The organism is Corynebacterium lujinxingii (assembly GCF_014490555.1).
Classification (GTDB): Bacteria; Actinomycetota; Actinomycetes; order Mycobacteriales; family Mycobacteriaceae; genus Corynebacterium; species Corynebacterium lujinxingii.
Genome location: NZ_CP061032.1, coordinates 2,269,212 through 2,326,385, shown reverse-complemented (window position 1 = coordinate 2,326,385; position 57,174 = coordinate 2,269,212). Strand labels below are relative to the sequence as shown.

Annotated in this window: 50 protein-coding genes, 2 pseudogenes and 1 CRISPR repeat array (2 of these 53 running past the window's edge); of the genes and pseudogenes, 21 read left to right on the top strand and 31 right to left on the bottom strand. The window is 63.8% G+C overall.

Going from position 1 to position 57,174, the window contains the following annotated elements; all coding sequences use genetic code 11:
* Both IAU68_RS11350 and IAU68_RS11345 read right to left on the bottom strand, forming a co-directional pair.
* Positions 1-1,817, bottom strand: partial view of a hypothetical protein gene (locus tag IAU68_RS11350; RefSeq protein ID WP_186337540.1) — the 5' portion only. 541 nt of this gene lie to the left of the window's left edge; only the first 1,817 of its 2,358 coding nucleotides appear in the window; its start codon is at positions 1,815-1,817; the stop codon falls past the left edge of the window.
* Positions 1,814-2,599 carry an NUDIX hydrolase gene (locus IAU68_RS11345; protein ID WP_231699041.1) on the bottom strand — a complete coding sequence of 262 codons (786 nt, stop codon included), beginning with the start codon at positions 2,597-2,599 and terminating at the stop codon, positions 1,814-1,816. The genes IAU68_RS11350 and IAU68_RS11345 overlap by 4 nt, the downstream gene beginning before the upstream one ends.
* A gap of 138 nt (positions 2,600-2,737) precedes the next feature.
* Here IAU68_RS11345 and IAU68_RS11340 point away from each other — a divergent pair, with 138 nt between their 5' ends.
* The 4 genes from IAU68_RS11340 to IAU68_RS11325 are packed head-to-tail and all read left to right on the top strand — an operon-like array spanning position 2,738 to position 5,816.
* Positions 2,738-4,156 (top strand): CCA tRNA nucleotidyltransferase, encoded by a 1,419-nt coding sequence (locus tag IAU68_RS11340; RefSeq protein WP_407928731.1) that lies wholly within the window; start codon positions 2,738-2,740, stop codon positions 4,154-4,156.
* Positions 4,149-4,757 (top strand): YqgE/AlgH family protein, encoded by a 609-nt coding sequence (locus IAU68_RS11335; RefSeq protein ID WP_171193042.1) that lies wholly within the window; start codon positions 4,149-4,151, stop codon positions 4,755-4,757. Before IAU68_RS11340 ends, IAU68_RS11335 begins: the two co-directional genes overlap by 8 nt.
* Entirely contained in the window at positions 4,757-5,467 is a 711-nt protein-coding gene (locus IAU68_RS11330) for an AzlC family ABC transporter permease (protein ID WP_231699040.1), read from the top strand. The genes IAU68_RS11335 and IAU68_RS11330 overlap by 1 nt, the downstream gene beginning before the upstream one ends.
* 1 nt (position 5,468) lies before the next feature.
* Positions 5,469-5,816 carry a branched-chain amino acid transporter permease gene (locus IAU68_RS11325; protein ID WP_171193041.1) on the top strand — a complete coding sequence of 116 codons (348 nt, stop codon included), beginning with the start codon at positions 5,469-5,471 and terminating at the stop codon, positions 5,814-5,816.
* Here IAU68_RS11325 and IAU68_RS11320 read toward each other — a convergent pair.
* From IAU68_RS11320 to IAU68_RS11265, 12 genes are all read right to left on the bottom strand, one after another.
* Positions 5,813-7,105 (bottom strand): HNH endonuclease signature motif containing protein, encoded by a 1,293-nt coding sequence (locus tag IAU68_RS11320; RefSeq protein WP_171193040.1) that lies wholly within the window; start codon positions 7,103-7,105, stop codon positions 5,813-5,815. The two genes, IAU68_RS11325 and IAU68_RS11320, sit on opposite strands and share 4 nt — an antisense overlap.
* Before the next feature lie 319 nt (positions 7,106-7,424).
* The gene (locus IAU68_RS11315; RefSeq protein WP_171193039.1) at positions 7,425-7,730 is read right to left on the bottom strand and encodes a hypothetical protein; all 306 of its coding nucleotides are present in this window, start codon (positions 7,728-7,730) and stop codon (positions 7,425-7,427) included.
* Complete coding sequence (locus IAU68_RS11310; protein ID WP_171193038.1) at positions 7,727-8,665, bottom strand: bile acid:sodium symporter family protein; 939 nt, start codon at positions 8,663-8,665, stop codon at positions 7,727-7,729. Before IAU68_RS11310 ends, IAU68_RS11315 begins: the two co-directional genes overlap by 4 nt.
* 24 nt (positions 8,666-8,689) lie before the next feature.
* Positions 8,690-9,061: a Rieske (2Fe-2S) protein gene (locus tag IAU68_RS11305; RefSeq protein ID WP_407928715.1), complete on the bottom strand. Its 372-nt coding sequence runs from the start codon at positions 9,059-9,061 to the stop codon at positions 8,690-8,692.
* Positions 9,058-9,873: a tryptophan synthase subunit alpha gene (gene trpA, locus IAU68_RS11300; RefSeq protein WP_171193037.1), complete on the bottom strand. Its 816-nt coding sequence runs from the start codon at positions 9,871-9,873 to the stop codon at positions 9,058-9,060. Before trpA ends, IAU68_RS11305 begins: the two co-directional genes overlap by 4 nt.
* The gene (trpB, locus tag IAU68_RS11295) at positions 9,874-11,070 is read right to left on the bottom strand and encodes a tryptophan synthase subunit beta (protein ID WP_171193036.1); all 1,197 of its coding nucleotides are present in this window, start codon (positions 11,068-11,070) and stop codon (positions 9,874-9,876) included.
* A 9-nt stretch (positions 11,071-11,079) separates the two neighbouring features.
* Positions 11,080-12,465, bottom strand: a complete 1,386-nt coding sequence (trpCF, locus tag IAU68_RS11290; RefSeq protein WP_407928730.1) for a bifunctional indole-3-glycerol-phosphate synthase TrpC/phosphoribosylanthranilate isomerase TrpF — start codon at positions 12,463-12,465, stop codon at positions 11,080-11,082.
* Entirely contained in the window at positions 12,452-13,471 is a 1,020-nt protein-coding gene (trpD, locus tag IAU68_RS11285; protein WP_171193034.1) for an anthranilate phosphoribosyltransferase, read from the bottom strand. The genes trpCF and trpD overlap by 14 nt, the downstream gene beginning before the upstream one ends.
* Positions 13,464-14,021: a glutamine amidotransferase-related protein gene (locus IAU68_RS11280; RefSeq protein ID WP_171193033.1), complete on the bottom strand. Its 558-nt coding sequence runs from the start codon at positions 14,019-14,021 to the stop codon at positions 13,464-13,466. Before IAU68_RS11280 ends, trpD begins: the two co-directional genes overlap by 8 nt.
* On the bottom strand, positions 14,018-15,490 hold the full coding sequence (locus IAU68_RS11275) for an anthranilate synthase component 1 (protein ID WP_171193032.1): 1,473 nt from the start codon (positions 15,488-15,490) through the stop codon (positions 14,018-14,020). The genes IAU68_RS11280 and IAU68_RS11275 overlap by 4 nt, the downstream gene beginning before the upstream one ends.
* A 186-nt stretch (positions 15,491-15,676) precedes the next feature.
* Positions 15,677-15,886 (bottom strand): winged helix-turn-helix domain-containing protein, encoded by a 210-nt coding sequence (locus tag IAU68_RS11270; protein ID WP_171193031.1) that lies wholly within the window; start codon positions 15,884-15,886, stop codon positions 15,677-15,679.
* The gene (locus IAU68_RS11265; protein ID WP_231699039.1) at positions 15,883-16,329 is read right to left on the bottom strand and encodes an SdpI family protein; all 447 of its coding nucleotides are present in this window, start codon (positions 16,327-16,329) and stop codon (positions 15,883-15,885) included. The genes IAU68_RS11270 and IAU68_RS11265 overlap by 4 nt, the downstream gene beginning before the upstream one ends.
* Before the next feature lie 87 nt (positions 16,330-16,416).
* Between IAU68_RS11265 and IAU68_RS11260 the strand changes: the two genes are divergently transcribed.
* On the top strand, positions 16,417-17,643 hold the full coding sequence (locus tag IAU68_RS11260) for a dicarboxylate/amino acid:cation symporter (protein WP_407928714.1): 1,227 nt from the start codon (positions 16,417-16,419) through the stop codon (positions 17,641-17,643).
* 79 nt (positions 17,644-17,722) lie between these two features.
* Positions 17,723-18,430 (top strand): hypothetical protein, encoded by a 708-nt coding sequence (locus IAU68_RS11255; protein WP_171193029.1) that lies wholly within the window; start codon positions 17,723-17,725, stop codon positions 18,428-18,430.
* Positions 18,431-18,482: 52 nt separating this feature from the next.
* On the opposite strand, the gene IAU68_RS11250 is transcribed toward IAU68_RS11255, so the two are convergent.
* Together IAU68_RS11250 and IAU68_RS11245 are read right to left on the bottom strand one after the other, a co-directional pair.
* A complete protein-coding gene (locus tag IAU68_RS11250; RefSeq protein ID WP_171193028.1) occupies positions 18,483-18,797 on the bottom strand; it encodes a hypothetical protein in 315 nt (104 codons plus the stop codon).
* Between the two features lie 248 nt (positions 18,798-19,045).
* Positions 19,046-19,435, bottom strand: coding sequence for a hypothetical protein (locus IAU68_RS11245; protein ID WP_171193027.1), 390 nt, complete (start codon positions 19,433-19,435; stop codon positions 19,046-19,048).
* 107 nt (positions 19,436-19,542) lie between these two features.
* On the opposite strand from IAU68_RS11245, the gene IAU68_RS11240 reads away from it, so the two are divergent.
* Positions 19,543-20,985: a DUF5129 domain-containing protein gene (locus tag IAU68_RS11240; protein ID WP_171193026.1), complete on the top strand. Its 1,443-nt coding sequence runs from the start codon at positions 19,543-19,545 to the stop codon at positions 20,983-20,985.
* Between the two features lie 179 nt (positions 20,986-21,164).
* Here IAU68_RS11240 and IAU68_RS11235 read toward each other — a convergent pair.
* A pseudogene (locus IAU68_RS11235) lies at positions 21,165-22,344 on the bottom strand (IS1249 family transposase).
* A gap of 461 nt (positions 22,345-22,805) precedes the next feature.
* Here IAU68_RS11235 and IAU68_RS11640 point away from each other — a divergent pair.
* From IAU68_RS11640 to IAU68_RS11220, 4 genes are all read left to right on the top strand, one after another.
* Positions 22,806-23,024, top strand: coding sequence for a toxin HicA (locus IAU68_RS11640; RefSeq protein ID WP_231699284.1), 219 nt, complete (start codon positions 22,806-22,808; stop codon positions 23,022-23,024).
* A gap of 3 nt (positions 23,025-23,027) precedes the next feature.
* Positions 23,028-23,360, top strand: coding sequence for a type II toxin-antitoxin system HicB family antitoxin (locus IAU68_RS11230; protein ID WP_171194620.1), 333 nt, complete (start codon positions 23,028-23,030; stop codon positions 23,358-23,360).
* A gap of 33 nt (positions 23,361-23,393) precedes the next feature.
* On the top strand, positions 23,394-24,287 hold the full coding sequence (locus IAU68_RS11225) for an ornithine cyclodeaminase family protein (RefSeq protein WP_171194619.1): 894 nt from the start codon (positions 23,394-23,396) through the stop codon (positions 24,285-24,287).
* A 238-nt stretch (positions 24,288-24,525) separates the two neighbouring features.
* A complete protein-coding gene (locus tag IAU68_RS11220) occupies positions 24,526-29,688 on the top strand; it encodes a lamin tail domain-containing protein (RefSeq protein WP_171194618.1) in 5,163 nt (1,720 codons plus the stop codon).
* 86 nt (positions 29,689-29,774) lie between these two features.
* Here the strand turns inward: IAU68_RS11220 and cas2e are convergent, their stop codons facing one another.
* From cas2e to cas3, 8 genes and pseudogenes are all read right to left on the bottom strand, one after another.
* Positions 29,775-30,119 (bottom strand): type I-E CRISPR-associated endoribonuclease Cas2e, encoded by a 345-nt coding sequence (gene cas2e, locus IAU68_RS11215; RefSeq protein WP_171194617.1) that lies wholly within the window; start codon positions 30,117-30,119, stop codon positions 29,775-29,777.
* Positions 30,116-31,055 (bottom strand): annotated as a pseudogene (gene cas1e / locus IAU68_RS11210) (type I-E CRISPR-associated endonuclease Cas1e). Before cas1e ends, cas2e begins: the two are co-directional and overlap by 4 nt.
* On the bottom strand, positions 31,055-31,756 hold the full coding sequence (gene cas6e / locus IAU68_RS11205; protein WP_171194616.1) for a type I-E CRISPR-associated protein Cas6/Cse3/CasE: 702 nt from the start codon (positions 31,754-31,756) through the stop codon (positions 31,055-31,057). Before cas6e ends, cas1e begins: the two are co-directional and overlap by 1 nt.
* Positions 31,753-32,475 (bottom strand): type I-E CRISPR-associated protein Cas5/CasD, encoded by a 723-nt coding sequence (gene cas5e / locus IAU68_RS11200; protein ID WP_171194615.1) that lies wholly within the window; start codon positions 32,473-32,475, stop codon positions 31,753-31,755. The genes cas6e and cas5e overlap by 4 nt, the downstream gene beginning before the upstream one ends.
* Entirely contained in the window at positions 32,475-33,605 is a 1,131-nt protein-coding gene (cas7e, locus tag IAU68_RS11195) for a type I-E CRISPR-associated protein Cas7/Cse4/CasC (RefSeq protein WP_171194614.1), read from the bottom strand. The genes cas5e and cas7e overlap by 1 nt, the downstream gene beginning before the upstream one ends.
* Before the next feature lie 21 nt (positions 33,606-33,626).
* On the bottom strand, positions 33,627-34,271 hold the full coding sequence (gene casB, locus IAU68_RS11190) for a type I-E CRISPR-associated protein Cse2/CasB (protein ID WP_171194613.1): 645 nt from the start codon (positions 34,269-34,271) through the stop codon (positions 33,627-33,629).
* A complete protein-coding gene (gene casA, locus IAU68_RS11185) occupies positions 34,268-36,016 on the bottom strand; it encodes a type I-E CRISPR-associated protein Cse1/CasA (protein ID WP_171194612.1) in 1,749 nt (582 codons plus the stop codon). The genes casB and casA overlap by 4 nt, the downstream gene beginning before the upstream one ends.
* Before the next feature lie 56 nt (positions 36,017-36,072).
* Complete coding sequence (gene cas3 / locus IAU68_RS11180; RefSeq protein WP_231699037.1) at positions 36,073-38,898, bottom strand: CRISPR-associated helicase Cas3'; 2,826 nt, start codon at positions 38,896-38,898, stop codon at positions 36,073-36,075.
* Between the two features lie 268 nt (positions 38,899-39,166).
* Positions 39,167-42,125: a CRISPR direct-repeat array (repeat unit 29 nt; unit sequence GTCTGCCCCGCACCTGCGGGGATGAGCCC).
* Between the two features lie 248 nt (positions 42,126-42,373).
* On the opposite strand from cas3, the gene IAU68_RS11175 reads away from it, so the two are divergent.
* The 5 genes from IAU68_RS11175 to IAU68_RS11155 all read left to right on the top strand — a co-directional run bounded on the left by IAU68_RS11175 (position 42,374) and on the right by IAU68_RS11155 (position 46,730).
* Positions 42,374-43,018 carry a Fic family protein gene (locus IAU68_RS11175; RefSeq protein ID WP_171194611.1) on the top strand — a complete coding sequence of 215 codons (645 nt, stop codon included), beginning with the start codon at positions 42,374-42,376 and terminating at the stop codon, positions 43,016-43,018.
* Positions 43,019-43,107: 89 nt separating this feature from the next.
* Positions 43,108-44,277: a Fic family protein gene (locus IAU68_RS11170; RefSeq protein WP_171194610.1), complete on the top strand. Its 1,170-nt coding sequence runs from the start codon at positions 43,108-43,110 to the stop codon at positions 44,275-44,277.
* A gap of 37 nt (positions 44,278-44,314) precedes the next feature.
* Positions 44,315-45,676 (top strand): SLC5/6 family protein, encoded by a 1,362-nt coding sequence (locus IAU68_RS11165; protein WP_171194609.1) that lies wholly within the window; start codon positions 44,315-44,317, stop codon positions 45,674-45,676.
* Between the two features lie 83 nt (positions 45,677-45,759).
* Positions 45,760-46,209, top strand: coding sequence for an amino acid permease (locus tag IAU68_RS11160; protein WP_171194608.1), 450 nt, complete (start codon positions 45,760-45,762; stop codon positions 46,207-46,209).
* A gap of 17 nt (positions 46,210-46,226) precedes the next feature.
* Positions 46,227-46,730 (top strand): flavodoxin domain-containing protein, encoded by a 504-nt coding sequence (locus tag IAU68_RS11155; RefSeq protein WP_171194607.1) that lies wholly within the window; start codon positions 46,227-46,229, stop codon positions 46,728-46,730.
* Here the strand turns inward: IAU68_RS11155 and IAU68_RS11150 are convergent.
* Complete coding sequence (locus IAU68_RS11150) at positions 46,727-47,146, bottom strand: DUF488 domain-containing protein (RefSeq protein ID WP_231699036.1); 420 nt, start codon at positions 47,144-47,146, stop codon at positions 46,727-46,729. The genes IAU68_RS11155 and IAU68_RS11150 overlap by 4 nt on opposite strands.
* 322 nt (positions 47,147-47,468) lie before the next feature.
* Here IAU68_RS11150 and leuS point away from each other — a divergent pair, with 322 nt between their 5' ends.
* Together leuS and IAU68_RS11140 are read left to right on the top strand one after the other, a co-directional pair.
* Positions 47,469-50,303 carry a leucine--tRNA ligase gene (leuS, locus tag IAU68_RS11145; RefSeq protein WP_171194605.1) on the top strand — a complete coding sequence of 945 codons (2,835 nt, stop codon included), beginning with the start codon at positions 47,469-47,471 and terminating at the stop codon, positions 50,301-50,303.
* A 74-nt stretch (positions 50,304-50,377) separates the two neighbouring features.
* Positions 50,378-51,361: a hypothetical protein gene (locus IAU68_RS11140; protein WP_171194604.1), complete on the top strand. Its 984-nt coding sequence runs from the start codon at positions 50,378-50,380 to the stop codon at positions 51,359-51,361.
* Here IAU68_RS11140 and IAU68_RS11135 read toward each other — a convergent pair.
* On the bottom strand, positions 51,351-52,286 hold the full coding sequence (locus IAU68_RS11135) for an acrylyl-CoA reductase family protein (protein ID WP_171194603.1): 936 nt from the start codon (positions 52,284-52,286) through the stop codon (positions 51,351-51,353). The two genes, IAU68_RS11140 and IAU68_RS11135, sit on opposite strands and share 11 nt — an antisense overlap.
* 35 nt (positions 52,287-52,321) lie before the next feature.
* Between IAU68_RS11135 and IAU68_RS11130 the strand changes: the two genes are divergently transcribed.
* From IAU68_RS11130 to IAU68_RS11120, 3 genes are read left to right on the top strand one after another with little or no spacing between them, the layout of a single operon-like run.
* Positions 52,322-52,813 carry a VanZ family protein gene (locus IAU68_RS11130; RefSeq protein ID WP_171194602.1) on the top strand — a complete coding sequence of 164 codons (492 nt, stop codon included), beginning with the start codon at positions 52,322-52,324 and terminating at the stop codon, positions 52,811-52,813.
* Positions 52,810-53,172: a YidH family protein gene (locus IAU68_RS11125; protein WP_171194601.1), complete on the top strand. Its 363-nt coding sequence runs from the start codon at positions 52,810-52,812 to the stop codon at positions 53,170-53,172. Before IAU68_RS11130 ends, IAU68_RS11125 begins: the two co-directional genes overlap by 4 nt.
* Positions 53,121-53,486: a DUF202 domain-containing protein gene (locus tag IAU68_RS11120; protein ID WP_269434857.1), complete on the top strand. Its 366-nt coding sequence runs from the start codon at positions 53,121-53,123 to the stop codon at positions 53,484-53,486. The genes IAU68_RS11125 and IAU68_RS11120 overlap by 52 nt, the downstream gene beginning before the upstream one ends.
* A 5-nt stretch (positions 53,487-53,491) precedes the next feature.
* Here the strand turns inward: IAU68_RS11120 and IAU68_RS11115 are convergent, their stop codons facing one another.
* The 4 genes in view from IAU68_RS11115 to IAU68_RS11100 are tightly spaced (at most 55 nt apart) and all read right to left on the bottom strand, a layout consistent with a single transcriptional unit that may run on beyond the window.
* A complete protein-coding gene (locus IAU68_RS11115; protein ID WP_171194599.1) occupies positions 53,492-54,739 on the bottom strand; it encodes an IS1096 element passenger TnpR family protein in 1,248 nt (415 codons plus the stop codon).
* 37 nt (positions 54,740-54,776) lie between these two features.
* Positions 54,777-56,201 carry a C4-dicarboxylate transporter DcuC gene (gene dcuC / locus IAU68_RS11110; RefSeq protein ID WP_171194598.1) on the bottom strand — a complete coding sequence of 475 codons (1,425 nt, stop codon included), beginning with the start codon at positions 56,199-56,201 and terminating at the stop codon, positions 54,777-54,779.
* 55 nt (positions 56,202-56,256) lie between these two features.
* Positions 56,257-56,808 (bottom strand): pirin-like C-terminal cupin domain-containing protein, encoded by a 552-nt coding sequence (locus IAU68_RS11105; protein WP_171194597.1) that lies wholly within the window; start codon positions 56,806-56,808, stop codon positions 56,257-56,259.
* Between the two features lie 10 nt (positions 56,809-56,818).
* Positions 56,819-57,174, bottom strand: the 3' portion of a protein-coding gene (locus IAU68_RS11100; RefSeq protein WP_171194596.1) for a response regulator. 247 nt of this gene lie beyond the right edge of the window; 356 of the gene's 603 nt are visible here — the last part of the coding sequence; its start codon lies off the right edge, out of view; its stop codon occupies positions 56,819-56,821.

The following is a 57,174-nucleotide window of genomic DNA, read 5'->3' as shown; positions in this document are numbered from 1 at the left end:
GCGCGGCGGCCGTTCGTGGTCAGTGCGGTGAGCATGTCGCGGCGCAGCGGGAGGGTGAAGCCGTAGCGGGTCAGCGCGATCGCGGGGTCCGGCACCATGAGCGCGGTGATGTCGTTGATAAAGCCGTTTTGTTGCGTGACCTGCAGGATCTCCGCGTCGGTGTAGGCGGCCGGGTCCGGGAAGTTCGTGCCGGTGTGCTCCGCCGGGGCGACGTCGGGAGGCGCTGCGAGGTAGTCGCCGAAGGAGACTGGCCGCGACGTGCCGTCGGCGATGATGCTCGCGACGGTGCCAAGCAGCACCGTGGCGGTGTCCGCGTCCCAGGTTGCCGGCGGGTTGATCAGCACCTTGTCGCGTGCGGCCTGGCGCATGGCCGCGGCGGCGCTGATGTCGCGGGCTTTCTTTGAGTCGATGGTGGCGTCGAAACGCAGGCTGGGGTTGGTGTAGCCGGGTGTGTCGGGGTGTGTGCCCGTCGACGCCAGCACCGCGGCCAGCGAGTCCTGGTAGCCGACCTGCATCACCCCGGGCGCGATCCAGGAGAACCGCTCTGCCGAAGGGTTCTGCGCGGCGAGGACCCGCACCGGCTGCTGCGGCCGGGGGTCGCCACCGGTGTGTGCTTCCTCCCACGCCGCCTGCATGCCGCCGTCGGGCACGCTGGAGCGGGTGTGGTCTGCCCAGCCGAGCGCCGGCGCTGCCTCGGGTTCCACGTATCCCGGGCCGGTGACCACGGTGTTGATCGTCCCGGCGTTGCCCAGCACGCGCTGCAGCGCGAACGGCCCGCGCTCCACAGCCTCGCGCATGAGCCACTCGTCACCGGTGCGCGCCACCGCGTTGAGGTCCGCGTTCGCCCACGGCAGCGCGACGGTGCAGCCTTGCTCTGAGACCTGGCGGACCTTGTCCAGCCACGCCTTCGCGTCGTCCGCTCCCCTGCCCGGGGCGGCGTCCGTGTCTTCGCCTGAGCCCCAGCTGTCGCGCAGGCGCTTCGGCTCTTCCACCACGGCGTTACGGGTGTCGCTGACGGTGTACCCGCCGGCCATGCGGTCCACGGTGTCCACCAGCGCGGGGTCAAGCGCCATGCACGTGGCGTAACCCACCTCGGGCGTTTGCACTGCGTCGAGGTACTGCTCCACCAGCGCGTCCAGGCGCCCGCCGGCCGCGAGCTGGTCGGCCAGATTTTCCGACTCGAGCACCAGCGGCGGGTTCTCCGGGGCCTCGCCCGTCTCCCCCGGCACGATGTCCACCGGCGCGCTGACCGGGTATAGCGCGGTGATCTCGCCCGGCTCCACGTCGTCTTCCGAGCCGCGCACACCGAGGTGGAAACGGTCGGTGTCCAGGGTGGTGCCGGTGGCGTCGACAAGCTCAAGCAGCATCGGATACGTGCCGATCCCCCCGGGCGCCCTCAGCGTCATCTCCGTCTCCACGCTGTCGCCCGGAGCGATTTGCTTATCGACGACCCCCTCGTCCCCCATCGGCTCATACTCGCCAACACCCGCCACCGCGGCGACGCGCTGCTCCACCACGGATGCGACCGGGGCCGCGCGGCGCGGCACGACCTTGAGCGTGTTCAACGTCTCGTCGGTGTGATTCGTAATGCGAAGTTTCACGTGAAACGGATCGTGTGCGGAGGCCGACGTGGGGGCGTCGACAAGCTCAATGCTCGCGAGCTCGCCCTCGCCCGGGCGCACTGCCTCGTTGACCCACTGGTCCGCCACCTCGGGGTTGTCCGGGCTGAGCGGGACGGCCGGCACAGCGCGCGCCGGCGGGGCCGTCAGCGCCAGCGCGAGCGCCGCCGCTGCCAGCCGAGTGCTGCGCCGCATCATCGCGGGGTAGCCCTTCCGGCGGCGACTTCCTTTCGTGCCAGATCCGGCATGCGGTCGTAGGCGATACGCGCCAGTTTCCGCTCGTCGGCGTACGCGAGGTGCTCCATCAGTTCGCTCATCGGCACCCACGCCACCTCGGTGACCTCGGGGTCCTCGTCGTTAAACACGCCGTCGACAAAGCGCAGCAGGTTGTGGTGCACCGTCTTATGGATGCGCACCCCGTCCGAGACGAACCAATAGTCGATCGTGCCCAGGGTGTCGAAGGCCTCGCCGGAAATGCCGGTCTCCTCCCACACCTCGCGCTCCGCGGTCGCCCACTGGTGCTCGCCGTCTTCGACGTGCCCCTTCGGCATCGACCACAGCAGGCGCCCGCGTCGGTCCAGGCGGCCGATGAGCGCGACGTAGATGCGGCTCATGTCCACCTTGCCGTCCTTGCCCACCGCCTCCGCCATGCCGGAGACGACCAGACCGCCGGCCGAGGTCTCGTCGCGCGTTTCTATCGACGAGTCGTGCCTGCGGTCGTAATGCGAATGCCTGCGGTTGTGGTTGCGGTTCCGGTTACGCTGCCCGCCGCGGCCACCCCTGCCCCGCCGGTTATTCGGGTTCCGGCGGCGGTTCGGCTTCTTCTTGTTCTCCTCGCCGTCGCCCTGCTTCTGGCTATTGTTCTGCCCGCCTTTGTTCTGGGCCGGCTTGCCGCCGCGGCGCTTCCGCGAACGTCGCCGCCCGCCGGATCCCCCCTTGTTCCCGGAGGGGCCCGGTACAGGCCGCGTATTCTCACTCATTCGTGCCATGCTATCCGGCTTCCGGCCGGTTGTGGTACTTCACGCGCGGCGGCGACGAGTATCGTGTCCAAGGTGACAAACCGAGGAACGCTTTTCGACATGCCCGATCCGAACGACCCGCTCGCCCCCGCCGCGTTGATGGCCCGGGCGCAGGGGGTCGTCGAAAAGCACGCTGCCCTGCTGGAGCCGCTCGCCCGACTCTTCGCGGCGCGCGGCGAGTCCTTATATATAGTCGGCGGCTCCGTGCGCGACGCCATGCTCGGCCGCGAGGTGCACGACCTTGACTTCACTACCTCCGCCCGCCCGGACGTGATCCAGGAGATCCTCGGCGAGTGGGGCGAAAAGGTGTGGGACACCGGCATCGAGTTCGGCACCGTCTCCGCGATCCGCCAGGGCGAAACCGTGGAGATCACCACCTTCCGCTCCGACCTGTACGACGGCGTCACCCGCAACCCCGAAGTCACCTTCGGTGACACCCTCGAGGGCGACCTTGTGCGCCGCGACGTCGCCTGCAACGCCATGGCCATCGAGCTCTCGCTTGACGACGACTCCCTCGCCCCGACCTTCCACGACCCCGTCAACGGCCTTGCCGACCTGGTCATCGAGGTGCTCGACACCCCACAGGAGCCGGAGGTGTCCTTCCGCGACGACCCGCTGCGCATGCTTCGCGCCGCCCGCTTCGTCTCCCAACTCGGCTTCACCGTGGCCGACCGGGTCTACGACGCGATGCGCGATATGGCCCCGGAGATCCAGCGGATCACCGCCGAGCGCGTCCAGGCCGAGCTGGACAAGCTCATGCTCGGCGCCCGTCCCTGGGAGGGCATCGACCTGCTGGTGTCCACCGGCGTCGCCCAGTTCATCCTGCCGGAGATCCCCGCCCTGCAGCTTGAGACCGACGAGCACATGCAGCACAAGGACGTCTACCGCCACTCCCTGACAGTGCTGCGCCAGGCCACCGAACTGGAGGACGAAGGCCCCGACCTGAAGCTGCGCTGGGCCGCGCTGCTTCACGACATCGGCAAGCCCGCCACCCGCGCCCCCAAAGATGGCGGCGGCGTGACCTTCCACCACCACGAGGTGGTCGGCGCCAAGATGTCCCGCAAGCGCTTGAAGGCTTTGAAGTACCCGAAGCACGTCATCTCGGATGTGGGCCAGCTGGTGTTCCTGCACATGCGCTTCCACGGCTTCGGCGAGGGCCAGTGGACCGACTCCGCCGTGCGCCGCTACGTCACCGACGCCGGGGATCTCCTCCCCCGCCTGCACAAACTCGTGCGTGCCGATTCCACCACCCGCAACGCCAAGAAGGCCGCCCGCCTGCAGCGCACCTACGACCACCTCGAGGAGCGCATCGCCGACATCGCCGCCAAGGAGGACCTCGCCCGCGTGCGCCCAGACCTCGACGGCAACGAGATCATGCAGATCCTGGACCTCAAACCCGGCCCCGAAGTGGGCAAAGCGTGGAAGTTTCTCAAGGAGCTACGCCTCGAACGTGGCGAGTTGGACCACGACGAAGCCGTTGCCGAACTCAAAGCCTGGTGGGAGAACGAACATGCCTGAGTACTTCTACGCTGACCGCCTCTTCAACGCCATGGAACGGGTGGACCCCGAGCCGGGCATGCTGCTCGTCGCCGCGCCCGGGATGTACTCGCCCGAGTTCGCCCGCACCGTGGTGCTGATCATTGAGCAGAGCGCTGAGCGCACCCTCGGCGTCGTGTTGAACCGCCGCAGCGAGACCGCCGTGGCCAACGTCATGCCGGCCTGGGCTGACCTCGCCGCGAAGCCTCAGGCCGTGCACATCGGCGGGCCTGTGCGCCCGGAGGCCGCCGTCGCACTCGGCGTGACCTCCCCCGGCGTGGACATCGACGCGAACCCCTACTTCCAGCGCATGGCCAACCGTCTCGCGCTGCTGAACCTCAACGCGGATCCCGAGGACTTCGCCGGCGACGTCGACGGCATCCGGGTCTTCGCCGGCTACGCCGAGTGGCTCCCGGGCCAACTCGACGACGAAATCCTGCGCGGCGACTGGTTCGTCGCCCCCGCCCTGCCCTCCGACGTGATTGCGTCGGCGGGTACAGATTTGTGGGGTGACGTGATGCGTCGTCAAGCAATGCCCCTGCCCCTGTTCGCCACGTTCCCCGCGAACCTCGAGGACAATTAGTGGCTGTTTCACGTGAAACAAAGGAGCAGATCCGGCTCGGCGTGAAGGACTCGTGGCTCGTTGGCCTCGGCCTGATCCCGCTCGGTTTCGCCTTTGGGCTGCTGATCTCGCAGACCGGTTTCGCCTGGTGGTGGGCCCCGATCTTCTCGACCATCGTCTACGCCGGTTCGATGGAATTTCTCGCCATCGACATGGTGGTGTCCGGCCTCGGCCCCTTCTCGTCGGCGCTGACCGCTTTCATGGTCAATTTCCGCCACATTTTCTACGGACTGACTTTTCCGCGCGACGTTGTGCCGCGCGGTTTGCCCACCGCCTACGTCACGTACGGGCTCACCGACGAGGCCTATGCCGTCACCTCCACCCTCCACGGGCGCCCCACTGGGCCGCGGATCCTCACCATCGTCGCGCTGGTGAACGTGATCTGGCTTCTTTCCGGGATCGCGGGTGCCCTGGTGGGCAACGTCATCCCGGACAACATCGAAGGCTTCGAATTCGCCCTGACCTCGCTGTTCGCGGTGCTTGCCTACGAGGCGTTCCAATCCAGCCGCGACCTTTCCGGCCCGCTCATCGCCGGCGGCCTCGCGGTGCTTGCGGCATTTGTTGTGCCCGGGCAGGTGATCATCGCGGGCCTGCTCGCGTACTTCGGCGTTCTGCTGCTTCGCTTCTGGGCACCGCGTATCGACGACCTCCTCACCTGGCGGGTCCGCTGACATGAACGCATACGGTCTGCCCGATGGCGTCACCCTCGGCATGGTCGCCGCGGTGCTCATCCCTGCCGGCATCGTGACAGTGCTGCTGCGTGCCCTCCCCTTCTCGCTGATGCGGTTTTTGAAGGGCAGCCCGTTTATCGACTTCCTTGCCGTGCTCATGCCAGTCGGCGTGATGACGGTGCTCGTCGTGTACACCGTGGTCGGGCATTCGGGCGATCCCGGCCGCTTCTGGGCCTCCTTGGCTGCGCTGGGTCTGACGCTGCTCGTCCACGCCTGGAAGCGCCGTGCGGACCTGTCCATCTTTCTCGGCACTGCGTCATACATGGTGCTGGTGAACCTCGCCGTCTAGGCGGTCTCGTCGTCGTCGAACGAGCCACCGCACTCCGCCCACGTCATCGCGTCATCCTGACGCCGAGGCAGTGAGTAGTTCTCGGAAACGTAGCGTGTGCCGTCCATGTAAATGAAATGCACATCCGCCCCGTCCTTGACCGTCTCAAGGTATCCGTCCGTGACCAGCGAGTGGCACGAGGAACACAGCGGGAGCAGGTTCTCCAGGTCCGTCATTCCACCGTCGGCCCATTCTTTGATGTGGTGGATCTCGATGAAGCGTGAGTGCGTGCATTCAGGTGCGGCGCACTGCCCGCCCCACATCGCGAGCAGCGCGTTAACCTGGCCTGCGTTGGCGAGGCGGAATCGGCGGCCTGTGTTGATGATCAACCCGGTGTCGTCGACAGTGGACACGCGCAGATCTGCGTTCGCGATGAGATTCGCAAGCGTCTCCGAGCGCGCGCCGACATTGTTCGGCATGTGTGCCCGACCGTCTGTGGTCATGAGCACGTTCACGTGTGCTCCGGGCGTGGTCAGCGCATTTTTCGGGCGCGTGCGCATCGAGTGCACCATGCCCATAAACGAGTCCAGCAGCATGCGCCCAACGGGTAGGCCGTAACCGGAGGCGGTCTTCTTCGACGGCTTTGCAGGTTCGACGTCGAGCACCTCGCCCAGCATCTCGTCGACGGAGTAGTCGGCAATGCTGTCGTCGTCGCGACGCAACGCGCTTTCGAGCTTGTCCTCCATCTCATAGAAAGCGATCTCGCCGAGTTTCAATGCGGCCATGAAGGCAGCACCGTCCGAGGCGTTGAAGCGGCCGTGCACCGTGATGTCGCCGTTGTCCTGGGGGTGAACGCGCATGTAGTATTCGCGCGCGTGCTCGTCCTCCCCCGGCCTGTCCCGGCCTGAGAGCGCGACCTCCAGCGCGTGATAGCCGAGGTCGAGCGCCAGATCCACCAGCTCGCGCTCGTTCTCCTTGGTCATGTATTTGAGCAGCAGTCGCACCACCGAATAACTCAGCGCGGCCTCGGCGAAGTGCTGCTCCAGGTACGGAAACTGCCCGAGCCGGTGCGCCACGTGCACGTACTCGTGCGCGGTCGAATTCGATATCTCCAGCCGCCGCGTCAGAAACTGCGCCGTCGTGCGCGCCCCGGTCTCCGCCGCGAAACCGTGCTGATCGAACATTCGCACGGCGGCGAGCAACTCCGCCTTCGACGTCGTCATCCGCGTGTGCGCATCCGCAATTGTGCTGCACAACCGCTCCGCGAGTGCGCTGAGTTGCGGACGTTCCCCTGCCAAAACCGTGGTCATGATGCCCCCCAATGTGTCGAATACGAGTGCGATACAAGTAATTATAAACGTGCTCACGACACGGCTCTGATCTGCGGAAACGTTGTTTATAGGCGCGCTATAAAACGCGTATGTCGCACGCTGTTCGCAACGCTTATCGACGACTCCACTACTCCGCATTGCGGACAATCCCGGCCCCACCAATCATTGGTGCAAACCCATTAAAAAAGTCCGCATTGCGGACAACGGCGCGACAACCAATTATGGGGGTTGACCAACGGTTTGGGGGTCGTCGATAAGCGAAAGTCCGCATTGCGGACAAGTGGGTACGCACCAACGATTAGCGGGGGAATTTGGCGCGGGCTTCGGACCAGAGGCCCTCGAACTCCTCCTGGCTGAGGTGGGTGGCGGTGATGCCTTCCAGAGCGTCGTAGGTGCGCGGGTGCGGCACTGTGCCCATGGGCTGGTTGGCTTGGCCGATGACGCGACCATCGACGTAGATGCCGGTGATGGTTTCGGCGGGGTCGAGTTCGATCATGCGGACCATGGTGCAGGCCTGCGGGGAGACTTCCTTGAGTTCGGCGATGTTGAGCAGCTCGCCGCCGAGTTCGGGAACACTGTAGTGGATGCGGACGTAATGTTTCACGTGAAACTCTTTCTGGAGACGTAAGCGGAGCAGATGATCAACTGCGCCATGTGGTAGATCATCAGCGGAATGATGAGGACGCCTAGCGACGCGCCGCCGAAGATGACGGTGGCCATCGGAAGGCCGGTGGCGAGGGACTTCTGCGTGCCGCACATTTGGATTGCGGTGATGTCTTCACGCGGGAAGCGTAACGCGGTAGGCACGACGCGCGTAAGCCACAGCATGGCGACGACGAGCGCCGCGGAAAAGACGGTGAGGAACGCGATCTCCCCCACCGACACGTTCGACCACACGCCGGAGACGACCCCCTTGGAAAAGGCGGCGTAGACGACCATCCAGATGGATCCGCGGTCGACGATCTTCGTGGCCTTTGACTTGGCCAGCTCCCCCAGCCAGCGGTGCGCGACCTGGCCGAGCAGGAACGGCAGGAGCAGCTGCAGGGAAATGTCGGTGAACACGGAGGCGTCGATATGCACGCCGTCGCCCGCGCCCATCAGCCACATCACGAGCAGCGGCGTGGCGACGACACCAACTAGCGACGACACCGACGCCGCCACCACCGCGCCCGACACGTTGCCCCGGGCGATGCCGGTGAGGGCGACGGAGGACTGCACGGTTGAGGGGACGAGGGTCATGAAGAGCAGGCCCTGGTAGAGGCCGTCGTCAAGCAATGCGGTCGTGGGGCGCGCGAGGAGCCCGATGAGCGGGTACGCGACGAACGTGAACGCGAGAATGACCACGTGGAGGCGCCAATTGGTGAGGCCGCGCAGGGCCTCTTGGGTGGATAGGCGTGCGCCGTAGAGGAAGAACAGCAGCGCGATGCCGAGTTTGACGGCGATGTCGAAGCCGTCGGCAAACGCGCCGCGCGCCGACACCACAAACGCGAGCGCGGCCGCGACGACGATGCCGACGAGGAGCGGATCGAGCTTTTTCATGTGGCCGAGTCTACGGCCGGCGGGCTAGCTCGGGTTCTTCGCTTGGACCTTGTCGCCGGCGTCGACCACCTCGACCTCGCGCATGCCGGTTACGGCCGGGCCGGAGACGAGCGAGCCGTCCGCGATGTTGAACACGGACCCGTGGGCGGTGCACTTCACGGTCTCGCCCTCGACCTTGGTGATCTTCTTCTGCTGGTGCGGGCACACCGACGAGTACGCCACGTACTGGCCGGAGGTTGGTTGGGCGATGATGAATTTGTCCAGGATCACCGCGGAGCCGACCGGGACGTCGGTCTTGGCGATCTCTTCGGGGGCCTCTTCCCCACAGGCGGCCAGGAAGGCACCGGCGAAGGTGGTGGCGGTGCCGAGCAGGAACATGCGTCGCGAACAGGTCATGGTTCGATCGTAGCCTGCTTCATCGCCGCGACGTAGTCGGTGAGCTCGCGCTTCAGCGCCTCCATGTCCGCGATTCGCGTATCGACGACGTGCCCATCGATAATCTTCGTAATCGCCGACCCAGTAATCGCACCGGCAGCCCCTGCCTGAATCGCCGCGCGGACATGCTCCGGGCGTGAGATGCCGAAGCCGAGTAGCACCGGGGCGCCGCCGAACGCGTTGACATTATCGACGACCTCACGCAGTCCCTCCACCGTCGCCTCGTTTTCCGTGCCCGTCACTCCGTCGCGGGAGATGGCGTAGATGTATCCGCGGGAGTTGGCGGCCACACCCTCGAGGGTTTCCTTCGATGCCTTGGCCGGGGCGATGTAGATCGGCTCGATGCCGGCGCGCTCGGCGGCGGCGGAAAAGGGGGCGGACTCGCGCACGGGGACGTCGGGAAGCAACACGCTATCCGCGCCAGCCTCCTTGAACTCCGTGTAGAAGCGGTCGAGGCCGCGGGTGTGGACCACGTTGGCGTAGACGAGCATGCCGATCGGCAGGTCCGGGTAGCGCTCACGGATCGCGCGCACCTGGTCGAGGGCTTGGGCGACGGTCGCTCCCCCGCGCAGCGCACGCACGTGAGCGCCCTGGATGGCGGGACCGTCGGCGACGGGGTCGGAGAATGGGACGCCGAGCTCGAGGGCGTCGGCACCTGCGTCCACGACGGCAGAAACGATCTCCAGCGCGTCCTCTGGGGTTGGGTCGGAGAGCATGACGAAGGGGACGAACGCGCGCTCCCCCTTGGCAAAGAAATCTGCGTAGCGGCTCATTTACTTGTTCTCCTTCTGCTCCAGGGTGGCGCGCACGTGCGCGATGTCCTTGTCGCCGCGGCCGGACAGCGCGACGAGGATGTTCAACGGCTCGGCATCCGCCGGGTGCTCGGCCGCGCGCTGCAGGGCGTAGGCCAGGGCGTGCGAGGACTCGAGCGCGGGGATGATGCCCTCGTGGCGGGACAGTGCCTGGAAGGCGTCGAGGGCGGCGTCGTCGGTCACAGGGACATACGATGCGCGGCCCGACTTGGCCAGGTGCGCGTGCTCGGGGCCTACGCCCGGGTAATCCAGGCCGGCGGAAATGGAGTAGGACTCCTCCACCTGGCCGTCTTCGTTGCACATGAGGTACGAGTACGTGCCGTGCAGCAGGCCGGTGGTGCCCTGTGCGATGGCGGCACCGTGCGCGCCGAGGCCGAAGCCCTCGCCGCCCGGTTCGGCGCCGATGAGTTCGACACCCTCGTCGTCGATAAATTCCGCGAACATGCCGATGGCGTTCGAGCCGCCGCCGACACATGCGACGACGACGTCCGGCAGTCCCCCGGTGCGTTCTAGGATCTGCGCGCGGGCTTCTGCGGAGATGACGCGGTGGAACTCCTTCACAATGCGGGGGAACGGGTGCGGGCCCGCTGCCGTGCCGAGCAGGTAGTGGGACTCGTGGAAGGTGGCGGTCCAATCGCGCAGCGCCTCGTTCACCGCGTCCTTGAGCGTGCCAGCGCCGGATTCCACGGCGATGACTTCGGCGCCCATCAGTCGCATGCGGTAGACGTTCGGCTCCTGGCGCGCCATGTCGGTCTTGCCCATGTAGATCACGCAGTCGAGCCCGAGCAGCGCACAAGCGAGCGCGGTGGCGGTGCCGTGCTGGCCCGCGCCAGTCTCCGCGATGATGCGCGTCTTGCCCATCTTCTTGGCCAGCAGCGCCTGGCCGATCACTTGGTTCGTCTTGTGCGCGCCGCCGTGGACGAGGTCCTCACGCTTGAGAAAGATGCGCGCGTTGCCCTCCAAAGGCAGGTTGCGGCATTCGGTCAGCGGCGTCGGCCGGCCGAGGTAATCGCGCAGGAGGGAGCGGTATTCGTCCATGAAGGTGCCGTCGTGAAGCGCGTCCACAAAAGCGCGCTCTAACTGGTCGAGCGCGGGCAGGAGCGACTCGGGCACGAACTGCCCGCCGAATTCGCCGTAGTAGGCAGGAAGAAGTGTCATTGTTTGTCCTTAATCGTGATAATTGCCGATGGTGTCAAAGCCGCACCGAAGCGCACCCGCGTCCTTGTCGCCGTTGGGGTCTTCGAATCCCGAGTTGAGGTCGAGCCCGAGGCAGCCGACGCGCAGCGCTTCCTCGAGATTCTCCGGGGTGAGTCCACCCGCCAGCAGAGCTTTTTGCTTGACGACGACCGGCACCCGGGACCAATCAAACCTCTCCCCCGACCCGCCGTCATTGGCGTCGAGGACGAGCATGTCCACGGAGTCCGCGAGCGCCTCCGCCACCGCGGGGCCGTCCGGGTGGGTCATGGAGACGGCGCGCCAGACGTCGACGTCAACCTCGCTCCGGACCTGTTCGATAAGCGCGAGCTCCGCCTCGATCGAGCCTTGGTACGGCGCATGGACCTGGACGGCGGTGATGCCGTGCTGGACGATGTCGTTGTAGCCGGATGTGCGGCGCGACACCGCGACGTAGTTCAGTCCCGGCTCAGCGGCGATGATGGATGCCGCTGTTTCACGTGAAACATTGCGCGGGGAGGCGTCCTCGAAGATCAGTCCGCCGTACACCGCGCCGCACGCTTTGGCCGCCTGGGCCGCGGAGGCGGAACGCAGGCCGCAGACCTTGTTCGGGCCGTACACCAGCTCGCGGGCGGCCTGGTCGATGTCGGGCTGGGCGGTCAGTTGCGAGCCGACGAGGAACGCGTCGGAGTGGCCGCCGAGGCGGCGGACGGTGGCGGCGTCGCGGATGCCGGATTCGGCGACCACTACTGCCCCATCGGGTGCCAATGCGGCGAGGCGTGCCGAGCGGTCCAAGTCGATGGACAGGTCGTGGAGGTTGCGGTGGTTCACGCCGAAGATTCTCGCGCCGAGCTTAGTCGCGCGGGCCGCCTCCTCCTCATCGATCACCTCGGTGAGCACATCCATGTGCAGGGAGGCGGCGACGGAGGCGAGGTGGGTGTATTGGTCGTCGTCAAGCACGGAGAGCATGAGTAGGATCGCGTCGGCGCCGAAGTAGCGCGCGGCGTAGATCTGGACCTCGTCGATGATGAAGTCTTTGCACAGCACCGGCAGATGTGTGGTGGCCGCGACGGTAGCGAGGTGGTCGTAGTCGCCGCCGAAGTAGTCGGGCTCGCACAGGACCGAGATGCCGGCGGCGTAGCGCGAATAGATTGAGGCGATCTCCCCCGGTTTGTAATCCGCGCGGATCTGGCCGAGCGACGGTGAGGCGGACTTGCATTCCATGATGAACGCGGTGCCCGGACGCGCGAGCGAGTCGTACAAGGAGCGCTCAGAATAACGTAACGTGTCGAAACTAACGTGGGCAACCCGCTGCCGAATAGCGTCAATGTGACGTTTACGGTTGGCGACGATCTCGCCGAGGATCTTAGACACTGTAATCCGCCTCCTCGTGGGTGGCGAGCCATTGGGCGACGGTGCCGTCGGCAAGCAACCGCTTCGCGTGTTCGGTGCCGGCGGCAAGCGAGTCGGCGATGCCGTAGAGGTAGAACATCGCCCCGGCGTTGACGGCCACGGCGTCGCGGTGCGCTTGGGGGCCCTCGCCTGCGAAGGCCGCACGCATGAACGCGGCGTTCTCGGCGCCGTCGCCGCCGCGGAGGTCATCCAGCGACCAGCGCCGCACGCCGAGGTCGTCTGGCGTGACGGTGTAGTGGGTGATCTCGCCGTCGGTGAGTTCCCAGACGAGGGTCTCGCCGTGGACCGCGATCTCGTCGGTGCCCGCGCCGTGCACGACAAACGCGCGGCCACGGCCTAGATCCCTCATGGTCTCCGAAATAATGGGTCCCAACTTAGGATTGGCGATCCCCATAATTTGAAATTCAGGCCTTGCGGGACTCAATAATGGGCCAAGCGTATTAAATATTGTTGAAATACCCAGGGCTTTCCGCACCGGCTGCACGAATGCGATCGCCGGATTGTACGCCGGGGCGAAGAGGAACGTGAAGTTCGAGGACTCGAACTGGCGCACCGCGCGGTCGGGGTCGAGGTCCAGCGGAATGTTCAGCGCCTCGAGCACATCGGCCGACCCCGACTTGGACGACACGGAGCGGTTCCCGCACTTGATCATTTTCACCCCGCCGGCGGCCGCGGTCAAGGAGGCGGCGGTGGTGATATTGATCGTGTTCGCTCCGTCGCCGCCGGTGCCGGCGGTGTCCATGATCCCCTCCCCCGTCACCGGGAACGGGCGGCCGGCGGCGAGGAAGGCTCGGGCGGCGCCGGCGATGTCGGGGAAGGTTTCGCCGCGGGTGCGGATCGTCGCTAAGAGCGCTGCGATGTGCACGTCGTCGTAGTCGCCGACGGTGAGCGGGGTGAACGCCTCGACGGCCTCCTCCAAAGTGGGCGCAGGGTTGTCGACGAAGCGGCGGAAGATGTCGATGTGGTTAGTCATTGCGGCCTTTCTTGAGCAGGGTGGTCACGCAGTCGTCGAGAATCTGCGGACCAGCGGGGGTCAGGATGGATTCGGGGTGAAACTGCAGGCCAATCGACATTTCGTCGGCGGTTTCGGCGGCCATGATCACGTCGCCGATCTCGCTCGGTGCCCACGCCAGCGCGCGGATCCCCTCAGGGGCCTCGGTCGCGCCGAGCGAGTGGTAGCGGGCAACGGGGACGCGTTTGCTGCTGAGCAGCACCATGGTTTCCGACGACCCGTGCACCGGCCCGCACGGCTCAACCCGTCCGCCGTAGTGCTCGATGAGCGCCTGGAAGCCGAGGCAGATCCCGAGGATGGGGATGCGGCCCTGGGCGCGCTCGATGACCTCCATCATGCAGCCGGCGTCCGCGGGATAACCGGGGCCGGGCGAAAGCACGATCAGGTCCGGGTCGGTGGCGAAGACGGTGTCGGCGGAGACGGTGTTGCGGTAGACCACGGTGTCGTAGTCGGCGAAGGCGTCCACCAGGTTGTAGACAAAGGAGTCCTGGTTATCCAGCAAAACGATCACTTTTCCACCTCCAGTTCGCGGTCGCCCGCCAGTGCGTGGAGCACGGCGTAGGCCTTGTGCAGGGTCTCGTCGGCCTCAGCCTGCGGGTCGGAATCGCGCACCACGCCCGCGCCCGCCTGAACCACCGCGGTGCCATTAGCGACGAACGCGGACCGGATCACAATGCACGTGTCGAACTCCCCGTCGCCGCGCAGGTACCCCACCGCCCCGCCGTAGGACCCGCGGCGCTGCCCCTCGACGCTGCGCAGCAGCTCGGTGGCCCGCAGTTTCGGGGCGCCGGTGAGCGTGCCCATGTTCATGCAGGCGCGGTAGGCGTCGAGCGCATCCAGGTCCTCCGCAAGTGTCGCCGTCACCCGGCTGACCAGGTGCATCACACGCGAGTAGCGGTCCACCTGCAGCAGGTCGCGGACCTTGCGGGTGCGCGGCTCGGCGACGCGTGCCAGGTCGTTGCGGGCCAGGTCCACCAGCATGGTGTGCTCGGCGACCTCCTTGGCGTCGGTACGCAACTGCAGCTCCATGCGCGTGTCCAGCTCGTGGTTGACGGCGCCGTCCGGATCGAGCCCCCGCGGGCGGGTGCCGGCGATCGGGTACAGCTGCACCTCGCGGGTATCCGCCGAGTACTTCAGGTTCGACTCCGGCGAGGCGCCGAACAGCTCGTAGCCGTCGCCGCGGATGTAGAACATGTACGGCGACGGGTTCGACTCGCGCAGACGCCGGTACGCCGCAAACGCGTCGTTGCACTCGGCGGTGAAACTGCGCGCCGGCACCACCTGGTAGATATCGCCGTTACAAATGTTGCCTTTCAGCTTCTCGACCACCCCGCGGAACTCCTCGTCCGAGACGTCCGCCTTAGCGACGAGCGATCCCGCCTTCCCCGCCAACGGCCAATACTCCGGCACGACCTCCTCCATCCGCTGAGCAAGCGGCTCGAGATCGATGCCGTCGCCGACCGCGTCCACGCCCGCGAGGTACGCCGTGCCGGTTTCGTGGTTGACGCGCAGCACCACCTCGGCGAGGACGAACTCGTAATCCGGGTAGGTGTTCGCGCCGTCGGCTACGGGCGGCAGCGGCTCGAACGTCTCCAGGTAGTCGTAGGCGAAACCGCCCGCGAGCAGCGGAAAGTCCTCGTTGCCCTCGGTGTCCGCGAGCGCGCGCAGCACGTCCACGCTCGAGGGGGCCTTGAGCCGCTCGCGCTCGTCCTCGATGTCCGTGGCCGGGAACTCGTGCTCGCGCCCGACCCGGTCCGCGATCACCTCCCCCGACGGCGTCAAGGGCGTCAGCGTCACGCGGTTGCCGGAGCAAGTTACGCGTATCGACGACCGCAGCACCGCCACCGACTGCAACCCCGAACGCGTAGTGATGTCGGCGGACTCGAGCAGCACCGTATCCGTGCCGTCGAGGCCGCCGATGCGGGCGAAGAGACTGGCCACGTCCTCGTGGTAGCGCACCTCTTGGCGGGTGAATTTCATGTAATCCTCGGTTTCTGTTGGTTTCGCACCGAGGGTATGAAAAAGGCCCGCGGCGCTTGGGGGACAAGCTGGCGGGCCGTGACTTCTCAGTGGCGCGCCAGTTAGGCGAGCCACCACCAGGTTTGGGAAGTCATTTGCATCACAACGCAGAAGTGTAGTCGAGGACGAACGGGCGCGTGCCGATTTTTATTCGCAGATTCTGTATTTCCCCCGCGGGGCCGAGGAAACCAGGCCGCGGTTTTGCAGCCGGGTCATCTCCGCGTGGGTGAGGATGTCCACGTTGCGCTCCCCCGGGTCGGCAAGCCCCCGGCGCAAGATCTCCGTGGCGACGTCCTTGTACGCCATCGGCTCGCCCGCCTCGCGCAGCACGGTCAGTATTGCGTCGGCCCAAGTCATTTGTTGTCGGCCTGTCCGGCGGCTCGTCGCAAAGCATCAATGTTCACCGCGGGCTTGTCTGGCTCCGGCTCCTCCTCGCGGGCCTTCTCCACCATCGTCGCGGCGCGGGCGCCGAAGTTGCCGCCCACCGACGCCGCAACAACCGCGGCGACAAGTGCGACCACCGGCAGGACCCACATCCAGCCGGACGCGATGAAGGAAAACGCTGCGCCGAACGCCAGCGCCAGCGCCGCGAGCAACCAGAACGGGCCGGCGACCTTGTGCGCCTGGTCCCAAATCCCCTGGTCCTTGCGCACCGCCGGCACGTGCAATCCGACCCACTTGTTGCCCGGAAGCTTGCCCGCCGTGGCGAGCGCGCCGGGGATAAACAGCGCGAGGGTTAGCACGGCGAAGACGATGCCGATAACGACGTTGAGGGTGCTCATATTCGCAAACGGGCTCATGGTCCTTAGCATACGACCGGGGGCGGGGCCGAAAGAAAATATGATCAAAATACAGTCAAGTGCATATTTACCGGCTACCCTATGTCCATGAAAAACAAACTCACCAGCTCGCTGCTCTTTTGGGTAGTCGTAGCTATCATCCTCGGTTTCTTGTGTAGCCGGTTCTTCCCCGACTGGCTGGGCCGCGTGTTTGTCACATTCAACGGGCTGTTTTCCAACTTCCTCGGCTTCTTCGTGCCGGTGCTCATCTTCGCACTGATCGCCCCTGCGATTGCAGGGCTGGGCAAGGGTGCGGGTAAGTGGCTCGGCTTCACCGCGGGCATCGCCTACGGCTCGACGGTGCTGTCCGGCCTGCTCGCCTGGGGCACCGGCTCGGTGCTGTACCCCAAGCTGCTGGAGGGTAAGGACCTGATTACCAACGTCGCCGATCCCGACGAGGGCGGCCTGGCCCCTTACTTCAGCGTGGAGATGCCGCCGCCGCTGGAGATCATGTCGGCGCTGCTGCTCGCCTTCGTAGTCGGCCTAGCAATGACCGCAGTGAAGTCCGACAACCTGTACAACGTGCTCGACGAGCTGAACCACGTGGTGCTCAAGGTCGTGGTCACGTTTGTCATCCCACTGCTGCCGCTGTACATCTTCGGCACCTTCCTGGGCCTGGGCATGAACGAGAACTTCGGCGACACCATGGCCGCCATGGGCGTCGTACTGTTGCTGTCCGTCATCATGACCTTCGTTGTCATCGTGCTGCAGTACCTCGTCGCCGGTGCCGTCGCGGGTGTGAACCCGTTCCGCGCGCTGAAGAACATGCTGCCGGCGTACTTCACCGCACTGGGCACCTCGTCGTCCGCGGCCACCATCCCGGTCACCTACGAGTCCACGCTGAAGAACAAGGTCGATGAGGACGTCGCTGGTTTCGTCGTACCCCTCTGCGCAACCATCCACCTGTCCGGCTCGATGATGAAGATCATGCTCTACGCCTTGTCGATCGTGTACATGGCGAGCCTGGACATCACCGGCGGCCAGATCGTCGGCTTCATCCTCTTGCTCGGCATCATGATGATCGCCGCGCCGGGCGTCCCCGGCGGCGCCATTATGGCGGCCGTGGGGTTGTTGCAGTCCAACCTTGGTTTCGATGAGTCGATGCTGTCGCTCATGATCGCGTCCTACATCGTCGTCGACTCCTTCGGCACCGCGGCCAACGTCACCGGCGACGGCGCGATTGCGCTGATCGTGAACAAGTTCGCGTCCGGCAAGATCGAGAAGCACTCGCTTGACGACGACACCGTCACCGAAGACTCCACCGCCGTCCGGTAACCGCTTTCCGAGTCAACCGCCCTCCGGGGCGGTTTTCTTGTTTCACGTGAAACATTGACGGACGGGTAGTCTCGACCGCATGGCCTTCGAGATCGTCACCACCCACTTCGTGGCGCACGAGCCGGACCTCGACGGCGCCTACGAGCTCTACCGCGACCGCATCCGTGCCAGCGGCGCCGAGATCGCCGCCGTCTCCCCGCGTCCCCACCCCATCGACGACGAGTTCCTGCTTTGGGACCTGCGCTGCCAAGCCGCCTACGACAACCTCGCCGCGCCCGAGGAACTCCAGCTCTACGAGCTCAACGCGCTCGTCGACTTCACCACTACCAACAGCGACGAGGCACGCGACCACTTCTTCTTCGAAGACATGACCGGCCCGACGCGCTTCGCCGCCTCCCTCGGCGGCCTGTCGAACCTCACCCTGCGCGACGCCCCCGTCGGCGAACTCTCGCTCACCACGATCGTGTACCTCGGCGCCTCCGAACACGTCCTGCTGGCGCAGTCGCTTTTCGACGACACCATCACCGCCTTAAACACCGTCGCCTACCAGCCCTACGTCGCCCCACTCGAAGGCACCGAACACGCCGCCCTGGTCGGCCCGCTGTGGCTTCGGGACGCCACGTTGAACATCATCGGCAAGGGCGACGGACTCTTCTCCCCCGGTAAGGACGCGTGGGCGGGGTGGTTGTTGACGTCGGACGGCCACGATGTCGTCGAGAAGCAACTGCGCGAGCACATCGAGCCGGACGCCGTGGTGCTCTCGCGGGCGGTCTCGGAGCCTTTCTAAACGACGAAACCCCCACCCCTTTCGTCGAGGTGAGGGTTCGGTGCGGCTGCTGCTAGTTGGTCGGCGCCTCGGAGATCACGGCGTCGTCGGTCGGCGCCAGCGGGTCCGCGGTGGAGGCGCTGCCGGAGAGCGGGTCCTCGGAGGTGATAGCGCCGCCGGTGGTGTCCGCGCTGCCCGTCGCCGCGCCGCCGGTGGACTCGGAACCGCCGGTCAGCGGGTCGTCGGAAGTGACCGCGTCGGTAGCGTCGGAGACCACGCCGGTGGAGTTGACGTCGTCGGTGGTGTCCTCGGAGTCGTTGCACGCGGCGAGGCCGGTGGCTCCAAGCACGAGTGCGGTTGCGGCTGCAGCGATACGAGTGTTGGACATGATTTCTCCTTTACTTCTTCGATTCACCCGGGCGGTCAGCCCGTCCCAAACACTGATACGGATCGAATCTGGGGAATCGGTGGCAGCAATCGGAGAGGTCTCATGGGCCTTTCTGACATTTCCTGCCGGAATCTGTCACCCCGCCCTTAAAGCCCTGGACAATGACACTTTCCGGCGGAGATTGTCAGAACTTCACCGCAAGCAGAAACCCGGCCCCTGCGCGAGGGACCGGGTTTCAGAGGGCCGAATTAGAACGGCAGTGCCGGGAGCTCAACGCCCGGGATGACGCCAGCGAATGCAGCGGCAACGCCGAGGAGCGCGACGAGAGCGACCGGGACGCCGATCAGCAGGGCGAGGGTGCCAGCCTTGGTGTCCTCGTCGTCGATGAGCTGCTTGACGCAAGCGCCGGTCGGGGTGGAGGAGCCGTTGTTCTTCTCGAACGTAGCCTTAGCCTCGTCCTTGGCTTCCTTACCCTCGGCGTTCTTGACTGCCTCGTACTCCTTGTCGGCCTCTACCTTGCACTCCTGGTACGCAGCGGAGGAACCGGTCTGGGTCTCGGTCTCCTGTGCGAATGCCGGGGTGGCGACGATGGTCAGGGCGGTGGTTGCAGCAACGGCTGCGGTGGCGATGCGCTTCATGGCAATCTCCTTGGGGTAGTTACGGGAAACCTGTCAGGGATCTGACACGTGTGTGAGATATATCGGTGCGTGTGCGACGCGCGTTACATGCGCGTTACGCTGGTGATATGACGAGTATGAGCGAGATCGCAGCAGTCGTTGGCATCGCGGCCCTAGTCGGCCTCGGCGGGGCGGCCGCCGGGTACAACTCCGTCGACATTCCGGACGTAAACCAGGTCGCGGTGCAGACGCACGGCGCGCCGACTGCGGTGATCGACGACCCGCAGCAGGTCCTCTCCCCCGACGACCGCGCCCGTCTCGAGCGCGACACCGCGCGTATCGACGCCCCCGCGGTGGTCACAGACCTCCACTACATGGTGTTCAAGACGAACCACGAGAACATCATGGACGACGTCGAGGAGCTCCTGCGCACCGAGCACCCGGATTTGATCGATCAGTCCAAGGGCGAGAACGGCCGCCCGCGCGACGGCGTGCTCATCGTGGGCGTCGGGCTGGATCCGCGCCAGGCGTTCATTTACGGCGGCGACGACGTCACCGAGGAGCTCTTGCTTAACGACGAATCCCACCGCGAAGCCCTCCTCGACGCCATGAAACCCGGCGTGAAGGAAGGCAATATCCCCTCCGGCCTCTTCCGCACCGCGAACCAGGCCATGGACGCGGATGCGCTCGCGCAGTACAGGGTGGATGCGGCGCATTCGGAGCGGACCGGCGCAATGGTTGCTCTCGGGCTGGGTGGGACCGGTGCGACGGCGGGAATTGGTGGGATTGGGGTTGCGGTGCGGGGGAGTCGTCGTAAAGCAATCGCGCAAGCGCGTGAGGACTACGACCTGGTCACGGGCGAGTACACGCGGCTCGCGTCGCGTCTCGACGAGGTGGACGTGCGCGCGAACTCGCTGTCCTCCGCGTTTGCCGACGAGACACTACGCCGCCAGTGGGCCGAGGTGCGCGACCGCTTCCTCGGCATGAACGAGGTAGTGCACGGCGCGGGCGGGCTCGGCTCGATCAACATGGACGACGACAAGGACGTGTACAAGCACCGCAAACAGTTGGCGAGCGCCGCCGAGTCGGTCCAACACACCTCCACCGCAGAGGACAACATCGACCGACTGTTCGGTGTGGAACACGGCGACGCCGCGACGCGCCGGGCTGACTTAGCGACGATCCGCGAAGACGTCCTCCGCGCACGCAGCGATGTAAAGGACGAAGGGTTGCGGCGCGAACTGGATACGCTGATGCAGCGCGTGGAGGCGCTCGACGCGGACCCGACCTCCCCCACCTACCTCGACGATTTCACGCGGATGCTCGGCGATTACCGCGTGATTCTCGACGAGGTGAAGAAGAAGCAGTTCAGCGACGTCAAGGAGCGCGAGAAGCTCGAGGCGCCGGCGGTCTACGAGAGTGGGTTCTGGTACGGCGGGTACGTCCCTTACGTGCACATGCACACCTGGCACGAGTCGAATGTGCAGGCGGAGCAGGCGGCGCAGGCGTCGTCGTCAAGCAATGTGTCCTCGTCGGGCTTCAGCGCGGGCGGCGGGAGCTCGAGTTTCTAAGCCTTCGCTTATATTGGATTTAGGTGACTTTAGTCACAAACGTGTAACGGGCCTTTCCTTTTATTAATCCGTGTTTATACTTAAGCGCAGGAGAAATTCGAAGCAGTAACCCGCCACTGAGAACACGCAGTGGCGGGTTAAGGGTCAAAATGTGTGTCTGGCGTCGGCGTGTCGTGGGGTTAGATGTGGCCTTTTTGGATGCCGATTGAGTGTGTGTAGTTGGTGTCGATAGCGTTGTCGTAGAGGGCTGGTCGTCCGGTTTCGTGGTCGGCTTGGTTCTCGTTGTGGGGTCAGGGTGGATACTTTGGCGAGTTGGTCTTGGCCCCAGTTGGACTGCCTGGCGATCTCAACCGGGTCGTCAGGCAGTTCCGCCTTGAGGTAGAGCCACCACTCCAGCATCCGGCGCTGGTGCTCCCCGGATCTGCCGCGGTGGGTGCGGGCAAGCAGTTTCAGCTGGGCGTTGATCCCGCCTTCAAGACTGTTCGTGGTCGATTTGATCCGGCTGGAATCGAGCACACCATCGGGTGGGTCGAGATAGACGAACAGTAGGTTGTTGCGTCAGAGGTGGTTGAGGCTGTTGTAGGCCTTGCGGGTGCGTTCATGCGTCCACGACCAGCTGCGTTGTTTCGTACAACGGTCGGTGGTCCACGTTTTCTGGTTCATCCAGTCGCGGTAGACGTTGCCGTATTCGTGGAGCTTGGCACCCCACGCGGCCGCCTCGTCAAGATCGGTGATCTTTGTGAGGTTGAGCGCGAGTTGGTAGATCGCCCGTCCCTCATCGGTGCGCGGGCGTGAGGTGGTGTAGCGGCGTACCACGCGTTGGGCGTGGACGAGGCAGCGTTGGATCTTGGTTGTGGGCCAGCACGTCTTGATCGCGGTGGCCGCACCTTGGCCACCGTCGATCACGGCGATCAGGGGCGCGGGGATGCGTTCGCACAGTTGCTGGTAGTCGCGCGTGGTTTCGCGTTTGCACCAGTGTCAGGCGATGACGTGATCCAAGGTGGCGGCCACAATGAGACATCCGCCGGCGGTGTAGGTGCCGTCAAGGAAGATCTGGTCGTAGACCCGGCCTTCGTGCCCAATGGTGGGATCGGGCACGTCAATGAGCCAGTACCACGAAAACCGCCGTTTCATGGTGGAGTGGCTGATTCCAGCGTCTTCTGCGAGCGGCCTCAGCGCGGTGGTCGATGTGCAGTGGGCGATGAATTGTTGAAACACCGCTGCGTAGGTGATATCGCTGCGGTTTTTGGTGGTTGACGCACCACAGATCTTGCACCGCCACCGAGTGGTGCCCTTGGATGTTGTTCCGTTGCGTTTCATTTCGCCGCCGCAGTGGCAGCGTGGTTGGTTCCTCGGCATTGAGCCACCACACCACCGGCGCCTACCACAACAACCACGCCACACCGGGGATATACGACCACAACAGCGGATATATGCTTTCGGGGCATATATTTCCGGAAAACACAAAGGTCAGATACCAGAAATCACCAATTCCGGACACACATTTTGACCCTTAACCCGCAGTGGCGGGTTACTTCTATGTCTGTACCCGTTCGAAAAAAGGTGGAGACCCCTCCGCCACTCGCACTCTAAATGGGGGGGGTGGGTGAGTGCTCTTCCGGTTCTCGGGGGGTGGGACCGTGGGCGGAGGGGCTCCGAAGACGAATATAGACCATGGGGGCGGTGTGTGTCTAGTGGCTTTGAAAAATGCTGATATTCGAAGATGTTCCGCGTCCGGATATGAATTCTGGGGCCCGAGTAGTACTATCCATGGTACTGTCTCAGCTGTGGGGGACAGTGTAGAGAAAATCTTGAGGAAGATGGATCGTTCCACGAAAAATATCCGATTCGTGGAGCTGCGAAAGGTATGCGACCACTATTTTGAACGGAGGCCAAGTAGTGGAGGTGACCACGAAACGTATAGAACTCCGTGGCCCGGCGATCCACGTGTGAATATTCAAAATCGTGGCGGACAAGCAAAGCCTTATCAGGTGAAACAGGTGCTTGCAGCAGTAAAGAAGCTGGAAGGGTGCGAATAATCGATGGCAACGCAAGCGGAAAAATACACGTACCAAACATTTTGGTCCAAGGAAGACGGGGAGTTCGTCTCTACGGTCGCCGAGTTCCCTTCTCTGAGCTGGATGGATGACGACGCAGGCCGCTCTCAGGAGGGACTTCGCAATCTGGTAGCCGAGGTCCTGTCAGACTTAGAGGCCAACGGGGAAGTAGTTCCACAACCTTTCGGTGAGCGCACATTCTCCGGTCGGTTCAACGTCAGAGTCAGTAGTTCTTTGCATCGCAAGTTGGCTGTGGACGCGGCGCGAGAAGGCGTCTCCTTAAATGCTTGGGTTGTGCAAAAGCTCGCTAGCGCCTAATCGGGAAAGCGGCGCTGCCCTACACTGGTCGCCATGCGCTACGTGGACTACGACGAAGCAATGGCTACCCTCTCCCCCGCCGCCGCGGTGCAGGCCGTGCGCGACGCGCTGCTCAGCGGTTTTGACCCCGCTACTGACCCGCAGCGCCAGAAGGTCGCCTTCCCCCACGGCGAGATGCACCTGCTCCCGTCGGCGCTCGACGGCGCAGTCGGCGTGAAGGTGCTCGGCATCCAGCCGCCGGGCTCGACCGTGGACGTCCCGCTGGTCCAGGGCTCGTACCTGCTCATGGGCGGCGAAACACTCACGCCGGAGTGGCTTATCGACGCCGCCGCGCTCACCACCCTCCGCACCCCCGCCGTCGCCGTCGCCGGGGTGCTTTCGCTTCTCGACGACCCCGTAAACGCCGTCATCTTCGGCACCGGCGCCCAGGGCCACGGACACGCCAGAACGCTCGAAGATCTCCTTGACGTCTCGTGCACGTTCGTCTCCCGGACCCGACCGGACGGTTTTGCGTATCCCTGGGTTGAGGCTGGGTCAGCCGCGGCCGACGAGGCAGTGGCCGGTGCTGATCTGGTGGTCACCGCGACCTCGTCGCCTTCCCCGATCCTGAGCGCTGAGCATCTTCGCGACGACGCCATCGTGCTTGCCGTCGGCGCCCACACCACCGATACGCGCGAACTGGCCACTGACGTTTTGGACGGAGCGCAGGTGATTGTCGAGGATCTCGAGGCCGCCAAGCGCGAGGCCGGCGATGTCGCCATCGCTGTTGAGGAGGGTGCGCTTGCGTGGGACGACGTCGTGTCCATGGCCGACGTGGTCCGCGGCAATGTTTCGTTGAACACCAGCCGACGCATCGTGTTTAAGACGGTCGGCATGCCGTGGGAGGACTTGGCGGTGGCGCGGGCGTTGGCTGCGGCGGCGTCGTGATGTTCCACGTGAAACATACTGTGTCGGAAGTTTTGTTCACGGGAAGATCGTCGAAAAGTGGCGCGCTGCTGTGCAGTATTTGCATGAGGGACACTCGAACATAAAACGAGGTAGCAGCAAATTATTAAGTTAATTTATAATTTACTTTAAGGTAAACCAAGGTTTCGTTTAACCGCCTACATTCCCTCCCGTGCGCCCCACCGTGGGACGCGTCGTTTGCTGAAAAGAGGAACTGGATATGGGAATTAGGAAGCGCGCGGTGCGTGGCTGCGCGGCTTTGGCGTCAAGCCTTGTCGTTGCACTACCGGCCGTGGTGAATGTTGTGCCTGCACAGGCGCAGCAGACCAACGGGGTTGTGATCAGTGAAATCGCTAACGGTGGTCCGGGCGGCTACCACGACAACTTCATCGAGATCTCCAACTGGGGTGACGAGCCGGTGGACGTGACCGGGTGGCAGCTCTTCCGTTGCACCGGTAGCGGATCCGTGGCGTCCGGCCCGCAAAACGAGCTCGACGGCACGATCGAGGCCGGTGAGACGTGGCTGTTCGCGCGAAAGCACGATCAATCCACGCTTGCGGATGCTGACGTGAAGGCCCGCTACGGCACGTCGCTGGCTAACGAGTCCTACGGTGCGCTGTTGCGCGACAAGAACGGGGATACCGTCGACGCCGTCGCCATCCAGTTCCCGGGAACTGCGAAGCAGGACTGCGGTGAAGGCACCGTGCTCGCCAACACCACGGACTCCGCGGCTGGCGAGAGCTTCCAGCGCATCAAGGACACCAACGACAACGCTGCCGATTTCATCCGGGCACCACGCACTCCGGGCAACTCGAATGCCACTGAACCCTCCCCTGCGCCGCGCCGCGGTGACGTGCTCATCTCCGAGGTAGCGCATACCGGCCCAGACGGTGAGGGCCTGATCGAGATCGCCAACTACGGCGAGCAAGATGTGGACATCGCAGATCTGCGCATTGACGTGGTCAACCAGTTCGGGCGGCGTTTCGCAGGCTACACGTGGGCTAGCCAGATGCCGGCGGACAAGCTCGCGCCGGGCGAAGCGCTTGTTGTGCCGCGCGACGAGAACGGCCGCAACTTCACCGATGGCGCTGCGGGCGTTGTGCTTTACGACGCCACCGGAGCCGTCTGGGACCGTGTCGCCTGGGCCGACAACCAGGATTCCGCGGCCGCCGACGGCAACCCGCTGCCCTACGCCAGCCTGGACGCCAAGGCTGGCGTGTCGTACCAGCGCACCTCGAACACCGGCGACAACGCGACGGACTTTGCCGCTGCGGAGCGCACGCCGAACGCGATCGCGGTCCGCGATGAGGTCGAGGAGCGGGAGCCGGAGTACACGCACGAGGAACCGCACACCACGGGTGGACCGAACGTGCTCGTCTCCGAGATGACGAATACCGGCCCGGGCGGCAACGGAGACATCTTCTTCGAGCTGCAAAACTACGGCGATCAGCCGCAGGATATGACGGGGTGGACTGTGTATCGCTGCATCGGCACCGGCGTGCGCGCTTCTGTCCCGCAGCTGTCTGCTGAGCAGCTCAATGGTGTCGTGTTGGAGCCGGGGCAGCGTCTCACCGCAGGCCGTTCCGGTCAGGCTGGCGCCGACATCCGGGCAGCGCAGGATCAGACCTTCGGCATTTCCTTCGCCACCCAGTACGGCCTCCTGGTGTTCGACCAGGACGGCAAGATTGTGGACCGCGTCGGGTCGGCACGCGAGGATGTGGAGAGCTTCTGCGCGAACGGCGCTCCCCTGCCTGGCGTACTCAACGGTCTGATCGGGGAGTCATGGCAGCGCGTGGACATCACCGGCGATGATCGGCGCGATTTTGTTGTTGCGGAGCGGACCCCGGGTCGTCGTAACGCTGAGGCTCCGGTGCACCGCCGGGTCGATTCCCCGGTGAAGATCACGGAGCTCACCAACGGTGGCCCGGGCGGCACGGGCGACAATTTCCTCGAGCTGACCAACACCGGCGATACGCCTGTCGACGTCACCGGGTGGCAGGTGTACCGCTGCTCCGGCACCGGCCGCGTGTACAAGGACATGCTGCAGTTGACGCTGCCGGACGGCGAGATGGCGCCCGGTGAGGTGTTCACCGCAGCGCGCTCCGGGAAGGACTCCACGGTTCAGAACCCGGACGCGACCTACGACACCTCCTTCAACGCCGACGCCGGGTTCGGCGTGATGGTGGTCGACGGCGACCTGAACATCGTCGATTCTGTCGGCGTGTTCGACCGTGTTGATTCGCCGTGCACCACCGGTAGCCCGCTGGCGAACACGCTCGATTTCGGCTCTGGCGAGTCCTACCAGCGCGTATCGACGACCGGCGACAACGCCAAAGACTTCGTCCGCGCAACGCGCACTCCGGGCGAGTACACCACCGACGTGCAGCCGATTGAACCGCAGAAGCCGAAGCTCGGCGACGTGGTGATCAACGAGATCGCCGCCGGCGGCCCGAACGGGCAGCAGGCTCAGTATGTGGAGATCATCAACCGTGGCCACAAGGAGGCGGACCTGTCTGGCATGCGCGTGGATTACTGCGACGCCAAGGGCCGCCGCATGCTCGATCCTGCCGCGATCGTGCCGGAAGGCATGAAGTTGGCGCCGGGCGGCGTACTCACCGTCGCACGTCCGGAGGCCGGGGTCGATGGTGCGCTGAGCACCGACGCCACCTTCGAGCAGGAGGGCTACGGCGCAACGCTTACCGACGGCACCGGCACCCTCCTCGACGCTGTGGGCGTGTACTACGACGACGTCGGAGCCGTTACCAACGCGCCGGAAGGCCCGTGCTCTACTGCCGGTGTTCCGCTGGACCGGCGCATGCGGTTTACCTCCATCGAGGAGGCACAGAAGCACGGCTACGCCTGGCACCGTGTGCAGGCGACCGGCAACAACTGGGCGGACTTCTTCACCGCGCCTGCGACCCCGGGCTCAGCAGATGGTCCGGAGTACCGCGATGTGACGGTGCCGGTAGAGGGGTCGTTGGATCCGGTGGAGGTGGAGCGTGCGAAGCGGACGCCGGTGTCGTCGCTAAGCGAGAGCTCCTCGACCATGACCGTGTCCGGTACCGGCGATGCGGACGTGACCGCGTACGGCGCGAAGGCAGCGAAGATCGATTGGGCGAAATCGGCCGGGTTCATCGGCGCGTCGTCGACTGCGGCACTCGATTCCCGCGTGGGCGAGAACGAGAAACGCGCTGCCGACGTGACGAAGATGGACGAAGCCGCGCGTGACGCTGGCCGCGCTTTCCCCTACCAACGCTTCGAACTGGCCGTCGAGCAGCCGGAAGGCGATTCGGTGTCCATCGCGTGGACTGGCAAGTCCCGCGACCGCCACGAGGTACAGATGTATTTCTACAACCACACCACGAACGCGTGGGACCGCGTGGACACGGGCGCCGGCGAAAACGGCAGCGAGATCACGCTTGTCGGCACTGGTGCTGTGAGCGACTACTACCGCGACGGCAAGGTTGACGTGCTGGTCCAAGACGGCAAGCGCGTGGCAGATCCGTTCTCGGACTCCGACGATGAGACGAACCAGCAGTTCAAGACCCCGGGCGAGTACGATCTGACCATCGCTCACGTGACGGACTCGCAGTATCTGACCGAGCAGAACCCGACCTCGTACACCCAGATGATCGCGTGGCTGGCAGCCAACAAGGACGCGCGCGACATCATCGCTTCCGTGCACACCGGCGACGTGATTCAGAACTGGCTGCGCGGCAACCAGGAGCCGGATCGTGCGGTGCTCGAGTTCGAACGCGCATCTAAGATTATGAAGATCTTCGAAGACGCCGGAATGCCGTACGGCATCTTGCCGGGCAACCACGACAACGTGTGGGGCGCGTCGAACGAGATGTTTAACAAGTACTTCCCCGCCGAGCGCTACGAGTCCGACCCCTGGTTCGGCGGCCACGGCCCGGACGGCATGGCGTCGAACTACTTCACCGTCGAGCGTGACGGCGCGAAGTTCCTCATGCTGCAGATGGGCTTCGACTCCTCCGAGGAAGAGATTCAGTGGGCGGAGCAAGTGATCAAGGACCACCCGGGCCACAACGTGGTGTTCAGCACCCACGAGTACCTGCGCCCGGAAGAGGACGAACGATCCAACCCGGGCAACGGCCGTTGGACTGCGCAGGGCGACCTGCTCTTCGAGCGCCTGGTCAAGCCCTACTCCAACGTGGTGCTCGTCTTTTCCGGCCACCTGCACGGCGTGCGCCAGCGTGTGACCGAGCGTGAGGACGGCACCCACGTCATTGAGACGGTGGCCGACTACCAGTCCTACGAGGAAGATGGCGCACGCGACGCGCTGTACACCCGCCTCTACCAGTTCGACCTCGACTCGGGCCTGGTCGCAGCGAACGCCTACTCGCCGCGCCTGCAGTCCTTCGAACCGTGGAAGAACGACCCGCGCGACCTCGGCTACACGCCGGAGTCCGACGAGTTCGTCTACGAGGCGGACCTGCAGTACGACAAGCAGGTGTCCACCTCTGGTATTGCGGCGTTCAGCGCGCCGACGGAGCTCGGTTCCGCATCCGTTGCTGACGGCACGGAGGCTACCTTCGAATGGGACAGCCTGGAGCCGGGCGCGGAGTACCTCTGGTACGCCCGCTCGCAGCGACCGGACAAGGACGGTGCCGCGGCCGACCCGCGCTACAGCGCGTTCCGTACCTTCACGTTTGAGGAGCCGGCAACTTCGACACCGGAGACTGTGACTACCACTACGACCGTGGTCACACCCACCACCGTCACCGTGCCGACGACAATCACCGCCCCGAGCACGACCGTCGTCCCCACCACTGTTGTCACCCCGACGACGGTGACCGTGCCGACGACCGTGGAACGCAACACCACCGCGACTGCGGTGTCCACCGCGCCGGGCACCACGGTCACCCGTGAGGTTCCGACCACGGTTGTCCTGCCGGGTGCGACGTCGACCGTGGAGAAGCCGGGCGAGCGCGTCACGGAAACGGTCAAGGAGCTCTCCACCGTTGTCGAGCCGACCACTGTGGCCACGCCGACTACCGTCGTCTCCACCGCGACCACGGTGTCCACCGCGCCGGGCACCACGGTCACCCGTGAAGTACCGACGACGGTTGTCACCCCCACGACGGTTGTCCTGCCGGGTGCGACGTCGACCGTGGAGAAGGCGGACGAGCGCGTCACGGAGACAGTGACCACTGAACCGCGTGCTACTGCAGATCAGCCGCGTCCGAACGAGGGCAGCTCTCTGACCGTTGGCTCCAGTGCGACGATCACCCCGCTGGGCGTACTGCTGACGCTGCTGGGTGCGCTCGGAATCGTTGGTCTCATCGCGACATTGCTGGACTTCATTGGGGTCGACCTGAAGCAATACGTTGACGATTACATCGACATGATCCGCCGCTAGCAGCCGTTGCGTGGGAAACCGGCCGGTGCCTCGGAAGGGGCACGGCCGGTTTTCTTTTGTTCCACGTGAAACATTTGGTTTGGGGTCTATCTTGATTTGTAGCGCTTGCGCTGATGTCGCGCGTTGCTCCACCCCGTTCGGCGGGCATAAGAGTGTGGTGCGCTGGGGCGAACCATTAGCGTGAGGCCGTCATAGTCAGTAGGCGTCCAGTCGTACCTGTGCGTGCGAAACTCCATCCCCTGTTCATTGTTGCTGGAGTAAACCAGCAGAGCCCGTCCGTCTTTCACCAGGTCGGTCGTTCGTTGCCAGAGCAGCTCGCGGATCCTTGCGGATGGTTTACCGACGAAGGTTCCCGGCGCGATTTCCATCAACCATTTGCTGAGGTCTCCGCGCAGACCGGCAGGGCACGCAGTGACTACGAGAACCATCATGGTGTGGCCTCTTGTTCTGACCAATTTACGCCGGAGGCGATGACTTCTAATTCACTCCACAGGAACAGTTCGGCGTCTGAAAATGTGTCTTCATCGGTCACGTCCATGACGTATTTGAGGTCGTTGACCATTCTCGGCATGAGCCGTTTTTCCACAACCGCATCGCGCACGAGTCGTCTTACAGCAACGCCAGGCTTCATCGCTCCGGACGCTACCGCATCAAATGCTGCAGGTATGGCGATCTCCGCCTTGTAAAGGTCCGCGATGTCGTACACAAACGCGCGATCGGTCCCGTTATGCACAACCCCGAGCGGGCACAAAACCGAGCCCGGCGATAACTGCATGCGCGATGCCGTAAAGGGCCGAGTTAGCGGAGGTTAACGCTTGGTTGATCGGATCGGAAGAGTCGTAGTCATTCGGATCATAGGCGCGCCGGTTCCAATTAATTCCCACTCGTTCCGCTTCGCGGGCGTAGACCTTCTTCATCCGTGCCCCCTCGCGGCCTCGGAGCTTCGCCATAGAAAGCCCGGTGAGGTCCTCTCCAGGGAATCGCAGGCTGTACATCCGCTTTGCGCAGGCAAGCCGCTTTCTCTGGTTCGTGACTATTTCCGCTTGTAACTCCGCCATTCTCGATGACTTCGCAGGTGGTCTACCACTCGCGTAGTAACGCACGCCGCGCTCCCCTACCCACACAGTCGACACGCCGGCGTCCCCAAGAAGTGCCATGGCGGCGTAGGTAATCCGGGTTCCTGGTCCGAGGAGCAGAACAGCCAGTTGCGTGGCGGCGACATGGGCAACGCCTCGTTGGTCTGTGATCGTAAGCGCATTGCCGTCTCGGTTGACGGTGGCGCGTTCGATGTACAGAAACGAGATACGGTTGCCCATCTGGGACAAAGCCTGTCTCGCAATAGGGACTTCTTGCGGGGTGGCAGCCATTACTTCACCGGTGCGAGGGTAAGCAGGCCACAACCGTAGGCGCGCCCGCGACCAATTCCTTGAGTCAGAGTGGTCCGTAAACGGTCAGGATCGGTTACTTCGAGCGTGCCGACAAACCGTGCCTTAGAAATACGGACCGGTGGCGCGTTACGAGATTTCTTATCGCGTCGAAACACGTCCGTCCACCGTTCGAGCACCTGTGGTTGGTCTGCGACATTCCACCGTGCGCGTTCCTCGTCGGCAACGGTGTCGTCGATACGCGGCGCTAGGCAGAAGCCGGCTCGCTCAGACTGTTTGTACAACCAGTTGAGCTGATTTCGAGCGGATACATGGGGTTTCACCTTGCCACGCTTTCCTTCACGAGGTTCGGAATACGTGGGATTGGCGACGAGCTCAAAACGCCAACGCTGCCCCCGGGTCAATGCCGAAAGAAAACGCTCATAGTCGGCTGACTGAGCTGGGCGCGTGTCCCAGCCTGCCTGTTCGACAATGTGCGCCCCCGTCGGCTTCTCCGGCCCCACAATGTAAAGCACATGCTCATGCGGTCGCTTGTCGACTCGCCAAAGCACACGAGCGTCCGTCTGCGAAATGTCGGGTGGAAAGGCCGACCTGACCGCAGCATGCATGGCCTGGGGGTCGGTGAGGAGTTTTACGCCCTGTCTGCGTGCGGGGTTGAGAGAGATACGAGTCAACGTTGTCACGCGCGAACCACCGCCTCGAAGAACTCATCAGTGCCGACAGACTCTTCGACACCGTGCGGGTTGTCAAGCACAACATCCGTGCAGCGAACGACATCCCGCCACCCGTAGCGCCTGTGCTTGGGGTCAAAAGAAAGTGGGACGTCCTGCCGCGGAACCGCACCGGGTTCAGCACCGTTCGCGTCGCGGTACAGCGCGAGCGACACCTCTTTCGGTGCCTGTTGCTTATGAATATCGTTCGCGTACCAGGTCTTATGACTGCGAAGTGCGGTTTCAGCATCGGAGTCGTCGATACCGATCACCAGCCCAGGATGCACGGGACAGGAACGACGACCCATGAACAACGGATAAGTGGGTTTCCGGAGCGACTCGGCCATGCTTTCAAGCAGTGGTCGGTCATCGTGCTCTACCGCAGCCACAAACGCTGCATCCGAGAGGAAGTAGCGAGTGACCAGCTGTGCAGGGTCTTGCGGACGCGTTTGCCAAGGCTGCGCAGTCTGATAGTCGCGCAGCAAACTGCCGGACTGATCGACGCGGACCGCAAGGCGCAATTTGGCAAGGTCCTCGATGTCATCGGTGCGTCGGCGACCTTGAGCAGCTGCGATCAGTCCGACGATTCCCGATTTCGTTGGGGTGGTCGCAGTCGCTCGCGTCTTGTACCTGCTTTCATCGCCCCAGGACTGTATCGGTCCTTTAAGCAGGAGGAGTAAGGAGTGTGTCATTACTGGTCACCCACGACGCGCTCGAGAACTTCGTTAATGTTCTGCGTCAGCTCTTGCAAGGTGGTCTTCTCCGCGAGTTCAGCGAAAGAATCGGCTGTTTCACCGATACCCATGACGTAAGCCGCAAGTGGTTTGAACCCATAGACGGACTCCACATCACGTGCTTCCTGTGCGAGACGGTCCGACGCCACCTTGCGGCGAGACGCACCCTGCTTGGCTTCGACTGGAACTTCGAACGCGTTGACTAGCGAGATCGGTCGGGTATCACGGACGGCCACATAAACGAGTTCCGGGAGGGTCTGGTTTGCGAAGGTGTTGATCTTCCCGGTGGGCATGGAACTCACGAATGCCTCAATGAAGTGCTCGGCTGCGAGACGCGCAGTATCGACAGAATCCAAGTTCTTGCGAAGGCCGTCGAAGTTGATCGTTGCGTAGCGGTACATTGTCGACGACATCATTTGCACCGTGCCGATCATTCCCGCACCGGTCTCCTCGCCTTCCTCGGCAAGATCGTCTACTGCCGTGAAGTAGTCGAAGTCCGGGGTGGACCCGTGGATACCGATGGCGTGTGCAACTTGAACCGAAGCATCGACGTTGTAGGCGGCATCGTCGGCGACCATGCGACCAAACATTGCCATATCCACCGAGTGATCAGTGTCGAGGATTGCCTTCGCCTCGGCCTTGGAAGGCTTTTCGCCATCTCGCGCGAGCAGTTCCTCTACGGCACGATCGATCTGTTGCTGGCTGAGGAACAGCAGGTAGCCAGTACGCGGGTACGGGCTGGGCTTCTCTTCCGAATCATCGTTCTTCTTCGGCTTTTCAATCGCGGTCTTGATGCCGGCTGCTTTGAACAGGTCTTCTACACGTTTGATTGCTTCGTCCTGCTCGACACCTGCGTCGATGAGTCGCTGGGCGATTTTCTCCGGGAGGCGCTTCGAGCGGTCACCGATCTGCTGAGCGTCAAAGTTCTCTTCAAAGTAGCGGCGGATAGCGCGCTTCCAGGATTGCGATGACACACGCTGGCGTGGGACACCACCGAAAATCGCAGACTTCGGTGCACCCGTGTCATCGCGGTTGATCAGGGATGGCGGGACGGTTTGCAGTGCGTGAATATCAATAACGATGGACATGGTGAACCTTTCTTGAGGTGTCTAGGAGTTTGCGAAGGGGGAAGTGATTTCTGGTTCGGCTTCTGCGGCGCGTTGTGCCTTTGGCCGAAGCGTTCCGACTGCGTAGTCCCTACCCCAGCGGAGCAGGACGCCCTCGCGACGCGCGGGGTACTGAAGTGAACGCAAGTCTCGGGCGAAACTGCCGTAGTCGAATGCGAGCTCCTTGCTTCGAAGCAGCGTCACAAGAGAACGCAGATGCAGCACTCGGGACGCCTCGTCACGCGCGGACTGCATCGCGTCAAACCGGGGTTTGATCGAGTTGGATTCGCTCAGTGTCTGCAAGCGACCACACGCACGGGCAAAGGAACATTCCGTCGTATGCACTGGTTTCGTTGCACTCTGCATGTGCTGGGCGAACAAAGTGAGCGCGTTATAGGCCGCTAATTCCGAAGGAGAGGGATCATCGCCGCGGCCGAGCTCCTCGTCGCTTAGAGGCGGCTCCAGCAGAAGGAGCACCTTTTGCAGAGCCAAAGGATCGGCGCTGAAACTCCGGGCTGCACTTTGGCGTAGTTCCGCAAGAACACGTCGTGCGTCTGCGCCAGCTGCAGTTTCGGCTCGGTCCAGATAGCTTCGCTGGAGGGATGAAGCGGTGTTCCCAACGCTGAAGTGAAGGGTCGGTTTTGTCATGCTGTTTCTCCTTGTTCCGCGGAGGTCTTTGCGGTCCGGGTCTGATCGGTTGACTTGTCGCGTTTGATGAGAGGCAGATCCTTACTCAGGCGGTAGCGCAACTGTCGGTAAAGGGAACCCGCATTCACAATCCGCCCGGAGTCGTCATCTTGTGCGTCCACGACGCGGCCAACGAGTGCCCGCTGTCCTGCACCTCGGACGGCTTCGTCGGCAATGTCGAGCACCTGCTTTTCGATTTCGTATTGCCAAGCAGTCGCCTCTTTGCCTATTTCTGAAACGTCGAGGTTGCGGAGCCAGGTCAGGAACTTGGGCTCGAGAACTGTGTACAGACGGTCGGCCACGTCGGCGTCGAAGACGTATTCCCCACCTGCTGCGACTTTCAGTTGGCCAGCAAACCATCCGAGTGAAATTGCGGCGTCCTTCGTTGCTTCAGCTGCATCACGCACGTACTGGCGGTGGGCAGCAGACAGTGAGTCGTCTTTCAGCAGATGCAGCGGGAGACCCATGTTGGCGCTCACTATCGTGGCGACGGTCGAGCTCTGTGGCCCATATTCCATCGAGACGATGTGGAGGTCAGCGACTTCCTCGGTTCCTTGGTCATCTGCAACGTCCGAGAGATTCACCAGGTTCGAAGGACGCTTGGGTGCGAGATTCTTCCCTCCGAAACCGGGGTCGGAGCTTGTAGCGATCAGGGCATCCAGGGACCGCCACATCGTTCGTGTCGTGTCGTACGGGCGCGGGTAATACGCCTCAACCCCCTTCTTCGATTGGTTGGGGCTGTACCGGTACGGGGTCATCGGGTCGCCGTATACGTTCTTCCCGGCATCCGGTATCTGATCACCGTTGCTCACCAGCACGTTTACGACTGAGTCGCCCTCCGTGAACAGGCGAATTCTTCGTGATTGCCAAGTGGCAAGGTCCGCTGGGCCATGAGGGGATGGCGCATCCGGTTTTGCGAGTTTTCCTGCTCGGTCGTTGCGCTGACTTGGGGTATCTGGTTCCCGTTCCCACACGGGATGATCGTCGGCGTTACCCAGGTAAATCGTTTCCGGGGTGGAGTTCAGTAGCAGCGTTTCGAGCAACGTGGTGCCACGAATAACGGTGCCTCCCGTCATCCCGGACCATCCAGGCCCGATGGGGTATCCTTTTCCGCCCTTGACTCGCGGATCTCCCTCAACTCCAGGTTTGATACCTGAGTAGTCGTACGCCTGCGCATGTACGAGCCACCGTGCGGCCTCCGCAAACGAAAGTTTTGATCGTCCGCCGTGGGTACGCATGGTGAAGTAGTCGTGCTCCGCATCGGGGACAATGCGAGAGACGTCGTTCTTGGTCCCCTTCTTTGTGTGAAGGCCTGCCACCTGCATAAACGGCGTTTCCTCATGCAGCAGGTCGAAGCGCGATTCGTACTCCGTGAGGTAGTCCAAAACGGACTGGTCGCGTCCGTCGTTAAGCAGGGTTTGGCGCTTATCGACGAACCAGTCCTCCCACCGGAAATCCCTGCGCCCGGCCTTCGTACTCCGCAGTTGTGTTACGGACTGGTGCTGGGCCCTCCAGAAGATTGCAAGAAGCAGACGAAGAACGGCGTAGTCCTGGGTCGGTGCATCTCCAAGCACCGCGACGGGCGTTGAGCTGCCGTCGAAGATCTCTCGGATGCTTAACGTTGCCGCGCCATCGTTGGTCGTGCAAATGATCCAAGGTTCATCCAGCAAGTTAAACGATGGCGGAGTTTGCGGATGCTGGCTCATTTCTTCAACCTCCTTCGCTTTCTTCGTGTTGGTGTGCGGTGTGGCTTGGTTTTCATTTAACTTCGCCCTTCGACATCGGGATCGCTCGAATCGAACGTAGATTCCAATCCGAGTTCGGGTGAGTACTTGACTCGGAATCTGCCTAAGGAAGCCTCGCCGTTCGCATCTAGTGAGAGGGCAAGTTGCCCTTTCAACAGGTAGTGGTCGTTCCACTCCATTGGGGTGGAACGCTCGAGTGCATCGATAACGGCTTCAAAATCGGAGTCGAACCGCGTCATCCTGAGTGGCAAGCGCACCGTGCTCGATGCGAGTTGAAATGCCTGCTTGTAACTCATGGGAACCTCGCTGATGATCTGTTCTTCCCGGTCAAAGGGCGTGTAGAAACCGTCAGCCTGTTGTATCGGAATAACTTCCACGGTCGGCTCAGCGTCTCGGACTTGTGCTGCCCCCTTTTCTTCATCGCCGAGTTGGACCGTCGCTTTGGTGAGATCACCGAAAAGGTCGTGCAGCCTATGTGTGTCAAGCGGCGAATCAATCCGGAAGGACTTCGAGCGCTGATGGGCCCGGTCAATACGCTGCTCGCTTTCCGACGACGCCTCCGCCCACACTCCTTCCCACTCTTTAGGGACGGCGTGGTGGTCGCTGTATGTCGATTGGACGAGTGTGGCGACGTCGTCAGGCCGCTTGAACACGGTCGGCAGCTGCAAGAGGGTTTTCAGCAGAACGAGTGGGTCGTACACCGCGTTAGCGCCCGAGTTGATTGTCGGAGCTGGCTCAAGACTCTCGATCGCTCGGATGAACACCTGCGGCTTTCGCAGTTGCTCTGGACGATCCGATTCCGGGCGTCCATGGCGGTGGAGACGTCCGATGCGCTGGATAATCAGGTCCATCGGGGCAAGATCGGTGACAAGAACATCGGTGTCGATATCCAAACTCTGTTCCGCTACCTGGGTTGCAACAACAATTTTTCGCCAGGGCCTGCCTTCGCCACGGTGGCTGTCCGGCCCCAGCTCGTGCCGCATCCGGTCTTCTTTTTCCGAACGCTGCCAGGCCATAAAACCCGCGTGGTGGAGTTCGACCTCGCTGGAGTATGTGGCGTCGAGTACGCCGTATACTTCCTGGGCTCGAGCGATGGTGTTGCAGATGATGAGCGCCACGCCGCCGTCGACAAGCAATCGTCCAAGGAGTTCTTCCAGGGCGGTGATTGTGTCGTCGATAATTGTGATGCGAGCTTCGAGATTTGTCGGACTTTGCTCGGGTGTGACGTACCGCAGGGAGCTTTCGCCGGCGACGGTAATGAGTGGATAGGCGTTAGAGTGCTCCTCGACAGAGTTTCCGGTGTAAGCCTCGATGAGCTTCTCGCGTTCGTCGGTCGGCAGCGTTGCCGACATCATGATGACTGTCGCGCCGTAGTGCGCGAGCCATTCCAGCGTGGTGGCGAGGTAATCCGATGAATAGGCTCCGTACGAGTGAATCTCATCGAAGATGATGATCTTTCCGGCGAGCGCCGCGTGACGGAGCATCGAATACCGCTGCCTCAGCGCAAGCATGAGTACCTGGTCGACGGTGCCAACCACGATGTTTGAGAGGAGCCCACGTCGGCGCCCGCTCATCCATGAACTGGCAACCACTTCACCGTCCGCGGAAGGGTCGCTGGCATCCTCATCGATGTCTTGGAACCGCAAATTCTGAAACGGTTTGGAGAGCTGGTTCTTAGAGTGGGCGAGGTAAAGCGATGAGACCGCACCCGATTCGGTGGTGTTGCGGGCCCAGTTCATGGTGCGCTCCAAAAGCCCGTTCGCTGTAGCCATCGTCGGGGCGGCAAAGTAAACCCCCTGCGCCTCGTTGGAAGCAGCGATGATCTGCGCAGCTGCCAGCGCGGCCTCTGTCTTGCCGACGCCGGTCTCCGCTTCCAGGATGATCAAACTCGGCTCGGTGCATGTTTTTGCGACGTCGGCCATCGCCTGTTGGATCGGTCGTGCCTGGAATGTGGCAGGCCAGCCGAACGAGTTCCGGAACAGGTCGTGGATGTCGTCGCTAAGTTGCACCGGGCTCCACGGCACGGTGAGGTCGATGGCGCGCATGCCGCTTTCTACTCGCTGCGTTTGGGTTCCGGAGACAACCATCGGGAACGCATCGGGATTCGACGCAATCCAGTCCGCCATCACAATCAGCCCGGTGAGGATTTGGGCTTCCGCGGCGAGGGGGTTCCGAAGCGACTTGAGCGACTCCAGCACACCATGAACACCCACCGTTTCGGTCATCGCATCGATGAGTTCGTTGTGAACCGCACGCCATTCAGGCGGATACTCGGAGAGCACGTTGTCGATTGCGTCGCGTTCGTCACCCGACGCCACCCCGTGGTGGGCATCTACTGTCGACGACACCCAGTTAGCCTGACGACGCGAAAACCCCTTCTCCTCCAACCAGTTCCGGAGAATCAACCCCGAACTAACACTGTGCGGCATCGACTTCCTGCCTGCTTCAAGTTTGCTCATGGCGATGGGGAGTCCAGCGTCTGCGACGCGCGAAAGAAGGTGCCTGAACTCCGGTTTCATGTCGAGCTGACCCAGAAAAGTAAGGGTACCCTTACCCAAATCGTGCAGGCCAGCTAGCCAGATATAGAGCTGCCGGACTTCCTCAACAGAAAGCTTCAGGTTCTGGGCAAGGTTTTCTTTCAGGGAGTTCGAAACATACGTGTCAAAAACCACCGCAGCGACACAAGCGGAGTCGATCAAGTGCTGAGCCAGACTGAGGTGACCAGTTTCATCGCCTGATTTCGCCCACAGTGAGCGAGCCTGCGGGCTGAGCCTATCGACGAACGAATCAATCGAAGATTCGAAGTTATCCCGGCGACGGGGTGAGCCTGTCATGTTTGTCATATGAACTCCAAAGGATTGCCGTTAGCTCAAGACTGTAGCAGAAGTTTGAGTGTTGTGTGTCCCAAATGCCCCGCTTTAAATAGTTAAAATGCTGAAAAGCAGCCGATGAGGGGATGCACTAAGATCTGCACCGCCCTGTTGATTAGGGATGAGCCGTATTTAAAGAGCGGCAAGAACATTCCCCGCATCAGCGGGGTAACCTGTTAGTGGCTCGACAAAGTTGGCTCCTTACCCCTTGTGATCAGTGCTACGTCGCTGGTCGGCAAGGGTCTGCCCCGCACCTGCGGGGATGAGCCGCGTTGATCCGGTCGAACAGCTCGGTGGCGGGCGTCTGCCCCGCACCTGCGGGGATGAGCCCTGGTTGCGGAGTACCGGGCTAAGGGGTTGAAGGTCTGCCCCGCACCTGCGGGGATGAGCCCACCGAGGATGTGGCGATGGAGTACATGAAGTCGTCTGCCCCGCACCTGCGGGGATGAGCCCAGCAGGTCAACACAAAGATTTGCAACAAACAAGTCTGCCCCGCACCTGCGGGGATGAGCCCATGCTGTGGACCGACCTCATGCACGAAGTAGAGTCTGCCCCGCACCTGCGGGGATGAGCCCGGGCCGGGCGATATACGAAAACCCCCAACAGAGTCTGCCCCGCACCTGCGGGGATGAGCCCCGGCGGCTACCGTGGCGAACCCGAACGCTGGGGTCTGCCCCGCACCTGCGGGGATGAGCCCCGCTCCACACTATCCGGCAACACCTCACGGACGTCTGCCCCGCACCTGCGGGGATGAGCCCCCGGTGTTGATTCCCACCTGTTTGCGGTTGAAGTCTGCCCCGCACCTGCGGGGATGAGCCCCGCTGCACCGCAATCACGGCATAGACCGAGAAGTCTGCCCCGCACCTGCGGGGATGAGCCCCTCGCCAACATTGACAGCTACCCCGGCCCTTAGTCTGCCCCGCACCTGCGGGGATGAGCCGTCGTAGTGGATGCGGAAGTCCAACATGTCGCCGTCTGCCCCGCACCTGCGGGGATGAGCCCATCACCCCCGGCCTGGGAGACGTAGAACTCACGTCTGCCCCGCACCTGCGGGGATGAGCCCCGGTTCACAAGTGTCGCCATGATGCTTCCTTCGTCTGCCCCGCACCTGCGGGGATGAGCCGGTTCTTCGCGGGAATGTCATCGTTGCGTCTGGGTCTGCCCCGCACCTGCGGGGATGAGCCGGTGGAGAGACGGGTTCAATTCCCGTTGTGGGTGTCTGCCCCGCACCTGCGGGGATGAGCCCCGAGGACTTGCCGCGGAAGGTCAAGAACCAGGGTCTGCCCCGCACCTGCGGGGATGAGCCCCGCTCGCCGTGGGTGAACGAGGGCAACATCACGTCTGCCCCGCACCTGCGGGGATGAGCCCCGGCCAAGCCGGACAAAGGAAGGTGCAGGTCAGTCTGCCCCGCACCTGCGGGGATGAGCCGTAGTGCGTCATCTCGTGGTGGATGCGGGTGACGTCTGCCCCGCACCTGCGGGGATGAGCCCATTACGGTTCCGGCACTCCTAACTCCCACTCCGTCTGCCCCGCACCTGCGGGGATGAGCCCGGCTAGCGGGCCGCCGAGAGCGCCGATTAGCGGTCTGCCCCGCACCTGCGGGGATGAGCCCGGAGAAGCCGCTGCCGTGGCTGTATGACGCGGGTCTGCCCCGCACCTGCGGGGATGAGCCCAACGGGGCGGTGTCGATGACGTTACAGCCCGGGTCTGCCCCGCACCTGCGGGGATGAGCCCGGCGGGTACGCCTTGATGAGTGCTGCGACGGTGTCTGCCCCGCACCTGCGGGGATGAGCCCAAATGGGCAAACTACGCCGACGAACTCGCCAAGTCTGCCCCGCACCTGCGGGGATGAGCCCCTGCCCGCCGATATGCACCCGCTCCCGATCAAGTCTGCCCCGCACCTGCGGGGATGAGCCCTGCAGGATTCGGCCGGTGCATGGCGCAGGCTGGTCTGCCCCGCACCTGCGGGGATGAGCCCTGGTCAAGAACTACCAGTCCAAGCCGGGGGACGTCTGCCCCGCACCTGCGGGGATGAGCCCAAATGGGCAAACTACGCCGACGAACTCGCCAAGTCTGCCCCGCACCTGCGGGGATGAGCCCCTGCCCGCCGATATGCACCCGCTCCCGATCAAGTCTGCCCCGCACCTGCGGGGATGAGCCCTGCAGGATTCGGCCGGTGCATGGCGCAGGCTGGTCTGCCCCGCACCTGCGGGGATGAGCCCTAGCGGCCAAGGAGGAGACCTCCGCCGAGGCCGTCTGCCCCGCACCTGCGGGGATGAGCCCAGTTTGGCATTGATGCCGTTGAACACTGGCACGTCTGCCCCGCACCTGCGGGGATGAGCCGTCCCGCGCCACCTTGTAGATTTGGCCTTGGTCGTCTGCCCCGCACCTGCGGGGATGAGCCCTAGCGGCCAAGGAGGAGACCTCCGCCGAGGCCGTCTGCCCCGCACCTGCGGGGATGAGCCCGCCGCGGCATACACCTCACGTTGCAACGCCAGGTCTGCCCCGCACCTGCGGGGATGAGCCCTACTCACCGAACTAAGCACCGTGGAGGACGAGGTCTGCCCCGCACCTGCGGGGATGAGCCCTGGCCAGCCAGATTCTCGAACGGAATCTCCGTGTCTGCCCCGCACCTGCGGGGATGAGCCCAACGGGTCTTGGTAGGTGCCGTCACAGAGGCGGTCTGCCCCGCACCTGCGGGGATGAGCCGTGCCCATCCCCGTCGGGGTGAACACCGTGCAGGTCTGCCCCGCACCTGCGGGGATGAGCCCCCGCGCCCAATGGCTCAAATACGACGACATGCGTCTGCCCCGCACCTGCGGGGATGAGCCCTACTTCACCGGCGTAATCGCCAAGCTCGAAGCGTCTGCCCCGCACCTGCGGGGATGAGCCCGTCTTGCCTGGGACGCGATGAACTGCGCCGCCTGTCTGCCCCGCACCTGCGGGGATGAGCCCTCCACGCCATCCAGTCGCACGCCGGCGACCTCCGTCTGCCCCGCACCTGCGGGGATGAGCCCAAGAAGGAGATGGACCAGGCATGGAAGGGCATGTCTGCCCCGCACCTGCGGGGATGAGCCTCGTGCGATGGGGTGGTCGGATCGTCCGCATTTGTCTGCCCCGCACCTGCGGGGATGAGCCCTTTGAACGCCTTTTAGCGCACGTTCGCTAACGGTCTGCCCCGCACCCGCGGGGATGAGAACAGCACGCCGTTGCCGGTCGCGCACTCCCGCCCGAGACCGCACGAGCCCTGCCGTTCTAAAAGTGCACAACCAATAGCTGAAAGTAGCGCACCACGCCTCGCAAAACCCCAGGTCGCAGTTTTCCGAGACCGTTACTTCCAGCTACTGCTCCGCTCCGGCGGGCGGCGGGCGGCCGGCGGTGGGGGCCGAGGCAGCCAGTCCCCTACACTCGATCCCATCAACCCCAACCGCCGGAACCGGGAGGCCCCATGAACGTCGGCCAACTCCTCGAGGTCATCTTCACCGCGGGTGTCGTCTTCGACAACCTCTCCACCAGCAGACCCGCCACGGCCCGGTTCCTCGAAACCGGTGACACCACCGGCGTACGCGGCCGCGGAGACCTCGCCCTGCTCGAGGATCTTAAGGCAGCCGGCGAGTTCATCCTTAGCAACACCGCAACTCCCATAAGCGCTGCTTACCTGCGACGTATCAACGCCACACTGACGCGAAGCGCCGCGCTCAACCCGGGCAGTTTGCGTACCGACGACCAGGGCATCGGCGTGCGCACCCGCTACGGTCGCCACGAGCCGTCGGCGGTGTCGGAGCAGGCGTTGGACATGCTGGTCACCGAGGCGCTCAACAGCGACACCAGCAAAGACGCGGCCGTTGATCTCTTTCTCGAGATCGCCCGCGCGCAGCCGTTCGAAGACGGCGACAAGCGCACCGCGATCTTCGCTGCAAACAGTTACCTTCTCGGCGAGGGGTCGAGCCTGCTCCTTACGGTCCCCTTCGATGAGAAGGACCCGTCAGTCGCCGAGCACTTCAACGACCTGCTTGCCCGGTTCTACGTCTTCGGTGAGAAGGAGCCGGTGCGTGAGTTGTTGGTGCGGCAAGCGTACGTCGATAAGCGCTAGCGCCGCGTCATAGGGTCCCCGACCAACCTTGGTGTTCCGCTAAAACCACCAAAGATAAGGTCATAAGTTTGGTGGTAGGGTCGAAAGCCATGACTTGGCCCAAAATCAGCGGTGAAACGCTTCCGTGGACGCCATCGCCGGATGGTTACTCGCGGCGGGCGATGCGGAATGCGCCTCGTCAATACGAGGCTGCGCTGGTGCCGAGGATTGCCGCGTCGGAGGTGGAGCTGTCTCCGGAGACCCAAACGATTCTGGACACGGCAACTATTGAGGCGGTTCGCTTCGACACTGCTGAGGCGCACCGGGTTGTTCCGTTTACACCGTTGTTGTTGCGAAGTGAGTCTGTTGCTTCGAGCCGGATTGAGCAGCTCACGTCGTCGGCAAGAAAATTGCTAGAAGCGGAAGTGACTGGCCGCGGTAGCGCGAATGCGAACCTGATTGTGGCCAACACGCGACAGATGGCTGCTGCGGTCGAGAGTGCGAAAGCAGACGTGCAGGGAATCGTCGAGATGCATCGGATTCTCCTCGAGCAATCCGCGCCCGAGATTGCGGGGAGGCTGCGCGACCAGCAGGTCTGGATTGGCGGCAGCGATTTTTCATCCTCCGGTGCCTTGTTCGTGCCCCCGCACCACCGCCACCTTGAGGCGTTGATGGAGGACCTGGGCAAATTCATACAGCGTGAAGATGTGCCCGCACTGGCGCAGGCGGCCATCGCCCATGCGCAATTCGAGACGATCCATCCCTTCGCCGACGGCAACGGTCGGACGGGTCGAGCGCTGGTTCATGTCATACTTCGAAGCCGTGGCTTAGCGACGACCACAGCACTGCCAATTTCCGCCGGCCTGCTCACAGATTCCGAGCGGTACTTCGCGGCGTTGGATGGGTACCGCGATGGTGACGTAGATGGCATTGTGCAGTTGTTTGCGCGTGCGTCGATCGAAGCGGCTCGGCGCGGAGCCTGGCTTGCCTCGGAGCTCACGCAGATTCGTGGAGAGTGGGAGACCCTGCTCACAGCCCGTGCGGGTGCGCTTGCGTGGAGGGTGTTGGACCTGCTTATCCAGCGCCCGGTGCTCACTACTGCAGCTGTTTCCGCCGAGTTCGGCGTTTCGGCAGAGACCGCACGTAATGCTCTCGAACGGCTTGAAGCCGACGGGATTGTTGCCTCGGCGCAGCTGGATCGGCGGCAGCGTGGATGGCGCTCGCTCGATGTGCTTGAACTTCTCGACGAATTCGCCGACCGTGCCGGCCGTCGCAATTAACGGGATGCGCTGCCAAAACCCTGTAGCGTAAAGCGTTATGACAAACGCGGAGCTGCCTGAGCAGTACAGCGACGAGCATCTGAAGCTCGGTCGCGCGGAATTCGACGCCGATAATCTCACGGACGCGGATATCGACCAGATCAAGGAACAGCGCGAGGGCGACGCGCCGGACGGCGGGTTCATGCGGTGGGTGATCACCCTGTTCGGCACCGGCGTCGGCGCGGGCATTTTGTTCCTGCCGATCAACGCGGGCAGTTTCGGGTTTTGGCCGCTGGTGATCGCGACGCTGCTCATCGGTCCGATGGTGTTCTTCTCGCACCGCACGTACGCGCGCATGGTGTCGGCGTCGCCGGTGAAGGGCCTGGACGTGCTGCAGGTGATCACAGCGCTGACGGGCCGCAAGCGCGGGTTCGTCTCCGCGGTGTTGTACTGGCTGGGCATTTACCCCACGGTGCTGATTTACGGCATTTCGATCACGAACACGCTGGACAGTTTCATCGTCAACCAGTTCGGCGGGGAGCACATGAGTCGCTGGCTCTTAGCGACGATCTCCGTCGGCATCATGACCGGCGCCTACGCCCTGAGCAAGAAAATCACCCTGTGGCTAGCAAACGTGCTGGTCTACCCGCTGATCATCGCGCTCGCGGCGGTGTCTCTCTACCTCATCCCGTCGTGGGATCTCGACAGCTTCCGCGCCTACGAGTCGCAGTACCCGGTGTGGCAGGGGCTTCTTTTGATCCTGCCGGTGCTGGTGTTCTCCTTTAGCCACATGGCGGCGCTGAGCCAGTTCGCGCTCGACGTGCAGAAGAAGCTTGGCGACGACGTCGGTGCCGTCGAGCGCGAAGTGTCCAAGGTGGAACTGGTCACGGCGGTCATGCTGGTGTCGTTCACCATGTTCTTCGTCTGGTCGTGCGCGCTGTCCCTCGGCGCCGAGGGCATGGACGCCGCCCGTGAGCAGAACGTGCCGGTGCTGTCGTATCTGGCCAACGAGACGAACACGCCGTTTATGGCTTGGATGAGCCCGATTATCGCCATCGGTGCGATCGTGACCTCTTACTTCGGCCACCTGCTCGGCACGGAAGAAGGCACCGGTTACCTCGTGCGCGTTGTCGCGCCGGGCTTCGCATCTCGCGTATCGACGACCGCCCTGCGCTGGACCGTCAACATCTTCGTCTTCGTCACCGCGGTGCTGGTGGCGGTGGCGAATCCGTCGATTCTGGACATGATCTCCGTTGTCGGCGGTATCTTCGTCGCGTTCCTCGTCTACATCATGCCGGTGCTGCTGTTTAACAAGGCGACAGCGTTCAAGCACTACGCCCGCCGCCCGGACACCCTGTTCGTGTTCGTGCTCGGCTTAGTGATCGTGGGCGTGACGGTGTGGGACATGGTGGCGGGGTAGGCGGTTCGTCGATAAGCACTCGCGCGTCGGGCGAATGGTTTAGACTCCTCTGTGGTTTGGAACACACGGCTACTAGGGAGGGCGTGGGTTTCATTCGCCAGGTAGGACAGCACCGGGATGTTCTGCTCGCGGGCGGCCTCCTGGCGGTGCTCTCCCCCATCGTCGCCCTGTGCGCGATTGCGTCGTCCTACTTCGGCCACGTCATGGGTGCAGAGGAAGGCACGACCTACCTCGTTCGTGCGGTCGCGCCGGACTTCGCCGAGCGCACCAGCCCGAAGGCCATGCGCTGGGGCATCTACGTGTTCGTGTTCGTGACCACGGTCGCGGCTGCGATTGCCAACCCGTCCATCCTGGATCTGATCTCGGTGGTCGGCGGCGTGTTCATCACCTTCCTGGTGTACATCGTGCCGATGCTGCTGTTCCGCAACGCGAAGGACTTCCACCGCTTTGCCAACAAACCCGAGACCATCATCGTGTTCGGCCTCGGTGTGATCATTATGGGAGTATCTTTCTGGCAAATGTTCGCCGGTTAGATGACACAATAAGAGTCATGGTTCGGATCTATTACTCCACCGTTTATGGCTCGACCCGCGAGTACGCCGAGGAGCTTGCATCGCTTCTCGACGACACCGCGCAACCGATCCCCTCATCCCCGCCTCAATCCGACGGCCCGGTGGTGGTCCTCTCCCCCATCCACGGCCCGTCGCACGCCGGCGCGAAGTTTGTGAAGTCGCTGCCAGCCGACGTGCCGGTGGCGCTGGTGACCACGTGCATGTCGACGAACGCATCCGAGACCGACCCCGCCCGCTCTCTCTTGGGTGGCCGTGCCGACTCCGTCGAGCGCTTCTACCTCCCCGGCCGCCTGAATTACTCAGAGATGAATGTCAAGCACAAGATGCTCATGCGAGGGCTGGTCACGGCGCTAAAAGCCAAGGGCAATCTTTCCCCCAGCGAGCAGGACACTGTGAACATCCACGGTAAAGACACTGACCGGGTGGACTTCGGGTTGCTGGATCCGGTGGTGGCGTGGGTTCGTCGTCAAGCAACTGCTTAAAGGTGGGTGACCTTGACGTCGCTGCTGTGCTCGGCGAGGTAATCCGCCGCCACGGAACGGTGGCAGACATCGGGGTCGGGCTCTGAGCAGAGAAGCACGGAGGCGTCGGCGAGTTTCGGCATCTCGCGCTCGTCGAACTCGGCGCGGAGCTTCTTCGCAAACTCGTCGAACGGCAGCCCCTCTTTGCGATACGCGTGCATGAGGTCCTCGCTGGGCGCGAGGGCGAGTTCGTGCGTGTAGCCGATGCCCGCGATGGTGTCGAGGAACCACGGCAAGTCGGACTGCTTAGTAAAACCCGCGAGCTGATTCGCGTTGTGGCGCCGGATATCGACGACTTGCTTGATTCCGTTGTTGCGGAGCATGTCGAAGAACTCCTCCGCAGTCTTCTTGCTGTAGCCGATGGTGAAGAGCTTCATGCCCGCGACTGTAGCCGTGTCTTGACTGCAGCGACTCCGCATTGCGGACAATTACGGGTGTACCACCTGCGCTCCCTTGGCCGCGCAACAATCGACCCGACAGGCCCACCACGGGGGCGCGGCACGCGTTGGATCAAGGCCTAAAAGATATCGCAAAGATATCCAAAAGAATTGCTACCTGCGCAAATGCCGAAAAACTGTTGCTATATCTTTTCTATATCTTTTTCCGGCGCAAAATAGCCCGAAAAAGATATCCCTGGGGAAATGGCATGCCAGTGGAGGGTCGTCGAGAAGCAATGCGCCTTAACTACACTGTCTAACCATGACTGAGGCGACCCCGCACCGCTATACGGCCGAACTGGCCAACACCATCGAGCAGAAGTGGCAAGCGCACTGGCGCGAGCACGGCACGTTTAACGCGCCCAACCCGGTTGGCCCGCTGGCACCCGAGGGCAAGGCCGAGCTGCCGAAGGACAAGCTCAACGTCCAGGACATGTTCCCGTACCCGTCGGGCGCGGGTCTGCACGTGGGCCACCCGCTGGGCTACATCGCCACGGACGTCTACGCGCGCTACAACCGCATGCTGGGCAAGAACGTCCTGCACACCCTGGGTTACGACGCGTTCGGCCTGCCGGCGGAGCAGTACGCGATCCAGACGGGCACGCACCCGCGCACGACGACTGAGGCGAACATTAAGAACATGACCCGTCAGCTCGACCAGCTGGGTCTGGGGCATGACCGTCGCCGTGCCGTCGCTACGACGGATCCGGAGTTTTACAAGTGGACGCAGTGGATCTTCCTGCAGATCTATAACGCGTGGTTCGACGAGGACCTGCAGAAGGCCCGCCCGATCGAGGACCTGGTCAAGGACCTGCTCTCCGGCGCCCGCCAGACGAAGGACGGCCGCAACTTCCGCGACCTGACCACCGAGGAGAAGCACAAAGCTATCGACGAGTTCCGCCTCGTCTACCTCTCCGACTCCATGGTCAACTGGTGCCCAGGGCTCGGCACCGTGCTGGCCAACGAGGAGGTCACCGCGGAAGGCCGCTCCGAGCGCGGCAACTACCCGGTGTTCCGCAAGCGCCTGCGCCAGTGGATGATGCGCATCACCGACTACTCGGACCGCCTGCTCGACGACCTTGACCTTTTGGATTGGCCGGAGAAGGTCAAGAGCATGCAGCGCAACTGGATCGGCCGATCCCGCGGCGCGGACGTGCATTTCGCCTCCCCCGCCGGCGACATCACCGTCTTCACCACCCGCCCGGACACCCTGTTCGGCGCGTCCTACGTGGTGCTCGCACCCGAGCATGAGCTTGTCGACGACCTCGTGGCCGACGCCTACCCCGCCGACGTGGACACGCGTTGGACCAACGGCGAGAACACCCCGCGCGAGGCCGTGGACGCCTACCTGCGCGCCATCGCCGCGAAGTCCGACGTGGAGCGCCAGGAGAACAAGGAAAAGACCGGCGTGTTCCTCGGCTCCTACGCCGTGAACCCGGTCAACGGCGAGCAGGTTCCGATCTTCATCGCGGACTACGTGCTCACCGGCTACGGCACCGGCGCGATCATGGCGGTGCCGGCCCACGACGAGCGCGACTACGAGTTCGCGAGCGTCTTCGGCCTGCCGATCACCCCGGTGCTCGACGGCGACGTCTCCGAGGAAGCCTTCACCGGCGACGCCACCCACATCAACTCCGCCAACGACGACGGTCTGGACCTCAACGGCCTGGGCAAGCAAGAAGCCATCGATAAAGCCATCGCGTGGCTCCGCGACGAAGGAGCGGGCCACGAGAAAATCCAGTACAAGCTGCGCGACTGGCTGTTCGCCCGCCAGCGCTACTGGGGCGAGCCGTTCCCGATCGTCTACGACGAGAATGGCCAGGCGCACGGCCTGCCGGAGGACATGCTGCCGGTCGAGTTGCCGCAGGTAGAGGACTACAACCCCGTCGCCTTCGACCCGGAGGACGCCGACTCCGAGCCCGCACCGCCGCTGGCGAAGGCCACCGACTGGGTCGAGGTCGAACTGGATTTGGGCCACGGAAAGCAGAAATACTGGCGCGACACGAACGTCATGCCGCAGTGGGCGGGTTCTTCCTGGTACCAGCTGCGCTACATCGACCCGACTAATGCCGACGCCTTCGTGGACATCGACAACGAGCGCTACTGGACCGGCCCGCGCCCCGACGAGCACGGCGCGAACGACCCGGGCGGCGTGGACCTCTACGTCGGCGGCGTCGAGCACGCGGTGCTGCACCTGCTGTACGCGCGTTTCTGGCACAAGGTGCTCTACGACCTGGGCTTTGTCACCTCGAAGGAGCCCTACCGCCGCCTGTACAACCAGGGCTACATCCAGGCGTACGCCTTCACGGACTCCCGTGGCGTGTACGTCCCGGCCGCCGAGGTGGAGGAGAAGGACGGCAAGTTCTTCTACAACGGTGAAGAGGTCAACCGCGAGTACGGCAAGATGGGCAAGTCGCTGAAGAACGCCGTCGCCCCGGATGATGTGGTGCGTGATTTCGGTGCGGACACCCTGCGTGTGTACGAGATGTCCATGGGGCCGCTCGACACCTCGCGCCCGTGGGCGACGAAGGACGTCGTCGGCGCGCACCGCTTCCTGCAGCGCCTGTGGCGCCTGGTGGTCGACGAGGCCTCCGGTGAGGTTTCCGTGGTGGACGCCTCATTGACGGAAGACGACCTCAAGGCGCTGCACCGCACCGTCGCCGGCGTGCGCGACGACTACGTCCACCTGCGCGACAACACCGTCGCCGCAAAGCTGATCGAGTACGTCAACTACCTGACCAAGACGTACCCGTCGGGTGCCCCGCGCGCCGCCGTCGAGCCGCTGGTGCAGATGGTCTCCCCGCTCGCGCCGCACATCGCCGAGGAACTCTGGGCGCTGCTCGGCAACACGGAGACGATCACCTTCGAGCCGTTCCCCGAGTTCGAGGAGCAGTGGCTTACCGACGACACCGTCGAGGTGCCTGTCCAAATCAACGGCAAGGTCAAGGCGCGCATCGACGTCGCCACCGACGCCTCCAAGGACGACCTCGAAGCCGCCGCGCTTGCCGACGACCGCGTGGCCGGCCTCATCGACGGCAAGACCGTCGTCAAAGTCATTGCCATCCCGGGCCGCATGGTCAACCTGGTGGTGAAGTAGACCGCCGCGCCGGGGCCGCCGGCGGCCGGGCTGTTAGGCTCGCTTGGGCAAATATCCAAAACCCGAAGGAAATTATGTCCACACCGACTAACGGTGGCTACGAGCCGTACCCGGAGCACCCGCGCGGCAGCCACCCGGAAAACGACGGCTACTACGAGAGCCAGGATGCCTACCCCGGCTACGACGCTTTCGAGGTCAACACCGCAGCGCAGATGGCAGGCAACACTGCCCTGCGCTTCCACGGCGAGCAGTTGACCGACAACGTCCCCGGCGATGGAACCTCACCGCATCCGATCAACGACCCGGCCAACAACGGCTGGTCGCACGTGAAGGGCACCGGCAAGCTCGACATCCTCGGGGCGATCGCCTGGGGCTTTAAGGCCGCGTTCGGCAACGCCAAGTTGTGGTTGCCGCTCGGCGCGGCCTACCTGCTGCTCACGTTCGCCGGCCAGTTCGTGCCGCTCGTGGGACCGTTGATCCAGATCATCGGCCTGCTGCTGTTCGTGCCGTGGCTCTTCGGCGCTGCGCTGCAGCAGACCCTGGTGCGCGACTTGGGTTACGGCGATGTGAAGTCGCCGGCGTTCGGCAAGACCCTCGGCATGATGGCGCTGGTGATGCTGATCTTCTTCGTCATCTTCTTTGTGCTGTTCAGCATGTTGGCGGCGGGCGCGATGACCCAGATCGACGTTAACGCTCTGCCCGAGGATCCGCAGGTGCTGATGGACGACCCAGCCCTGTTCTTCGAGCTCTTTGGCCCCGTGTTCGCCGCGATGGGTATCGCAGCACTAGTGGCGCTTCTGATCTCGCCGTTTGTCATGCTCCAGATGTGGTACGCGGCGGACAACAACGGCACCTTTGGCCAGGCGTTCGGCGCGGGCTTCAAGGAGGGCGCCCGCAACTACCTACGCCTGCTCGGCCTGGCGGTGCTGGTCGGCCTGATCAATCTGGTGGCGACGATCCCGTTCGGCGCCGGCCTCGTAATCACCATCCCGGTAACACTTCTGGCCCTCGCCTACGCATACCGCCAGGTTTCTGCTGGTCCGGTGCCTACAACTTAACGACGACCCGTCCCACACCCCGGCCGTCCAACACCTTCCGGCCGGCCTCCGCAACGCCATCCAAACCGACCTCTTCGGTGCGGATGGCGTTGGTGTTTAGGGACTCGTCGAGAAGCGCCCACGCCTCGTCGCGCAGGTTGTTCGGGGTGTCCACGGAGTTCACGCCGATGAGCTGCGTGCCGCGGAGGATGAACGGCAGGACAGAGGCCGGCAGGTCGGTGCCGGCGGCCATGCCGCACGCGGTGGCGGCGCCGCCCCAGCACAGCTGGGCGATCGCGTTGGCGAGCACCTCGGAGCCGACGGTGTCCACCACGCCGCCGAGGCGCGCCTTCTGCAGCGGCTTGCCCTCGCCGGTGAACTCGGCGCGGTCCAGGACGTCGGAGGCGCCGAGTTCGCGCAGCCAGTCGCCGTGCTCGTCGACACGCCCGGTCAGCGCCCACACCTCGAAACCGCGCTCCGCGAGCAGCGACACCGCAATGGAACCCACGCCGCCGGTCGCGCCGGTGACCAAGACGGGTCCGTCGACCTCGTAGGAGGCGCGCTCGAACGCGGCAACCGACAGCGCGGCGGTGTAGCCAGCAGTGCCGATCGCCGCCGCGTCTTCTGCGGTGAAGCGGGAGGGCACGCGGGTGATGTGGGTGTCGTCGATACGCACCTGCGGGGTGTAGCCGCCGTTGCGGCGCTCCCCCAGCCCGCGGCCGTTGACGGTGACCAGCGTGCCGTCCTCGAGGGTGCCCACCGCGTCGATACCCGGCACCATCGGGATCTCGCGCAGGATGCCACGGTTGCCGGATAGCGCCATCGCATCCTTGTAGTTCAGCGACGAGTGCGACACGTTAATCAGCGTGTCGCCTTCCCCCGCGAACTCCTCGCGCGTCTCGACGATCTCCGGACCATTGTCAGTAACAAGCAAGCTGTTGTTCATGGTGGTTAGCGTAATGCCCGTCTACGGTAGGGCGGGTGAAAACGACAAGAAGCGTCCCAGCTGTGCTCGCCGCCGTCGCGGTGACCTGCGCGGTCGTGCTCGCGTTCACGGTGGGCAAAGCGTTCGTGTCCATCCCGGGGTTGTGGACGGCGGAGTCGCACCAGTTGAGCCAGATCCGGCTCAATCCGTTGGAGACGTTCGCCTACGCCCGGGTGTGGTGGGGCCCGTGGCTGAACTTGTTCGGCAACATTGCGCTGTTCGTGCCGGTGGGGTTCATCGCCTACCGTGGTTCGGTGGCGCGGGCGGTCGTGGCCGGTTTGGTGTGCAGTCTGGGCATCGAGACCGCGCAGTACATTTGGTCGCTCGGCTACAGCGATACCGACGACGTCATCTGCAACACCGCGGGTGCGTGGTTGGGTGCGTTGTGGGCGAGGGGGTCGTCGCAACGCAATAGCGTCCTGTGGACGTTCGCCGCGGCCGGGCTGGTCATCCTCATTGTGTGGGCGGCGCTAGGGTTGGGTGCATGAGCGAGCGCGGTTGGTTCACCAGGCGGGTCTTCCCCGATGGCGGGGAGCCGGACCCGCGCTTCACACTTGCCAACGAGCGCACGTTCCTCGCGTGGACCCGCACTGCGCTGGCGTTTCTCGCCGGCGGCATCGCGCTCGAAGCGTTCGAGTTGCCGGGTATCGACGACCAAGTGCGCACATTTGTCGCCGCCGCCATCATCGTGATCTCCATGGCGATCTCGGCAGGCGCGGCGGTGCGGTGGGTGCGTATCGAGCGCGCGTTGCGTCACGACGAACCCATCCCCGCCCCCGCCATCATCCCCGTGCTGTGCGTCGGCGTGTTCGTCGCCGCGGTGGTGGTTGGGGTGAGTCTGTTCTGATCGTCGTTACCGATCCCGGCCTCCAGCCCGAGCGCACCGCCATGAGCTGGACGCGCACCGGCCTGGCCATGCTCGTCGCCGCTGCGACGCTGCTGCGCTGGGCCGGTGCTTACCCCACGCTGATGGTGCTGGTGGTGTGCGCGCTCGCCCTCGGCGGGCTTGTCATCGAGGTGCTTAACCGTCGCTCCTACCAGCGCGAAGCATCTGCGCTTGCCGACGAGCGCAGCGCCCCCAACACCGCCGCTGTCTTCCTGCTCACCGCAATGATCGTCGGTGTTGGCTGCGTGGCGTTCTACCTGGTCGTGGTGGCGTAGGGGCTCTACATCCGGTTGTAGAACGCTAGGTGCTGGTGCATCATCTGGCGGCCTTCGTCGGAAAGTCGAGAGTGGCCCGGCTCGAACTCCTCGACGATGCGGAAGGTGTACAGCCAGGGGATGAACTCGTCCATGTTCGGGTGGGGAGCAGACGGCGGATCGCCGATGAACCACCGGACGGTGGTGTGCCACTCGTCGTGGCCGATGAGTGCTTCGAACATGCGCCGGAAGTTCGTGTCGAACTCGCGAAGCGGGTTCTCGCTGGCCAGGAACTTCTCGCCGGCCTTGGTCAGTGTGATGGTGCCGTTGCGCTTCTTCGTCAGGCCGGAGTCCACGATGAGGTCGGCGATGATCCACGCGTGCTGCATCTGAGTCAGGACCTGGATCTGGACGTCGAGTTCTTCCGGAAGGACGACACCGCCCTCCAAGGTGACGCCGTCGGCGAACAGGGACACCAGGCGGGTCACAAGCTCGGTTAGGGTGAGCTCGTCGGCGAAGCCCGGGGCGTCGTCGCCGCCGAGCATGTCGTTGAAGAAATCCGTCACCGCCGAGATCATGTTCGGGTTGCGCTCAGGATGCGGGTCGAGGTCGATGATCTCGCGCAATTCAGGGCGTGAGTTGATGAAGTCGTCGAAGTGGTCCGCAAGGCCCATGCCGTCGGACTCGACGCCGGCGACCTCGTCGAAAAACTGCTCCTCCGCGACGTTGGCGATGCGCGACGCCACCGTGACCGGGTCCGCAATGGTGAGCCGGTCGAGCATGCGCTCCGGTGGCATCACCGGCAGGAAGCTAAACATCAGCGTGACCGTCTCCAGCTCCGGTTCGATGCCGGCGGCAAGCAGGCGGGCCTGGTTGCGGAACTCGGTCATCAGCGCGGGGCCATTGCAGGATTCGATGACGTCGGGGCCGGCGACGTCGACAAGCATCGGCGTCGGGCCCTCGATGTGGGAGGGGCCTAAGACCTCGACGTGGATGGACCAGTCGGCCGCCGCGTCGTAGATGTAGGTCATCGGTTCCATCTCGCCGACGGTGATGGTGTCCTCGTGGTCCTCGCCCGCGCCGGGGGTTTCCGCGTACACCTGGCGGCGGGTGCCGTGCGTACCGACGAACAAATGCGACGACGCGCCCGAAAACCCGAGGGATGCGTCGATCACCTGGGCGAGATCGCCAAGCGTCATGTGCTCCTCGACGTTGATGCAGCGGGAAATTTCCGGGGAGGTGCCCTCGACGGTGATCAGCACAGAGACGGTCATACCGGCAACAATACGGCCCTTTGTCGGCGCGCGAAGGTTAGACGATGAACAGGAACGCGAGGATCACCGACGTCGCCGCGCCAGCCGTCAGCGGCACAACGGTACGTCGCACCACGTCGATCGGGTTGACGTTGAGCGCGCCCGCGACGATGAGCACCGCCGCGTTGACCGGGGAAGCCTGGCGCATGGTGTTCGACGCAGCCCAGATGGAGGTGAGCATCTGCGGGGCGGAGACGGCCGAGTCGGCAGCGATACCGGGCACCATCTCCGAGAACGCGAAGTAAGGCGCGACACCGGAGCCGGTGAGCAGCGCCATGGCTGAGGTCGCGAGCACGAACACGAGCACCATGAGCACCGCTGCGCCAGACGACGCCTGGGCGAGGTCGGTCAGGCCGTCGATGACGCCCATCTGGGTAATGCCCTCCACCAGGATGGCAGCGGCCACGATGAGCGAGACCACGCCGGCGGCGCCTTCGCCGAGGCCCTTGAAAAATTCCTGCAGGGAGTCGGCCGCATGGTCGACGTCGCGCAGCCGCACCGCCTCGATGAGCATGGTGATCATCAGCGAGACCACAGTCACAGGCAAGATGCCGGCCTCAAAACTGATGATGTCCAGGCGGTTCAGCACTGCGGAGACGATGATGAACAGCAGCGGCAGCAGCGGCAGGACGGCGTAGAAGCCGGGCAGGCCTTCCGCACGCTCGACGGCCTCGCGGATGCGGCGGTCGGACTCGTCGTGCTTCGCGGCTTCCAAGTCGGCCTCGCCAGCTCCTGTTCCGGCCTTGGCTAGATCCTTTTTGTCGCAGCGGTGCTGCCACCACATGTGTGTGAACGCGATGACGAACAGCGCTGGGATGGTCGCCTTGGCCACGTTGCCAAAGGTGAACTCGGTGACGGACATTCCGGTCAGGTCAGCCGCCTGAATCAGCCCGGCCTCCAGCGGAGAGGGGGCGATGGTGGAGGCGGTGGCGACGATCGCACCGACGGTCAGCGGGGTCAGTCCGGAAGCGATGAGTGCGGGCATAAGCGTTGCGACGAGCAGCAGCGCCAGCGCGCTTGCCGACGGCACCACAAACGACAGCAACGTCGCCACCAAAAAACCGATGGGGACGAGCCAATACGAGCCGTCGAACCGGCGCAGCGGGCTCGATAGCGCGACGACGGTTTTCGCGTCCGCGCCTATGTGGCGCATGTAGCCGACGAAACCGAACAGCACCATGATGGCCATGCCTGTGCCGGAGAAGCGCGATTTGAACAACGACTCGATAATGAGCAGTTCGTCGTAGAACGCGTTGCCGGTGGATTCAATGTCGGCGGTCGAGTGGTCGATGCGCCCGGTGGCGGCCGCGATCATGAGCAGCAGCACGCCGACGGCAAAGATGGACGAGGCTGCGTGGACTTTCTTGGCAATGAAATAGCCGACGGCGACGACGGCCAAAATCGCAATCAGAATATATAGCACGCTGCGATTATTGCGTGGAACGGATCAGCCCGCAGTGCGTTTGCGGCCGTTGTGGCTAATCTCTCCCCGTCGGCGCGCCGCCGAGAATGAGGACGTGCGCGATTGCGTCGGAGCGGTTTTCCAGCCCGATGGTGCGGTGGCCGGTGTCGACAAGCCCCACGGAAGAGCCCGGCACCCGGGTGCGGTTGACGGCCAGGTCGCCGTCGGCGGCGACGAAGGCGTACTCGAAGTCCGGGTTGAGCGTGATCGCCAACTCGGTTTCCGGGGCGATGGTCAGCTGTGCGGCCACACACGGCTCGTTCGTTTCGATGGAGCCGGTGCGGCCGAACATCTCCCCGATGAACACGAACGCCTCGCCGGCGCACGCGGTGGTGACGCTTCGCAAGCTGAACGCGTCGGGCTTGGCGCGTTGGGTGCCTTCGGGGGCAAAGGTGCCGTCGATAAGCACCTGCGCCTGCGCGCGGGCGATGAAACCGCCGAGTCGCGCGGTGCCGTTATGGCGCCAAGTCAAAGGGGTGCAACCTGCGGGAGCGTCGTCGGGGGCGGCGAGGCCGCGGAGGAACTCGACCCCGCGCCACGGGCCGGAACTCACTTCGATGAAAGGCATGCGCCCAAGGTTAGATGATGCGGCGCTGCCTAGCCTGTTCCACGGCGGCCGTCCGGTTATCCACCCCGAGTTTCGAATAGATGTGGATCAGGTGGGTTTTCACAGTCGCCTGCGAAATGAACAATTGTTCGGAGATCTCCCTATTCGATGCGCCCGTCTGTAGCGCGCGCAGCAACTCGATCTCGCGGACGGACAGGGCGGAATCCGGGTTGACCAGGCGGTCCGCCAGCACGTTGGCCACCTGCGGTGAAAGCACGCGGGTGCGTTTCGACGCCTGCACCACCGCGTCGTGCAACTCGTCCTCCGGGGCGTCCTTGAGCAGGTAGCCCATCGCGCCCGCCTCCACCGCTTCGACGACGTCGGCCT

Excerpts from the sequence above, each read along its gene's own strand:
- IAU68_RS11345 (WP_231699041.1), bottom strand. The coding sequence starts at position 2,599 with ATGAGTGAGAATACGCGGCCTGTACCGGGCCCCTCCGGGAACAAGGGG.
- IAU68_RS11340 (WP_407928731.1), top strand. The coding sequence starts at position 2,738 with ATGGCCCGGGCGCAGGGGGTCGTCGAAAAGCACGCTGCCCTGCTGGAG.
- IAU68_RS11335 (WP_171193042.1), top strand. The coding sequence starts at position 4,149 with ATGCCTGAGTACTTCTACGCTGACCGCCTCTTCAACGCCATGGAACGG.
- IAU68_RS11325 (WP_171193041.1), top strand. The coding sequence starts at position 5,469 with ATGAACGCATACGGTCTGCCCGATGGCGTCACCCTCGGCATGGTCGCC.
- IAU68_RS11320 (WP_171193040.1), bottom strand. The coding sequence starts at position 7,105 with ATGACCACGGTTTTGGCAGGGGAACGTCCGCAACTCAGCGCACTCGCG.
- IAU68_RS11310 (WP_171193038.1), bottom strand. The coding sequence starts at position 8,665 with ATGAAAAAGCTCGATCCGCTCCTCGTCGGCATCGTCGTCGCGGCCGCG.
- IAU68_RS11305 (WP_407928715.1), bottom strand. The coding sequence starts at position 9,061 with ATGACCTGTTCGCGACGCATGTTCCTGCTCGGCACCGCCACCACCTTC.
- trpA (WP_171193037.1), bottom strand. The coding sequence starts at position 9,873 with ATGAGCCGCTACGCAGATTTCTTTGCCAAGGGGGAGCGCGCGTTCGTC.
- trpB (WP_171193036.1), bottom strand. The coding sequence starts at position 11,070 with ATGACACTTCTTCCTGCCTACTACGGCGAATTCGGCGGGCAGTTCGTG.
- trpD (WP_171193034.1), bottom strand. The coding sequence starts at position 13,471 with ATGACTAACCACATCGACATCTTCCGCCGCTTCGTCGACAACCCTGCG.
- IAU68_RS11275 (WP_171193032.1), bottom strand. The coding sequence starts at position 15,490 with ATGAAATTCACCCGCCAAGAGGTGCGCTACCACGAGGACGTGGCCAGT.
- IAU68_RS11270 (WP_171193031.1), bottom strand. The coding sequence starts at position 15,886 with ATGACTTGGGCCGACGCAATACTGACCGTGCTGCGCGAGGCGGGCGAG.
- IAU68_RS11265 (WP_231699039.1), bottom strand. The coding sequence starts at position 16,329 with ATGAGCCCGTTTGCGAATATGAGCACCCTCAACGTCGTTATCGGCATC.
- IAU68_RS11260 (WP_407928714.1), top strand. The coding sequence starts at position 16,417 with ATGAAAAACAAACTCACCAGCTCGCTGCTCTTTTGGGTAGTCGTAGCT.
- IAU68_RS11255 (WP_171193029.1), top strand. The coding sequence starts at position 17,723 with ATGGCCTTCGAGATCGTCACCACCCACTTCGTGGCGCACGAGCCGGAC.
- IAU68_RS11250 (WP_171193028.1), bottom strand. The coding sequence starts at position 18,797 with ATGTCCAACACTCGTATCGCTGCAGCCGCAACCGCACTCGTGCTTGGA.
- IAU68_RS11245 (WP_171193027.1), bottom strand. The coding sequence starts at position 19,435 with ATGAAGCGCATCGCCACCGCAGCCGTTGCTGCAACCACCGCCCTGACC.
- IAU68_RS11240 (WP_171193026.1), top strand. The coding sequence starts at position 19,543 with ATGACGAGTATGAGCGAGATCGCAGCAGTCGTTGGCATCGCGGCCCTA.
- IAU68_RS11640 (WP_231699284.1), top strand. The coding sequence starts at position 22,806 with ATGGATCGTTCCACGAAAAATATCCGATTCGTGGAGCTGCGAAAGGTA.
- IAU68_RS11230 (WP_171194620.1), top strand. The coding sequence starts at position 23,028 with ATGGCAACGCAAGCGGAAAAATACACGTACCAAACATTTTGGTCCAAG.
- IAU68_RS11225 (WP_171194619.1), top strand. The coding sequence starts at position 23,394 with ATGCGCTACGTGGACTACGACGAAGCAATGGCTACCCTCTCCCCCGCC.
- IAU68_RS11220 (WP_171194618.1), top strand. The coding sequence starts at position 24,526 with ATGGGAATTAGGAAGCGCGCGGTGCGTGGCTGCGCGGCTTTGGCGTCA.
- cas2e (WP_171194617.1), bottom strand. The coding sequence starts at position 30,119 with ATGATGGTTCTCGTAGTCACTGCGTGCCCTGCCGGTCTGCGCGGAGAC.
- cas5e (WP_171194615.1), bottom strand. The coding sequence starts at position 32,475 with ATGACACACTCCTTACTCCTCCTGCTTAAAGGACCGATACAGTCCTGG.
- cas7e (WP_171194614.1), bottom strand. The coding sequence starts at position 33,605 with ATGTCCATCGTTATTGATATTCACGCACTGCAAACCGTCCCGCCATCC.
- casB (WP_171194613.1), bottom strand. The coding sequence starts at position 34,271 with ATGACAAAACCGACCCTTCACTTCAGCGTTGGGAACACCGCTTCATCC.
- casA (WP_171194612.1), bottom strand. The coding sequence starts at position 36,016 with ATGAGCCAGCATCCGCAAACTCCGCCATCGTTTAACTTGCTGGATGAA.
- cas3 (WP_231699037.1), bottom strand. The coding sequence starts at position 38,898 with ATGACAAACATGACAGGCTCACCCCGTCGCCGGGATAACTTCGAATCT.
- IAU68_RS11175 (WP_171194611.1), top strand. The coding sequence starts at position 42,374 with ATGAACGTCGGCCAACTCCTCGAGGTCATCTTCACCGCGGGTGTCGTC.
- IAU68_RS11170 (WP_171194610.1), top strand. The coding sequence starts at position 43,108 with ATGACTTGGCCCAAAATCAGCGGTGAAACGCTTCCGTGGACGCCATCG.
- IAU68_RS11165 (WP_171194609.1), top strand. The coding sequence starts at position 44,315 with ATGACAAACGCGGAGCTGCCTGAGCAGTACAGCGACGAGCATCTGAAG.
- IAU68_RS11155 (WP_171194607.1), top strand. The coding sequence starts at position 46,227 with ATGGTTCGGATCTATTACTCCACCGTTTATGGCTCGACCCGCGAGTAC.
- IAU68_RS11150 (WP_231699036.1), bottom strand. The coding sequence starts at position 47,146 with ATGAAGCTCTTCACCATCGGCTACAGCAAGAAGACTGCGGAGGAGTTC.
- leuS (WP_171194605.1), top strand. The coding sequence starts at position 47,469 with ATGACTGAGGCGACCCCGCACCGCTATACGGCCGAACTGGCCAACACC.
- IAU68_RS11140 (WP_171194604.1), top strand. The coding sequence starts at position 50,378 with ATGTCCACACCGACTAACGGTGGCTACGAGCCGTACCCGGAGCACCCG.
- IAU68_RS11135 (WP_171194603.1), bottom strand. The coding sequence starts at position 52,286 with ATGAACAACAGCTTGCTTGTTACTGACAATGGTCCGGAGATCGTCGAG.
- IAU68_RS11125 (WP_171194601.1), top strand. The coding sequence starts at position 52,810 with ATGAGCGAGCGCGGTTGGTTCACCAGGCGGGTCTTCCCCGATGGCGGG.
- IAU68_RS11115 (WP_171194599.1), bottom strand. The coding sequence starts at position 54,739 with ATGACCGTCTCTGTGCTGATCACCGTCGAGGGCACCTCCCCGGAAATT.
- IAU68_RS11105 (WP_171194597.1), bottom strand. The coding sequence starts at position 56,808 with ATGCCTTTCATCGAAGTGAGTTCCGGCCCGTGGCGCGGGGTCGAGTTC.